Raw genomic sequence first — 57,671 nt, 5'->3', positions numbered from 1 at the left:
CATTCCGGTGGTTGTAGGGTACTGTCCTGTTAAAAGTGCGGCCCTATATGGGGTACATACAGGGGTGACGGAAATGGCATTTTTGAAATTTACACCCTGCTCCGCCATCCGGTCAAAGTTTGGTGTTTTGTCTATGAGGTTCGGATCGCCATTATAGCCTGTGGCTTGCGCTCGCCATTGATCGGCAAGTACATAAATGATGTTTGGTTTCTTCAGCTCGCTTTGTTCCGCTTCTTTAGAACCTATGTTTTTGCAAGATGATAGGGAGCCAATAATAAGTGGTAAACCTATGAGCATGCTGCAATTAATTTTCATAGCCATGATTTTTTTAAACATAAACCTTTGTTTGAGAGCTGTTTTATATATCACTTTGTATTTTCATCGAAATAATATACTACAAAAAGAGCTATCCTAGTATTTCGGCCAGCCCTTTTTGTAGATTTTGTGTTAAATGATTACCAACCAGGGTTCTGCGTCAGATTAGGATTTAAGGTTAGTTCATTAATAGGTAATGCCAACAAATAATCCCTATTTGGGTCAAATCCAAAACCATCTCCACTTAAAAAACCGAGATAAGGATCTAGAAATCCATTTTCATCAACTGCTAAATTGGGAAATTCTGCTTCAATCTCTGCAGTATAGGTGGTACCTTTTGGTCTTGTGCCGACGAATATATCATGTGCCCTCCAACGCATCAGGTCGTCCAAGCGATTCCCTTCTCCAAACAATTCGACCACACGCTCCCTTCTTATTTCGTATAGTGCGTCAGTCAAGGTGTAGCCATAATTTGGCCAATCGGGATCTGCTGTAATAGCACCTATATTCAAGTGAGGCATACCCACTCTATCCCTTAATTGATTAATGCTGATATCAACGTCTGTCTGGGTTAAAGTACCTAATTCTGCTTTGGCCTCAGCATAGACTAAAAGTGCTTCGGCGTATCTAAAAATAATGTAGCCAACATCTCGAGTTCTTCTATTGCCATCGGCAGCAAATACTTCTTTAGTGCGCCATTTTTCTATGGCCAAAGCGGTAGGGCAACGCGTCATAAATGGTACGGAAAAGAGCGTTACGGTACCATCTTCCGAGACAAAATCCAAATCTCCCGGTACCATTACCGATTGTGCCAATCGTGGATCTCGATTTATCTCTAATTCTTCCAGGGTTTCATCTCCCATAAATTCAGAACTCACAGATATCGGATCGCCATCTGAAGCTAGGTAATATTTGGTCATCTCTCGCGACATGCCATGTGCATTTGGTTGGTTCCACAATGAATTTTGAATATTAAGCCCATTAAAATCATAATGCCTATATAACAACACTTCTGGATTGCTGCTATAATCTGTCTGCACAAAGAGATTATAATAGGCTTCATCGGGATCCCCTGTAGCAAGGGAATAGTTTCCTGCATCCATGACACTTTTTGCAGCATTTGCAGCTTGTTGTAAAAACGCTGCACCATTTGTTTCGCCGGCAAAATCCGTTCCCTGGTGGTATTTCTCCCAAGTCCCTGCGTATAAAGCCACTCTGGCTTTAAACAAAGCGGCAATGTCTTTATTTAATCGCGAAGGCCCAACTTCACTGCCTTCTCTCATCATGGCAATGGCCAGATCGAGTTCGGCGAGAATAAAATTGGCCACCTCGGTTCTTGAACTGCGGGCACCATACAATACTTCTTCATCGTCGATAGTCAACACGTCGGTAATTATTGGCAAATCACCATAATTCTTGAATAAACTATAGTAAAAATAAGCTCTGAAAAAATGGCCTTCACCAATATAGTGGTCTACCAAACCAGCAGACTCCACACCACTTGCATTTTCAAGGAAAAAGTTTATGCTACGTACATTTCCCCAATTCCATGACGCCCCTCCAGAGGCAGCCGGAACGTTAAGTGTTCCATCTAAACGTTGCGTGAATGAGCCGCCGAACCACTCACTCGACTCAAGAACTATATCCGTTCCTATATCAGGAGAGGGTGCCGCACCTGAAGCCGCCCAACCGGGAAAATTATCATATAGGGTATTTAAATAGAGTTGTAAATCTCCCTCGGATGTCCAAAATTCAGTATTTGAAATTGTATCGAGAGGTGTTCTGTCCAATACTTCTTTTTCACAGGAATTAAACATAATTCCTATGGTAATTGTTAAGATTATAAAATATATCCTTTTCATTTTATTGTTTTTAGAAATTAATGTTTAGACCCAATGAAAATACTTGGCTTAACGGGTATTGATCACCTATTCGGGCCTGTGCCCCGTTAAATGCTTCGGGGTCATAGATCATTAAATCTGTAAATGTTAAAAGGTTTTCTCCTGAAATATAGATCCTAGCTTTGGAAATTTTTGATTTTTCGATTGCACTAGCAGGAAGAGTGTACCCCAATTGCACATTTTTTAGTCTTAGATAGGCGCCATTTTGAATAAACCTAGTCGTTGGAAAACGATAGTTTTTATTGTTTTGCCCAGTAAATTGGGAATAAGAATTTGGGAAATAGCCATCTGGATTGGCTCCCAATGGGCTGGTATCATCCCGCCAAAAATCGAGATGCTCCTCATATACGTTGGCATGAAGGGGACCGTTAGCAGGTCCTCTAAAGGTTCCAAGCCCTGTGAGGCTTAAATCCCTTTTCCCTATTCCTTGTATAAAAAATGATGCATCAAATCCTTTCAAAGCGACATTACCACTAAAACCATATTGAAATCGTGGTGTACTGTTGCCAAGTATTTTACGGTCCCCGGTATTTCCTAGCGTATTATCCCCAACATCGATTATATTATCCCCATTTTGATCTACATATCTTAAGTCGCCAGGAAACCAATCACCATTATAAATAAATGATTGGTCATTTGGCCAGCTATCCACATCATCGGGAGATTGAAAAATACCATCTGTTTCCATCCCCCATATTTCACCAATAGTTCTTCCTACATAATTTTGGGTTGTAAGGTTTGTAGCGTTGGTGGGGAACTTCGATATTGTAGATTGATAATCGGATAACACGCCTGTAAAGCCGTAGGAGAAGCTACTATCGGCGTTTGAATTTTGCCAAGAAAGTTCAACTTCCCATCCTTTGGTTTCGATTTCGCCTGCATTTAAAGAGGGTGGAGTGGTACCTAATACCGCTGGTATGGCCAACCCTGCTGTCTGTAAATCTGAAGTTATTGATTTGTACCAATCAAACGTAATGCCCAATCTATTGTTAAACGCTTTTAGATCTACACCAAAATCGAGCGTAGTTACAGTTTCCCAAGATAAATCAATACTGCTAAGATTCGGTGTTCCAACGCCCCAAAGTTGTTCTCCGCCAAATAAAAAGCCAGGTTGGCTCACTGGTAAATTGGGTATGTATAGGTAATTGGCCACATCTTGGTTTCCAATAGAGCCATATGACCCTCTCAATTTAAAGAAACCTATTTGATTTTTTAAAGGATAAAAGTTTTCTTTTGAAAGAACCCAACCTGCAGAAAATGATGGAAAAGTTCCCCACCTATCCCCATCTTCAAATCTTGAGGAACCATCTCTCCTTACGTTAAATTCAAGTAAGTATTTTTCGTCGAAATCATAACCGAAACGTCCAAAAAATCCCTGGGTGGACCAATGTCCTTTTTCAAAAGGATTTCCGTTGTTTAAATTAACATTATTGATTTCCCCAACAGATGTGCTGATCGAAGGAATTGCATCCGTTAGCAGATAATTCGCCTGTACCTGTAGGTTATTATAATCGTAAGTTTCTTGTTGAAACCCGGCCAAAACATGAAAATTATGTTTACCCAGACTTTTTGAATATTCAGTGCGCAGGTTGGGTGATATATAGGTATTGGTATAAAGTTCAGACCAGTACCGCGTATTTGCCTGATTGGAGGAGAGTACTATTGAACCTCCAGACCCATCGGGTACTGCGGTGGGTACTGTTGGAAAACGGGATTGTGAGCTATTGTCGTTAGTTCTATAATTCAGCTCCAGTGTTGTAACCCAGTCTTTCAACGGTTCAAGGATTATTCTAGGGGAAAGTATGAGTTGTCGCTGTTTGGTAATCGTTTTATGTAACTCTTGTTCACCAATTCTTCCTGTCCAAACCTCTGTTCCTGGGTAAAACGCGGGTTTGGTCGGTTTAAGCCGGGTCATAAGCAACATTACGAAAGATCTGCCCAATGTGGGATGCGCTGGATATTCTTGCTCTTGATACCTATATTTGGTCAAAAGCGAAACATCCATCCACGGCGTTACTTTGGTGCTTATTTGCCCACTGAGATTGTATCGGGTAAAATAGTCATCGGCCTGTTTTAGTTGTCCTTCCTCATCATAAGCTCCGGCGGATATATAATAAGACGTGTTCTTGGTTCCCCCGCTAATATTGAGGTTGTGCTTTTTACGGGCACTGGTTTTCTTAAAAAAGTGTGATCGCCAGTCGGTTGCCGCATGGGCGTTGAGACCATCGGTACCAATATTCCAAGATAAACCATTCGGATTTTCAAGTACTTCGGGAGCGCTCCCCGGGTTGGCCATGTTCTGCGTAATCCACGATAGGGCTTGTTCATCGAAATAGGGCCCTGCACCCATATTTGCCCGTGCATGGTTCATGGTATGCGCAAATGACAGTGCATCTGCATTTTCCGGCATATTCAATAGCGTAGTAACGGCATAATTTGTTGAATAGGAGATGTTCACGCCTTCGTCCCTCTGTCCACTTTTCGTGGTGATTAAAACGACTCCATACGCCGCTCTTGCACCATAGATAGAAGATGAAGCCGCATCTTTTAATACAGAAACAGAAGCAATATCTTCAGGATCAATATCATTCATTCCCATGGGAATATTATCTATTAAAATCAAAGGTCCACTTCCATTTGTTCCACTGAAATTCTGCAGCCCCCTAATGTTAAGGTTCATTTCTGCTCCAGGTTCTCCCGTTGCCGTTGAGGTGGTGATTTGTAGGCCAGGGGAAGCGCCCTGTAAAGCCTGTTGAACATTGGCTACCGGTCTATCGGCAAATGTCTCGCTGTCCACAACTGAAATGGCACCTGTTAGATTTACTTTTTTCTTTGCTCCATAGCCTACGACCACGACTTCATCAAGGCCCTCGGCACTTTCCTCTAAGTTGATCGAAATCGTACTTTGTCCGTTAAGGGGAATTTCCTTAGTGGTGTAGCCTATATACGATATCATCAATACGGCATCACTTTTGGCTACCTCGATGGCAAAATTACCATCAAAGTCGGTTTGCGTACCATTGGTTGTGCCTTTTTCCACAATACTGGCCCCAGCCAGGGGGCCTTCACTACTTCCTACGGTTCCTGTAACTGTTTGTGCCATGGTCCATGCCGTGGTCAAAAGAAACAGTACAAATGCCGATCGAAACCTTAATTTGTCGGTTGCTGCTCTTGTCTTTTTCATATGGGTTTTGAGTTTGGTTATACATTTATTCGAATTTCTTATTTACGGTGTTGCAGACCATGGTTGCGGTCAGTTCATTGAAAAAGTGGCACAAGCAACAAGCATATAGGTTGTTGTCACATCATACATCCGTAACGGAAATAGATAATAAAATGATATTATAAAGTTGTAAATATATGTTTTTTATTTTAATTTTTAAGAAAAATTTAAGATAATAGTTAAAAAATACAATAAAGGTCCATTTTTAATGGATATTTTTTAAAAGAGAGTCAAGGCGTATATGTTGAAGTATATTATATATATTTGATTTTGAGTAAATTGAGAATGTTTAAATTGCGTATATTCCTTTTATACTTTTTATTACTAAGATTTTTGTTGGATGAATATGTGTTTTGAAAATGAGTACTTTTCTGTTTATTTCATGAATAGGTATAGTCTGTATTGGTCGGACTTGTAATTGGCCTCATTAGTATATTATATACCTGTAAATTAAATAATTAAAACGGGATATTTGGAGTGGGGTGTCTTTATTTGCCTTCTTGATTTAAATTATTTTTCATGCCTCTTAACTGAATTAAAGGTGTCGTATTGATAGAAGGGCGAAGTTTAAAATCAAAGAGTTTGTTTTATTAAATTATCTTTTGAAATAAACTTGTAAATGTAATTTGTTAATTATTATTTCTTACTTGAGACGTCGTCTAGTAAAACAAACATTAAAGTTAAGTGCTCGGATAGTGGGCAGGTTTTAAAAGGAGATTAAAATGAATTGAAACTAAATGGAGAAAGACCTAGGGGTAAATCAGAATATGGCTTGGGTAACCAGTATGTCTTCAAATAATTATTTCCGATGCAAATAAACAACAATGCGAATTAAATCGTCTAAAACCGTTCCTAACAAAAGCGACGGAAATGTGGGTTAAGACAACCTTCTCATTTGAATGAGGGACTATTTTGTCTTGTCTGCCATAGGTTTGATCTGAAAGTGTGTAAGTATGGGCAACTAATTTTAATTCTATTTTAGAAACGAACGCTATCCATTTTTTTTGAGATACTTGGTCGAAGATGATGACAACCACTATGCTTTACACATTATAATCGTTCAAGGTGTTTTTATTGGTCTTTTTAATCGCTAGACCTCATGAGGTAGCTTATGTTTTATTCGGTATAGATGTGCCTGAGGTGTTTAAGTTGACTACGAATTTTCATCGCATATAACGATAGTTTATTTTGTATTATAGGATAAAAATAAATTGTAAAGCGATTTTGTTAATGGCTTTGATTAGTAACGTTTTGCTTTTGTGTAGCAAATTCCTTGACATAATTAGTGGGGCTCTTACCGAACTCTTTGGCAAAACACTTACTAAAATACTTTTGATTGTTGAAACCGGTCATATAGGCCACTTCTGAAATATACATTTTATTTTTTTTCAATAACTGAGCAGCTCTTTTAAGACGTATTTTTTTGATAAAGTTTACTGGTGTTTCTCCGTTTATTGCCTGAAGTTTTCGATAGAGATGTGCGCGGCTCATCCCAGCTTCTGAGGCTAGATATTCGACGCTTAACAAATTATCTTCCATTGAGTTCTCGATGATTCGCACCAGTTTTTTGATAAATCGCTCGTCATTCGAAGCTACTTCGATATCGGTGGGTTCCGCTGTAATTATTTTACTGTATTTCGCCTTTAGTTCCTTACGTGATAATAGTGCATTTTTTACCTTCCATTTTACAAATTCAAGACTAAAGGGTTTTTCAATATAATCGTCGGCCCCTAAACTAAGGCACTTTATTTTTGTTTCCTCGGAACTTTTAGCGGTCAACATAAAAATAGGAATGGTTTTGGTCTCTTCATTCTTTTTTAAACGTTTTAGCATTGACATTCCATCTTCAATGGGCATGAGTATATCGCAAACAATTAATTGAGGCTTTATTTCGATGCATTGGTCATATCCTTGCAGACCATTGGATGCTTCAAAAACATTAAAATCTTCTTTCAATTCATCTCTGATCATTGACCTTAAGTCGTTATTATCTTCCACGATTAATACTCTTGGTTTTTTATCGGTTATGACACTCGGCTCCGTGTTAAATTTAGAAGCGACTTCTTCAATAACCTGAAATTCGGAATTATGAATATAATTTTTAGTAAGTGGTTTTCCTGAATTTGTTCTTTCTTTCCTATGGTATACGTTTTTGTTAATCGGAATATAAAAAGTGAATTCGGTGAACACATTTTCTTCGCTTTCGACCCGTATGGTACCATGATGTCTTTCTACAAGTTTGTGAACCAACTCCATACCTATTCCTGTACCCGGTATCTGGTTACTGTATTTCTTTGTTGCCTGGTAATAGCGATCGAATATGTGGGTTAAATCTTCCTTTGGAATGCCAATGCCATTATCTTTAACGCTGCATTTGATATAGGTGCTTTTTTTCAAGTGCATTGCTTTTAAGGTGTTGTCATTTTCGTCAGTACATTCTAGGGAAACGATAATTTTTCCTTGTTTTGGTGTGTACTTAAAGGCATTGGATAAGAGGTTGAAGAGTATTTTCTCTAGAATATCAACATCGTACCAACCTTTTAAGACCTCTGCTTTGGACAAGAACTTATACTCTATATCGTAAATTTTAGCAAAATCATTGAAAGCATTCTTAATAATGCTAATGTCTTTTACAATATTGTTTTTTGATATTTGGAGCTTAAATTTACCTTCATCAAATTTTCTGATGTCCATAATTTGATTGATCAACCGATGCATTCTTAAGGTATTGTTATAAATGCGTTGAGAGGTGATAGGACTTAATGTAAATTTCTTTTCTTTTACAACTTTCTCTATTGTGCCAAGAATAAGGGATAATGGTGTACGCAGTTCATGTGATATATCTGTAAAAAAGACCATTTTGATTCGGTTCATTTCATTGTCTTTTTCACGGCTTACGGTTTCTGCAACCAGTTTTTTCTTCAATTTGTACCAGCGTTGCACCAATAGAGCTGCTATATAGATGCAAATAGTGAAGAGTAAGAAATACATAAAGTAGGCCAGATTGCTTTTCCAATAAGGTGGAATGATTTCAAAACCAAATTCAGTGGGTGTTGCATTCCAAACACCGTCACTGTTTGAACTCTTTACCTTGAAGGTGTATTTTCCGGGGGGAAGATTGTTGTAGTTCGCATTTCTATTGGAAGCCTTGGTGTAATGCCACGAATCATTTATGCCTTCAAGCATATAGGCATACTCATTTTTTGTGGGTGCCGTAAAATCTAAAGAAGAAAACTCTATGGCAATGTTGTTTTTGTTATATGGTAATTGCTTGGGCTCAGCATTTGAAAATGCTTTTGTTGGTCCTTGGTTTTCGAGGTATTGTCCGTCTGGCTGATCACTTAAAATGGTAAAATTGGTTATAATAGTCTTGGGGACCTGAAATACCTTTTTGTATTTCTTCGTATGCACAGTATAAAAACCACCAGGACAACCAAAATACAATGTCCCATCCATATCGCTAGAATAAGAGTTAAACATGAAGTAACTTTCGGTTACACCGTCTTCCATGCCGAAATTGACAAATTTCTTTTCTTTTTCGTCAAAGCGTGAAATACCGTTTCGCGTACTGATCCATAAATTTCCTGTTTGGTCCTTTTCAATGCTTGAAACGGTTGTTGATATTAACCCTTCTTTTTTTCCAAAATTTCTTATGGTATGGTCTTGTGCGTTATAAAAATTTAGACCACCACCTCTAGTGCCTATCCATATATTTCCACCTTCGGTTTCCAGTAAGCTTAAAATAGCATTGGAAGACAACCCTTTTTCGATATCGGGGTTGAATATTTTAATTTCTTCTTCAATAAGATTGATTTTATATAGCCCGTCACCTCTAGTACCAACCCATATATTCTGTGATTTGTCTAAGTGCATTACAGATACATTTTTGCCAAGAAGAAGTGAAATGGCTTTGTACTTAAATTCAGAAATGTTTTTCGCTGAACTAATGATATCTATACCGCCACCCCAAAGACCTACCCAAATTTCATTCTTGTTCAGGGTAACGATATCCCTTATGCTTTTATGAAAACTTTTGATAGTGTCAAATTCGATAGGGGCTTTGCCGCTTTTATAGTTTTTTGATGTTAAAAGAAAGGGGCCGGCCCCTACCAAAATTTCTTTTTGCTCAAAATCTTTCTTAACAAAGGAATAGTTTTCTTCCGTAGGCAATAATAGGGTATGGGCGTTAGATACTAGATTGTACCGATACAATCCGTTTTTGTTCAGCGTCAGTAACATTTCCTTGGCATTTTCCTTGAGCAAGGACTGCGCAAATGAATTATTTAAATTTTCACCTATAGCGGTGTATTTAAAAATCGAAGCACGGCCTATGTGCTTTTTTATGTCTTTGTTGGTGGCGATCCACAGGTTGTCATAACTGTCTATTATAGAAGAATTAACTTTGTTCTCAACAGGGCTGTTTTCTTTGGTGTTGGCGTTGCTTACAGATTCAAACTTATACAGGTTGTCTTCACGAATACCTCTATATAGACCAAATTGATTGCCGACCCAAAGTGTGCCAGATTCTTTTTCAATTGATATTGAGGTGAATTCGGGTCGGATTGCTCCTTTTTTTTGAAAACTCATATAGGTCTCCAATATTTCTAATTGAAAATCACCTTTTCTATAACCCAATACAAAAATGCCTTCATTTGTAGCCGCAATAAAGGTGTTGTTTTCAGTTTTGATCAAGAGCTCTGTGTTTGATAAAAAACCTGTTTCGTTAAGGGTATACTCTTCATCTAACACTAAAATACCTTTTGGGGTGGCAAACCATTTTCTGCCGAAGAGGTCTTCACAGAAATGATTTATCTGTTTGTCTTTGGCCCAAATGTTATTTTTTTGTTTGTAATTAAATTGTGTTTCAAAAGCTATGTTTTCCTCCTTTGCGTCGGGTATCACTTTTACGATTCCAGTATTTCGCAAATTGACCCATATGGTACCATCCAATGATTTTCCGAGAATCTTGCTGGTATTGTTTTTATAGTAGCCCCGAAAACTATTTGATTTTCGATTGTAGTAAATCAGATAACTTTCGCTTCCGATCCATAAATTTCCTTGGTCATCTTCGGTAATAGAGTTTATACTGTTGTTAGGAATAGATTTTTCATCAAAAACATCATAGCGGTTTTCTACCAATGAATGTCCGTCATATTTGTAAAGTCCACTATCGGTGCCTAACCAAAGAAACCCCAAGTGGTCTTCAAAAATAACATTGGTTTTTTTACTGAACGGAATACCGTCAATATTTAGGGAATGAAAATAGGTGGCCCTTTCATTTTGAGCGAAACAGGTAACATGGCATAGTAGTACTAAAAAGTAGATACGTAATTGTTTCATGGGGCGAAACTTTGAATGGTATGAATTGACCATAACCGTCAATAAATCAATTTAGTGTCTTGTAAAATCAAGATTTAGAGATAAAACAAGTCTTTTTTTACGAAAAAACAATAAAAATAAGGGTCAATATATCAAATATAAGGTTTTAAATGTTGCTAAAGAGGTAGGTAAATGTTGCATAGGTGCTGTCTCAGGTCAATAAAAACGGGGAATGCAACATATAGATACCTAAATGAGATTTCTTGGGCGCAATGGACGTTTATATTTACAAAATCCACGAACTGTTCAACCACGTGGATAGTATAACTTAACTAACATAGACAATTATGAATTTAAAAAGAATTTTATTGCTACTACTGTTCTTCAGTATGGTCTCGTTGCAAGCGCAGCAAGATTTGACGGGAACTATTACGGATGAATCGGGGCAGCCCCTTCCGGGCGTCAATGTCTTGGTGAAGGGTACCGCAACAGGTGCGGTTGCCGATTTTGATGGAAATTATGCTATAAAGGCGCCTGAAGGAGCCATTTTAGAGTTCAGTTACTTGGGATTTGTTACAAAAAGTGTTCCCGTAGGTACTGCGACTACTATTAATGTTGTACTTCAAGAAGATGTTTCACAATTAGATGAGGTAGTAGTCATCGGTTATGGTACTTCTACGAAAAAAGATTTGGTGTCTTCGGTGGCCTCTGTTAAATCTGATGTTCTGGAGAACCAACCAGTAGCTAGGGTAGACCAGGCTTTACAGGGCCGGGCGACAGGGGTAGAGGTCACTTCGAACAACGGAACACCGGGTACGGGTGCTACTATTCGTATTCGGGGTAATAGCTCAATTAACGGTAATAACGACCCCTTGTATGTAATCGATGGATTTATCGCGGGTACTGGTTTTAACTTAAACACTATTAACGTTAATGACATTGCATCTATTGAGATTCTAAAAGATGCGACGGCATTATCGATATACGGAACTAGAGGAGCCTCTGGTGTTATTTTGATTACGACCAAGAATGGTAAGGGAATGGCACCCGGGAAACCTGTAATTGCCGTCAATCATTATTATAGCCTACAAGAAACAGCAAATCGAATCAATATCTTGGATGGGCAAGATTTTATCGACTACAAAAATGAATCGTACCAGTTTGTACCCGGACCTGATGGTTTTGGGTTTACGGATACCAGTTTACCGCTGGTTTTTGATCCAGAAAACACGACAACCACAGATTGGTTGGATGTAGTAGAACAACCTGGTGCTATATCCAATACTGATGTTTCGATAACAGGAAATTCTGAAAACGCCAATTATTTTATTTCAGGAAACTACTTTAATCAAAAGGGGCTGTTACGAGGGTCTGGTTTAGAAAGGGTAAACTTTCGAACCAATCTTGATATCAGGGTTTCCGATAGATTTAAGACTGGTATTCGAGCGAACATGACACACTATAAAATAGAGAATAATAAGGTTAATTATGGGAATATCGTTAGTTCGGTATTGCCCATACGCCCAGTTTACCTTGAAGATGGCAGCTTTTCTTTTGAAAACCCTATTAGTGCCGGATTGGAACGTAATCCCGAGGCCGATATCCAACACCGGGTCGATCACGATTTGGTTACACAACTTATAACGAACGCTTATGTAGATTATAAGATAACTAAGAATCTCTCCTTTAAATCTACTTTTGGTGCCCAGCTGAACTATGTAAAACAAAATAATTATTTGCCAGGTATATTGCCTGAGCGTGTAACTGGTGGTTATGGTAGAATTAATACCAATTTTACCAAAAGTATATTGAATGAAAACACCTTGAATTATGACCTAGATTTAGACGACCATTCCTTAAAAGTATTGGGAGGTTTTACCTGGCAGAAAGATAATAACGAAAGTACGTTTGCCGAAGCCGATAATTTTCCGAACGATGTGGTTTCGTTCAATAATCTGGCTTTAGGTGATTCTGAAACAGCAACGGTTGGTTCCGGTTATGGTCAACGAACCTTGACTTCATTCTTAGGTCGTATTAACTACGGCTATAAAAGTAAATATCTGCTCACCTTGGTAGGTCGGTATGATGGGTCTTCGGTGTTTGAGACTGGTAATAAATATGCGTTTTTCCCCTCTATCGGTGCGGCTTGGAACGTTGATGAGGAAGCGTTTATGGTCGACTCTGATGTAATAAACAGATTTAAGATTAGAGGTAGTTACGGTATAGTTGGGGAGCAAGGTGTTGCCGCCTACAATTCCATTGCAACCTATGCCAATACGGCAACTGTATTTAATGGTTCTTTGGTAAACGGAGTGCTTGTTGGTCAAGTACCCAGTAGTGGTTTGACGTGGGAAACTACTAAACAGTTAGATCTTGGTCTCGAATTAGGCTTTTTGAACAATAGAATATCTTTTGAAGCCGACTATTATAAGAAGACAACGGAAGACTTATTGCTTGCAGTCGCATTATCTGGGCAGGTAGGGGCAAACTCAACAACGCAATTACAGAATTTAGGATCTGTACAAAATAAGGGTTTTGAATTAGGCTTGAATACCATCAATGTACAAAATGATAACTTTACATGGGAATCGAATCTCAGTATATCATCTAACAATAGTGAGATATTAGAGTTGGATGATCAAGAGTTTATCTCTTTGCAATCTACAGGAAATCAAGGAGGTAATTCGGCAAGGTTGATTGTCGGTGAAGCATTGCCAACTTTTGTGGGGGCTAGATATTTGGGCACCTATAAAACCGCCGAGGAGATTATTTCCGATGGAAGGGAGGGAAGGTCATTTATTGGAGGACCTCGATACGAAGATGTAAATGGTGATACCAATATCAATGACGAAGACTTTCAAGTACTTGGTAGTCCGATACCCGATTTTTACGGAGGTTTTAGAAACACCTTCACCTATAAAAATCTTTCTTTGGATGTGTTTTTTCATGGTAGTTATGGTGCTGAAATCTGGAACGTACGCACACAGACGGCATACTATGGTAGGGGAGAGCAAAATGTGGATCCTATCGTATTGCAACGTTGGATAGCAGGAGTAAATGAAACTTCCGACATCCCTAGAGCCGGACCATCGAACAGCCTATTTAACGTAAATAGTGATTTGAACATAGAAGATGGTTCTTATTTACGGTTGAAAACGATGACCTTGAATTATGATATTCCTATGGAAGCAAAAGGGCTCGGAAATGTATTCAGTGCAATGAATGTATATGTTACCGGAACAAATCTCTTACTCTTTTCAGACTTTACATTAGGTGACCCAGAAGTAAATAATTTTACCGCCGGAAGTGGTCTTGGCTCTGTTTCTCAGGGGTTCGCATCAGGACAATATCCTTATGCTAAAACAATAACCGTAGGTGTAAAAGTAGAATTTTAAAAAAAAATCGATATGAAAACTAAATTAACGAGCAAATTTTTGATACTGCTTTTGAGCTTTTTGGTATTGAGCTCATGTGACAAGTTTCTAGAAGAAGATTTAAGAGATGAGATTACACCCGATGCTTTTTTCACCAATGATAAAGAAGCTGAACTTGCCGTAAACGGGGTATACCGACTCTATCACAACAATAACCTTTACGGACAACGCGGACTTGACAATTATTACACCAGCGGTGCCGATATACAAGCAGCCAGTAGAAACGTAAACAATGCGATACACAATTATCTCATTCAAGAAGGTACGGCAGATGGTAATGGTACTTGGATCCAGCTATATCGTGTAATAAACAATACTACTGAGTTTATCTCCAATATCGAGGGAAATGAAAACCTTTCAGAGGATGCTATTAATCAGAGACTTGGTGAGTTGCTCTTTCTGAGAGCCTTAGCCTATTATCACTTGACGAACCTCTGGGGCGACGTCCCTTTTTATACCGAGCAATTACCGGTGCCGGAAAGATCTGTTTTAGGCAGATCTCCAAAAGCCGAGATAAGAAGTGCGATGAAAGCTGATTTGGCCAGGGCCTTTGATTTGTTGCCTGCTTCCTATTCAGGTAGCAATTTAGGTAGAGCCAGTAAATGGGCCGCTGCAACACTAAAAGCAAAGTACCACCTTTTTGATGAGGAATGGGCATTGGCGAAGGCTGAGTGCGATATCGTAATTGATCAAAGTCCGCATCGGCTCTTAGATAATTATGCCGACGTATTCGATCAATCAGACCCAAGCAACCAATACAATGACGAACATATTTTTGTAATCGATTTTGAGGCTGATTTGGTAGGTGAATTGTCTACCACAAGAACAGACGACTACAATCCGCGTATTAGGGATGAACCAGCTGGGCGTAATAATGATACCATTGTTGATGGGGTTTCAGGTAGTAAAGTATCGATTTTTCAAGGGTTGCTTCGCGATCGCAATGAAGATATGACCGGTTTCGGTTGGTCTGTTCCCTTACCCGAATTTGCTTTGAGGGAAAACTGGCAAGAGGGTGATCTAAGATATGATGCGACCATCGTCTCCGAATATTTGGGGTGGAAACTATCGTTCCCTTACTTTAGAAAAAATTGGAATCTAGACCAAGAAAATTCTTTGCGTAGCAATCACCCTGAAAATTATATTGTTTTTCGTTTGGCCGATGTCTATTTAATGGCGGCAGAAGCCGAAAATGAGTTAAATGGGCCTGGTAGTGCTTACGCCTATGTCAACAGGGTACGTGAGCGTGCGTTTGAACCAGATCAGCCTTGGGCTGGTATGTCGCAAGATCAATTTAGAGAGGCGATGTTCGATGAACGAAGGTTTGAATTGAGTGCAGAAGGACATCGTCGTATGGATCTCATTCGTTGGGGTATCTTGTTGGAAAGAGTGCAATCGGTCCAACATAGGGCATGGAACAACCCTGGCACCAATATACAGCCGTACCATGTTTTGTTGCCGATACCTCAAAACCAGTTGGAACTGAATCCAAATTTATTAGAATCGGATCCTTCGAACAACGGGTATAGGTAATACCTTAAATAAATCACTACCATGGGGCGAGTCTTCTGGTCCCATGGTATGCTTTGACACTAAACCAATGATGAGACATTTCTCGTATTTAGCTTTCCTTTTATTTTTGATTTTAGCTTTGTCCTCTTGTAAAAATAAAGGGCAATCAACAAAAGTATCCGCTGAAAACACAATTGAAAAATCGGTCGATAAACCCAATATTATATACATTTTGGCCGATGATTTGGGGTATGGGGATTTAAGTTCCTATGGGCAACAAAAGTTTACTACCCCCAATATCGACAAGCTGGCGAAAGAAGGAATGCTTTTTACGCAACATTATTCGGGAAGTACGGTTTGTGCACCCTCAAGGTCGGCATTGTTAACCGGTATGCACACGGGCCATACGGTCGTGCGCGGCAATAAAGAGATACAGCCCGAAGGTCAATATCCTATTCCTGATAATACGTATACCTTGGCAGAAGCTATGAAAAGGGCGGGTTATGTCACAGGTGCCTTTGGAAAATGGGGCTTGGGATACCCAGGTTCTGAAGGTGATCCATTGAACCAAGGTTTTGATACTTTCTTTGGATACAATTGCCAGCGCATGGGCCATAATTATTATCCGCGTCATTTGTGGGCCAATCAAGATTCACTTGTGCTTTCTGAAAATTTCGGAAGACAAAAAGGTGTATATGCACCCGAACTCATTCATGAGAAAACATTGGATTTTATTGAAGTTAATAAAGACCATCCGTTCTTTCTTTATGTAGCCTCGATTATTCCGCATGCTGAATTGGCCGCACCAGAAGAGGTGCTAAGTAAATATCGAGGGAAATTTCTTCCTGAAAAAGCGTATAAAGGCGTTGATGGAGGGCCTGAGTATCGATTGGGGCCTTATGAGTCACAAAAAGAAACACATGCCGCATTTGTTTCCATGGTTCAAATCTTAGACGGCCAAGTTGGAGAAATAATGGCAAAACTTGATAAACTGGGTATTGCCGATAATACCATTGTAATTTTTACGTCCGATAACGGCCCACATACCGAAGGTGGGGCTGATCCCGAGTATTTCAATAGCAATGGCCCATTTAGAGGCACTAAGAGAGATCTTTATGAAGGGGGCATTCGCGTACCGATGCTTGTAAAATGGCCGGGCAAGATTAAGGCAGGTAGTAAGACCGAACAAGTATCTACCTTTTGGGATGTCTTTCCTACGTTCGCATCCATTGTAGGCGGCGAGCTTCCAGAAAATCTAGACGGAATCTCTTTTTTACCAACCCTATTAGGTGATAAAAAGGAACAGCAAGATCATGAATACCTGTACTGGGAATTCCATGAGAAAGGGGGTAGACAAGCCGTGAGAATGGGTGATTGGAAAGGGGTAAAGTACAATGTGATAAAGAACCCGGATGCGCCCATAGAACTCTATGACCTGACTACCGATATTGGGGAAAGCAATAATGTAGCCAATAAGCATCCCGAAATTGTAAAAAAAATAGAAGATATATTAAAGGAGGCGAGAACTCCATCTGAGGTTTATAAGTTTAACCAAGGAACTTATTTAAACGTTAATTGAAAATAGTTGTTGAGTGAGTTGTTTTTCAAAAGGGTTTCCGATTATGGGAAACCCTTTTTCGTATTGGATGTATCAATATTATTTTAAAATAATAAGATAATTGCATTATTTTATAACAAACCCATGCAACGCTCAGCCCAAGAAATAATGAGAAAGTTTATTATCCTAACCCTGATAAGTAGCGCCTTCCATTTCGTGTCGGCACAATCAAATACCCTTCTCGAAGTTAATGTCGATACTAATGTCGAGCTTCAGACAATTCATAATTTTGGCGCCTCCGATGCTTGGGCCGCACAGTTCGTGGGTACATGGTCTGACTCAATAAAAAGTAAAACGGCGGACTGGTTATTTAGTATGGAGTCTAATAAGGAGGGTTCACCAAAAGGAATAGGCTTATCTGCTTGGCGGTTTAATATTGGAGCAGGTAGTGCCGCTCAAGGTGAAGAAAGCGGAATTAAAGACCGCTGGAGAAGAACGGAAGGTTTTCTACAGAATGATGGGCGCTATAATTGGAACAAACAATTGGGGCAACAGTGGTTTTTAAAAGAAGCAAAAAAAAGAGGGGTGGATCAATTTGTGGCCTTTGTCAATAGTCCGCCTATACAATTGACTAAAAATGAAAAGGCCCATTCCGATGATGGGCAAGGGGCAAATTTATCATCTGGCAATTATGGTGCTTATGCCGATTTTCTATCTAAGGTACTCGACCATTTTAAAGACAGCCTAGCAATTGATTTTGATTATATAAGTCCGTTTAACGAGCCGCAGTGGGAATGGAAAGGCGGACAGGAAGGTTCACCTTGGAACAATGATGAGTTGGCCAATGCGACTAGGGTTATAGATTCGGTATTTGTTCAGCAAAACATCCATTCCAAAATAGAAATTACTGAAGCTGGGCAAATTGACTATTTAACCGGCAAAAAAGACAAACACGAAAATAGAAGTGACCAAATTGAGACATTTTTTAGTCCAGATAATCCTTATTATTTAGGGAGTTTAAAGTCTTTGGCTCCAAAGGTCGCTGGGCATAGCTATTTTACGACCTGGGATGTTCAAAAGCTAAAAAGGAAAAGAGAACGAATCGCCGAAAAACTACTTAAATACCCTAATTTGGAATATTGGATGAGTGAATATTGCATTTTAGAGAACAATGATGAGATTCGAGGAAAAGGTAAGGATTTGGGCATGCGTACCGCGCTTTATGTGGCACGTGTAATTCATGCTGATTTGACTATTGCAAATGCCAGTGCCTGGCACTGGTGGTTGGCAATGAGTCCGTATGATTTTAAAGATGGGTTGATCTACCATGATAAAAAGGTCGACGATGGCACCGTTTCCGATTCCAAATTGCTTTGGGCATTGGGTAATTATTCCAGATTTATTAGGCCAGGGGCGAAACGTATTTTGGTAACATACAAAGGTGCTAATGATGTGGATAATTTAAAGGATGGGATTTTGCTATCCGCGTTCAAAAATAGGGACGGCAGTATTGTGGTCGTTATCGTGAATCAAAAAGACGAGATGTGCGACATTAAGTTGCATATGTCGCTGCCCTCAAAAACGCCGATTAAAAGTTATGTAACCAATGAATCCTTCAATTTGCATAAAATGGGTGCGGGTGAATTGGGCAACGGTAAAATACAGGTGTTTGATAAATCGGTGACAACGGTTGTTCTAAAACCCCAGCTTTGACAAAGGTTGGCATGGTGTTCCCAAGTTAAGCAATATGTACTTATAAGCGTCGAAAAAAGGCAACACTTTGATGTTGGGCGCTAGAAATAGGTGAACATCTATCAATCCTTTGGGACCATTTGTACATAAAATGGTTTAATATAACCTCCTTTTGGGCCTGTAATGAATGGGGTGAGTTTTGCCTCTCCTTTTTCCAATGGAACATTGTCGACTTTTAGTGTACCCTCAGGGATTGTTGCATAATCTTGAACAATTTCCATATCACCGATTTGGAGTTTTAATTCGGTCTTTCCCATTATTTTTCTTCCCAAATGAATGGTGATATCAAATAATCTTTTGTTTGCAACAGCAATATCCCAAGATGCTATATCTTGATCTAGTATTTCATCTTTATTAAAAATCGCATCGTTAAGATTTAATAAGGTAGGTGACTCGTGTTCGGTAGCGATGATAGCGGCATGCGAATTGATGAAATTAGGTTCATTAAGCATTTCATCCAACCAATCATCCATTTCCTTTTTTAGTCCTTTGGCTTTTTCAATAGCGTCGTTTACAATATTATTTTGTTCGAAATAATCGTGCTTTAAGTCATATAGTTCGAATTTGGTAATATCATCAGTCGCTTCATTATTGCCTACAAGCTTATAGTCGCCTTTACGTATACTAATATTTTCGTACTTCTTAGGGCCGCCTCTAACCCAACTGCGAACTATCGACCGATTGTTCAAATTATGTTCTTTATCAGTCAATATGGGTAACAGGCTTTGTCCGTCTAGTTTTCTGTCATCTGGAAGTTGGGCATTACATAACTCGGCTAGGGTAGGGAGAATATCATAATGGGCTGCGGGTATTTTAATGTCACGGTTACCTTTAAATTCAGATGGAAGTCTCCAGAAACTAGGTACCCTGACACCACCTTCGTACACATATGATTTTCTTCCTCTCATGCCTGCCGCATAACGATCGTGTTGATGGCCATTATCGGTTAAGAAAATAACAAGTGTATTGTCTTTGAGTCCCGAATTTTCAAGATTTTCGAAAAGTCTTTTAAGGTTATCGTCAATATTTGAAACCATTGCATATACCTTTCTTGCTTGCTCTTTCATCTTGTCGTTCATTTGAGGAAAAGGTCTTTGGTCATTTTCAAAGCCTGATGAAGGGTCTATGTCTTTATATTTGTCATAGTATTTTTGAGGTACCTGAAGTGGGGCATGTGGCGCATTGTAAGCCAAATACAAAAAAAAGGGTGCTTCTTTATTTTGGTCGATAAAATCAATGGCAGCATCAGTAAAGACATCAGTACAGTATCCTTCACTTTGAAACATCTTCCCGTTTTTCCAAAGTATGGGGTTAAAGTAACTACTGTCCCTTTTTCTTGTATTGGGCCAGTCTCCGGGTTGTCCGATGCCACCGGATAAATGGCGAACTGTAAAATCAAAACCTTGGTCTTGTGGTCGTGACGGGTAATTGTCTCCTAAATGCCATTTACCTACCATGCCTGTTCGATAGCCGACGTTTTTCAATATTTCAGCAATCGTAATTTCATGGGTCGACATAATCGCTCCACCTCTATAGGTGTCCCGAACTCCCGTTCTTAAAGGATACCGGCCTGTCATCAATGCCGCCCTTGTCGGGGCGCATACCGGAGAAACGATAAACTGATCGAACCGCACGCTTTCTCTTGCCAAATCGTCTATGGTGGGTGTTATGACATGAGGGTTTCCATAGAACCCTAAATCTCCAAAACCTTGGTCATCGGTCATGATGATAATAACGTTGGGTTTATCTCTTTTTCTTTCCTGTGATTTCACAACCAAAGAAGACAGCATAACGATTATGAGCGAAAAAAAAAGTCTATAATGATACATTTTTGGTCTATTCGGTTTTGTTGGAGTTGAATTCCCGTGTCACTGCTAGGACGCGGAAACGAGAATACTATATGAACCTTCTGGGAGTTCAAATTCTCCTGTTTCTAGATTTTTGACAGTATTCCCATTAAGCTTTTTGCCATTTTTAGAGATACTTATTTTTTTTGATGCATCTATTTTTAGACTTACTTGGGCGCTGCTGTTTTGTGGGATGGTCATTTCGTAGCGGTAGTTGCCTGATGACTCTCTTTTCCAGTTGGAAATTATGGTGCCGAAAGGAGAATTATATGCAGTATTTGTAAATTCAAGTCCTTCTGGCGTCGAGGGTGCAAGAATGAATTTCTGAAAGCCGGGATACTGGGGGTCGGGGCGAATGCCGCCCAACCATCTATAAAACCATTCGGTAATGGAACCGAACATAGGGTGGTTGTTAGAGAAAACACCATCACTTTCTTTCCAGGTCTCCCAAACTGTTGTTGCACCATTGTCTATCATAAAGCCCCAACCGGGGTACGCTTTACTGTTGACTATATCAAAAACCATCTGCGGGGAAATATTCTTCGAAGCTGCCTCTAGTACATATTTGGTACCAAAAATGCCTGTGTTGAAATGTCCCGAAGGGCCATTGTTAATGGCTTTTTGTAATGAATCTTTGGCGGCTTCAAGTTCACCTTCAGGAATAATGTTATGGTATAACAGGGTAGAAAATAGTGTTTGACGGTTTATTTTTTTGGTTACAGTTTTGTCCCAAAATTCGTTTTTGATCAGTTTTTTTAAATGTTCTGCAAGCTGGCCATAGCTGGCTTCATTTTCTTCATCGCCCATTACTTTAGCGAAAGTCTCCATTATTTCGGCACATTGCATATAGTGGGCCGTACCTGTCAATTGTACGGGTACCGGTTCTAAAGATTCATGGTCGCTAAGTCCGTTATCGACTAGACCTTCAGGGTGGATTCTTGCCACCTTGTCCATCCACTTTTTGTTTTCGGCATAAAGTTCCTTGACAATGGCTGTATCATTATAATACAAGTACAGATAATACTGCGTGGTTAGGTAGGCAGACTCCCAACTAATACCACAATATTGAACGCCTGCAAAGGGAGCCGTGTCAACGAAGGTGGAATCTTTCATGGCGTCGATCCAATCGTAAATTGTTTTCCGATAGAAATCCTGCATATCATAATTATTGATATAAGCTTCGCTTGTCGCATTTAGATCGCCACCGTATCCGAATTTTTCTCTGGCGGCACAATCTGATTGTACGCTGACCAAATTGGTTAAAAATGATCGTTCGGTAATTTCTTGGATGCTGTTCAACAACTCGGAAGAACTATTGAAATTACCGGCATCGGCGACATTCGAGTGCATCACTAAACCTTGTATATCTGAAAGATTCGGAGCTTTGTTCAAACCTTTGATTTCCATATACCTGTAAACGTGGTAGGTGAATTCTGGTTCAAACCATGAAAACGGTTCATCGCCCACAATATAGCTATCTGTTTGCCATGCGATTTCCGGTGCTCCGGGGCCGCCAACACCTTTTTTCTTTATTTGGCCTATTACCGTAGTCATAGGATTCAATGATCCATCGTCATAAATACGCTCGCCAAACCTAAAATGAATGGTATCGCCTACTTGACCACTTAGTTTGATTTTATAGGTGCCTGTAAAATTAACGCCCATATCAACGATATAAACTCCCTTTTTCGGCTCGGTGATGGCAATAGGTGCTATGGTTTTAGTTATTTGTACAGGAGGAAAAAATGCCTGTTGCAATTTCCCACCGGGACCATTCCCCACGATTGCGCTTGCCCATGAAGAATCAATAAAGCCTGATTGGTTCCAATTATCTATTTCCTGATTTGCATCATAAACGGTACCCAAATAAACACTGTTCTTGAGTATGGGACCATAGCCATATCTCCAAGTTTCGTCTGTGCTTATCGTATCGATTTTGCCGTTTTTATACTCCACAATTAGGTTGGCAATAAAGGCAGGTTTGCCAACGGTAAGGTCTGTACGTAGGTTTCGCCTGCCCCATTTTCTAAGGGGAAGCGGATTGTAAAAGCCGTTTCCTAAACTGACCCCTAGGCAATTGTCGCCATTTTTAAGTTGAGAAGTAATATCGTATTCAGTGAAGTAGGTTCTTTTGCTATAATCCGTCCAAGCGGGATCTAAAACATTTTTTCCTATGGCTTCGCCATTGATCGTTCCCTTGTAATATCCGGCAGAAGTGATGTATAGCTTTGCTTTGGCAATTTCGCCTTTGGGTTTGAATTCTTTTCTAAAAATAGGAGCCGGATGTTCCAAATAAAATAAAGAATCTTTTTCAGGAAGCTCACGGTCATAGGTTATCCATTTCGCTTCTTCAAATATATCGGAAGCGGATAGTGCCAAGGTTTTGTCTTCTATAGTTTCTGTTTTTTCTTTACACGAATAAAAACCACAGAAAATGATACTATAGGCCACAAGTCGGGCAAGGTTCAAAAATAAACTCGGGATTGATTTAATCTTTGTCATTTTGGCTATGCTTTTTTATTTTGTTTGGTCGGGATTAAAATAATATACCGCACTTTTACTATAAAAGGAATTTGTTTCCTCCTATTCAGATATAACACGGGCTTCGGCCCAGTTTCCAAATACTTTTTTTCCCGTAAATTCCAATAGGATAAAATCCAGGTTTTTTACATCAATATCTAATTCTGCCTTTTCTCCCTTTTTAATTTTGCCGCTATCAAAAAGAACCCGCCCCCCGAATCTTTCTTCTACCATTATTTTAAATTGCCCAGTAGAATCTTTCGGAGCGGTTTTGTCCAAAGCAACGATAGCCTTGAATCGGTCTGCTTTTGAATTGAGTCGGTACATGGTCGAGGAATTACTTTTAACCCCCAGGCCTTTTTTATACTTCTTTCCCTTGATTTTTATTGGTTTTCCATGGAAGTTGGTATCGGTCGCCGGGGCATTTCCTTTTTTTAACATATAGAAAAGGTCGCTGAGGTAGGTGGTTCCCAATTGGGTGACGGTGTATTTGTCTTCCGATACCGCAGCCGGACCTTTGATAGGAGTTGCTCCTTTAGTTCCGATTTTTACGAGTACATGCTCATGCTTGCCAAGATTTGTAGCAGTAAATGAATTATCGAATTCGCCCAAGTCTTTTTTACGCCATAAATCCCGAATTTTTTGTTTCCCTTGAAGTCCTATAGCATTAAACTGTACCCTGATATTGGTTCTTTTTTCTCCTTTGTTCAGTAATAAGACAGCTGTTGTGCCATCGGCTAATGGTTTATTATAAATTTCAACACTGTCTCTGTCAAATACTTTATACCCCTGATGTGCCCTAGCATCTTGATTGATGGCGATTACTTCAGACGCCAATAATATGTTTTTGGTTTCTTCGGTCATGGTACTGAGGTCATTTCCTGCCATTATCGGCGCTGCTAAAATACTCCAAAGGCTGAAGTGCGCCTTGTCTTCTAAAGTAGTTTTTAAATTACCGACTTGGAGCATATCGGGGTCGTTCCAACTATCGGGACCGGCAAATTGCCATAACCCTTTGAAAGCGGGATGGATAGATCCGTCACCTCCGGAGGTATTTGCACAGTTATAGACCGATCTTATGGTAGGATAAATATCGCCCGATGTACGCCAAAGCTCGCCATAGTTTTTACCGCCCCAAGCCCAGGCACCGCTACCGAAATCTGAAATACTCAACACCATTGGTCTGCCCGTGTTTTCTATAGCCTTATGATAAACATCTAAATCTTCACTGGATAGACGTCCGTTTTTTATCGCAAAACAAGCGTCTAGTTTGATGTAATCTACTCCCCAGGAAGCGAAAGAATCCATATCGGTCTGTTCGTGTTCGAAACTACCGGGCAGTTTTTGGCAAGTAAGATCGCCCCTACATTCGTAAATTCCATATTTAAGTCCTTTGCTATGAATATAATCGCCTATGGCCTTCATGCCCCCAGGAAATTTGACCGGATCGGCGACCAACTGACCATCCTCATTTCTTTCCGGTGCCATCCACGCATCGTCGATAACCAAATATTCGTAGCCCGCATCTCTCATGCCCGAACTGACCATAATATCGGCCATGTTCATTATTTTCTTTTCATCAATATCCTTTTCAAAAGCATTCCAGCTGTTCCAGCCCATGGGTGGGGTGGGGGTCAGGTACTCATTATCATAGTTTTTTACATTCTTTAATTCTGGCTTGAAGTTTTTATTGTTTTCAAGTAAACCCAGCATGGCTTTTGCCATCGATTGGCCGACAAGCAGGTACGATTCTGCATTTCTACACCAATGGTAGGTCTGTTTGGAAGGGGAGTCCTCAATGTCACGCCAAAAATCCCTAGTATCGACAACGGATACGTTGTTCTTGAATTCTGGATAATCGGCCATAGCCAATTGTGCGTTCATTAAAGATAGTGCTAAGGGATTTTTGTCTTCCCAGCCCTTCATGCCGGTAGTGGCAATGACAAAAGGAAGTTCGGGGCTGCCAAGGTCACGTCTGACATCTTTTATCAGATGCTTTAGGTTTGACTCATACGCTGCATTTGCTTTTTTATTGGCGCGGTCGTTCCAACCTTGATGCCAACCAAAACCAGAAAGTTCGTAGCCTTCACCTTTGTAGTCTGGAACATATTGATCTAAATGGTCTAATACTTTGTATATGGTAGACATCATTTGAACATAGTAATAACCAGTATCTTTAGCTTGGGCGGGGGCGTGGTCATAGCCTTTTTCACTTGCTGCACTTGGCGGGCAGAAATCAACTGCCAGACTTTTACCACCCCAGGCCGTTTTTATAAGAAGTACCTTGTTTTCAAAATTTTCGCCCATAACATGGCCGAACTCTAGTTCGGGCCCAATGGTGGTATCAAATGCCCCATATCCCGCACTCAATTTCCCCGTTTTTATAGAATCGAATTTATCCCAGGTATAAATAGATACATCTTCTCTTTCACTCCAATCTCCATTGGAATTGACCAAATGTTGAAAATCACCATTTTTGTCATTTTTGACGACCCATTTTAGATTGCCTTTTTCCCCTTTTTCAATTTCACCATGCCCTTGCATATTTGATTGGCCCGCTAGAATAAATACCTTAACCGGTTTTTGGGCATAGACCGTTGTAGCCGACAAGAACAGTGTGAACAAAACTAGTCTGAAAAAGCTATTCGTGATATCTGTAATTGGCTTATTCATAAGGGATATGAGATTGTTGGTAAATTATTTGTTAACGTAGAAATAGCGTATTCTACAGGTGTTTCCTGCCCTTTTTGCATCTTCTTTTTTCGCAATTTTTATTTGCAATGTGTGCTTCTTGTGTTCTAAGCCTGTACCTAAAGTAAAGAACCAAGGCAGATGTAGGCTTCGGCTCCAACTGGTAAGAAGTTCGAGTTTTTGCCAATTGCCTTTATCGATTCTATATTCGATTATTCCAGCATCTGGTCCGGCTGCAACTGCGATGCCAACTGTATTTCCAACGAAATTAAAGCTTACTTTTCCGTCGCCCTCGCCTATAAGCATGGGTACGTTGGTATAATTCTCTCTGGTTCCCTTACCGTCTGTCGGCGTCCAGTTTTGATTTATTTGCCAATCCCCATTAAACCTTACGGCCGAAATGGGTATCAGTGCACCGTTGTCGTAATTCAATACATCAATGGGTTCCGGTAGGGCGTAACTTTTTATTTTGTCATCTTCCGCTATAGGTTTAACCCAAGCTTCCTCTAAAAACGCTATCATAGAGTTGGCGTAAATTCCCTGACCGAATGGAGAAGGATGTAAATTTTTAAAATCGTCTTTCCATGAAAATTCTCCTGCATCTATTCTATCGGTTACTTCTTTCGCTAAATTGATGGTCGGTACCTCATAATGTGCGGCAACTTTTTCGTGATTTTGAATGACCACAGGTATTTCGGCTTTTCGATAGGTTTTCATTTTACCGGGGTCTACAAAATGCATAATAACAATATCAGTAGCAGGGTTTTCATAACGGGCATGTCTTACAATACCTTCCATAGCTCGTATTTGTTCTTCATCAGTTCTGCCGTTCGTAGCATCATTGACGGCCGCTTCTTCGAACAAAAGGTCAATTGGTCCATCTTTGAACAGGTCGCGTTCCATACGAAAGGCCCCAGGGGTAGAACCCATTGAGGGAATACCGGCTTCTATAAATTCAAATTCCGTATCAGGAAATCGCTGCCGAATATAGTTGCTGATACTATCTCGCCAACCGCCATTGTGTGTTATAGAGCCTCCTAAAAAGGCGACTCTTCCTTTTTTCTCATGTTCAAATTTTATGATACTGTTTTGAAGTCCGCTCCTCAGTTTATGATAGGGTTTTGAGGACAATGGCCCCATCTCAATTTTGGTATTGTATTTTATGAAATCTGCTCCTAGCCTTGGGGTTTCTATAGGAAAGTGGTGCCCGTGTAATGTTTGCTTTCCTTCGGTGCAGGTAACAACAGTGGCAATTCCTCCCAGCTCTATGTATTTGTTGATTAACGGAAGCGTGTTTTCTTTTGGGGGAACTACTGAATCTGTCAAGCTTATCATATGCAGTACCGGCACTTTGGCCGCCGCTAATTTTTCCAAACCATCAATAGGGTTGCCAATATATTTTTTCGCTTCTGAATCTGTGTTGAATCCGTACTCCTTTTTTAGAATTTTCCAATCTTTGGTAGAACCGATGCCTGTACCAAAACCACCGGGCCAACTTGTAAAGTCGCAGACTGGTGCTTCGGCATAAATGCAACTGACCCGTTCAGGGTATTTTTTTGCCCAATTGTAAATGAATAGCCCACCGCGGCTAACGCCTTCTAATGCTACTTTATCACTAAAGTCATGAGATTTAGTTAGGTATTTGTAAAACCTGTCCCAAGATTTTACGGCCCTAGGGCTCCCGAATTGTGAGTTTGTGTTCAGGTAAGCAATATGAAACCCTTCGGAAAGTAAGATGCTGTCCATTTCGGTATGCCACCCGGGGAAACGGGCTCGCCATACCCAAGGTTTGCTATTTAGGGCCTTGGTGGGTTCAACAACAAATGCCTTCTTTCCGTCAAATTCAAAAGAATATTTGGTAAACCCTTTCCAGCCCGACTTTTTTCCAGGAAAATTTTGGTCAACCAAAGCGCCTGATTTACCCGTAATATTTTGATAAACGATCTTGGCCATTTCACCGGCACCTTTTCCGTTGGGATGTATCGCATCGGGAAAAAACGCTCCTTTATCAAGTAAGGGGGTATAAAGATCTATTAATGCAATCTGCTGTTCTTTGGCGATTTCCCTTATTTTCGGATTGACCCCGTTTGCTACGACTTCTGCACTAATTTTCTTTCCCTTTTTATAGACGGGTGCTGCAAGGCACAGATAAATGGTCGGTTTAGATTTTAAATCTTGAAAAGTTTTAAGGAGATTTAGATAATCGGTCTTGAAATCATTTTTATAAACCCAATTGAAATCTTTGCTGTCATTGGTGCCCAGTTTAATGATGACAATATCTGGCTCGTAGGCTAATGCTTGGCTATAGGCACCTGATTCAATATAGGGGGCATTGCCCTTTGAAAGCAATGTACGCCCGCTAACCCCAAAATTTTTGACTTCATAGCCTTCACCCAGCATCCGTTTTAATTGTTCGGGATATGCGTTTTTGATACGGTCTTTTATTCCGTAGCCAAAGGTGATACTGTTGCCAATGCAGGCCACTTTTACTGTTTTTTCTTTTTGACCATTGCCATGGGCAACAGTCAATATAAATAAGAGAAGTAAAAATCGAGTTAATTTTATAGGCATAATAAAAATTGAATTTCTTTAGAGGCAGGTTTAGCTTTGAGGTGCTTTTTTAATGAATTCTTTTGGGAACTTGGCATCTACCTCGTTCCACCATTCATAAAGTTTTTTGTACAAATGGTTTGTAAGCTCTGGCAGTTCAGTGGCCAAGTTATGCGTTTCACCAATGTCGTTTTTTAAATTGTACAATTCAAATCGGTTGTCCTTAAGAAATACGATCAATTTGTAATCTCCATCCCTAATAGCGCTACTGGGGCTCCCTTTTTGGTTAGACCGATGCGGATAATGATAATAGGTAGCCTCATGCATTTTATTGGCTTTTCCTTTGAGGAGAGGCACCAAGCTTTTACCATCGACATGCAAATCTGGTCGTATCGGTTGTCCCGTCATTTCGAGAATAGTAGGGTAAAAGTCCATACTTGTAATGACAGCGTCAGATACAATACCCGGTGTTACGGTACCCGGCCATTTAATAATGGCAGGCTCTCTTATGCCACCTTCATACAACCAACCTTTGCCAGCTCGTAGCGGGGTGTTTGCGGTCGGTATGCCTTCCGAGGTAGATAAACCTCCGTTGTCGGAGAAAAAGATAACCACCGTATTGTCGGCAACACCTTTTTCTTTGAGTTTGCCCAGTATTTTTCCAACGGCCATGTCCATTGATTCTACCATGGCCGCATAGGTCGGGTGGTCTTGTTTTACTCGGTAAGTGAAGGGTTTTTCAGTATTGGTTTCTTCTGCAAATCGTTCTTCATCGGTCAAGTTCAATGCCTTCTTTTTCTTTTCATATTTAGCGACCCTGTCTGCCGGGGCGTCAAATGGTGCATGTACGGAATAGAGCGAAAAATAGAGAAGAAATGGGTTGTTGGAATTGATCTCAATAAATTGGACTGCTTCATCGGCCAAACGATCTGTCATGTATTCCCCTTCGGGACCGTTCTCTAAATTCGGAATATTCCATGGCGAGAAATACTTGTTCTTGATGTACAACCCCCCTCTGAAATGTCCGGCCACATTTACGTCAAACCCTTGCTTGTCGGGCCAGAATGTTTCTTCACCTGCCACATTGTTGAGGTGCCATTTACCCATAAAAGCGGTTTTGTAGCCGGCATCTTGCAACAGTTCGGGGAACAGTACTTCCTCTAGCGGAAGGTTTCTTAAATAATTGGGATTACCTGGACCCCCGATCCATTGCGTAAGATCGATACGCGCCGGATTCTTTCCGGTCAGGATAGAGGCCCTAGTGGGCGAACAAATAGGTGATGCGGCATAGGCCTGTGTGAAGCGAATGCCTTCTTTTGCCAATTGATCAATATTCGGCGTTTCGTAGAAGGTGCTTCCGTTGGCCGAGATATCCATCCAACCTAAATCATCAACAAGTATAAAGACGACATTAGGATTTTCTTTTGTCTGGGCGTGAACTGCGGTGTTGAGAGCAGTGAGCAACAACAATAGATTTCCGTAAAAGAGATTGGTGCAACGCATATCAATGGTTTGGTAAAGTTCGTATCAGCTAATAGACGAATTGTTCGTAAGATACCCTATGTTTTAAAACAAAGAATCTTTAGGAATAGCTTGGTTTTTATGGTTGAAAATTTTTATCGAGTTCTTGCGTAAGCTGATTTACCACGTCTAAGTTGGTTGGCTTTTGAGCAACGTTAAAGTTTTCTTGGGGGTCGTTGGCATGGTCGTAGAGTTCACTAGTGATAAATTCACCCTTTTGTTCTTCTTCTTTATTCCATTTGTACCATTTCGTGTAGCGATAGCGGTCCGTTTTTACCGAATAGCCCATACGTTCTTCTTCCCGTGTTTCTAAAGGTCCGAACCTTCCTAAGAGGAATTGGCTATAGGCGGCTGTTTTCCATTCTTTCCCAGGATTTGTAAGTAAGGGCACAAAATTTTTTCCGTGCAAATATTCGGGTATGGGCAGTCCGCTCATTTCACAAAGACTTGGGTAAATATCTACAAGTTCAGTGAGGGCGTTGCTCTTTTGTCCCTTGGCCTTGACCTTCGCACCACTTACGATCATTGGTACACGAGCATCAATTTCATAATTTGACATTTTGCCCCAACCGTTGTGTTCGCCTAATTTCCAGCCATGGTCTCCCCAAAGTACAATAATGGTATTGTCTAATAGTTTTAGTTTTTCAAGTTGGTTATATAACCGTCCTATTTGGGCATCAATATAAGAAACGCTCGCATAATAGGCGTGCTTCATTTGGCGTTGGCGGTCTTCGCTCCAAGGTGCTTCTGTTGGTTTTGGCAATTCATGATTGTCGTCATAATATCGGGGTTCTTGATCACCGTGTACGGTAAACGAAGGACTGCCTTTCGGAATGTATTGATTTTCTGCAATGGGTACGGAATCTCTATCGTACAAGTCCCAATATTTTTTCGGGGCGTTGAACGGTAGGTGTGGTTTGTAATACCCAACGGAAAGAAAAAAAGGTTTTCCTTGAACGGCCAACTCTTCCAATTTATCTAGGGCATATGTAGTTTGAGCACCGTCATAATAGGCGTCATCGGGAACATCCGCATTCTCTGTCGAGTTTGCTTTAAGGTACCATTGCCCTAAGGGGTCAAGCCTTATTTTTCCTTGGGCGATCAGTTTTTGTTTTTTAGCCTCTTGTATATCAAGATTTAATTTGGATGCATATACCGCATCAGGATCAAACGGAAAACCTTCAAGGTGTGTTCGCTCCGTCCAAGAAACGGAATCTTGTATATCGTTATGGAAAGTTTTGCCTAGGCCTATCGTTATATATCCATTTTGTTTAAAATATTGTGGTAAGGTGACGACATTGGGTACCTTGTCGCGTAGTCGCGTAGCCAAATCCCAGACTTGAATCGAGTCGGGGCGCAACCCTGTAAGTAAGCTGGCTCTTGAAGGGTTGCAAACCGCCTGTTGACAATAGGCTCTGGTGAATGCAACACCTTGTTCGGCTAAGCGGTCGATATTCGGAGTTTTAATATAAGGATTACCATAGACCCCTAATTCAGGGCGAAGGTCATCTACCGGTATGAACAAGATATTGGGCAGGACGCTATTTTCCCCGGTTTTTTCTTCGTTCTTGCACGACAAGAAATTGACACAAAGAAGAAGCGCTAAAAAGAATGGGGAATTTTTCAATCTTTTCATAACTATAATTATGGTTTTAGGTGATTTTTCATTCATGGTTTTTCACGAGATCTGTCTCTACATTTGGTAGCTGGCTTATTTTCCATTTTTAACTATCACAAGACTTGATTGTTCTTGATCCCAGTAAAAATGAGGTAATTTACTTATTAAAGTAAAGTTTAAAAGTAAGTTTATTTGATGTATATGACAAATTTCGTTTTAAACTATATGCCTATATAACATGTTTTTCTTTTAATTTTTTAATGTAAAATACTGATAATAAGATATTTAATGAAATATATTTTATTAACATAAATTTGAAGTTTATAATTTCATACTTATTTTTATATATTTATAAAATGTTAATAAGCGGTTGAAGACTGTTGTTTTGATGATAATATTAATGTGTGATAAAAACACTTTTAAAATGATTTTTTGGTAATGTTTGCCATGTTCCTTTGACAATCATCAAGTAAGGTGGATAAAAAATCGTTACGTTACTTAAAATTTTAAATTGAAATATGGAAGGTAAAAGCTTCAGGAATACACTTGTACTAATTTGTTCAATCGCCATGATTGTAGGTTGTTCGGATGTCGAAAAGAAAGAAAAAAACGAAAAGGAAACTCCGAATGTTATTCTTATTTATGCCGACGACTTAGGAAGGGGGCTGCTTTCTGAAGAGGGGCAAAAAATTATTAATACGCCTAATATCGATAAGCTGGCGAATGATGGTGTTCGCTTTGAAAATGCCTACGGCTCAATGTTCTGCGCACCTGCCAGGGCCAGTTTGATTACCGGCTACCATGATGCACATGGTGATAAGTGGCAAATTACCGCGGGCGGGGCTTATATGAATATCTCACGGGGAAGTTTAAATCAGCAACAAATAGAGGCAAAGCTGAATGCACAGTTGGATGAAATTCCAGAAAGTGAGGTTTTTTTGCCTGAGGTTTTTAAAGAGGCTGGGTATGTCACGGGGGAGGTTGGCAAACTTGAATGGGGATTCTCAGCTACCAATAAGCAAATGGAACGTCATGGTTGGGACTACTACTATGGGTATTTAGATCATGTGAGGTGTCACGGCTTTTATCCACCTTTTCTTTTTGAGAACGGGAATCTTGTGAATATAGAAGGCAATACCTTGACAAATTGTGGTAAAAGTATCGAAAAGGAAACGGAGAAGGCCTTTGAGGAAAGGTGGAACATGGAGGGTAAGGCGGTTTATTCCCAGAATATTTTTATAGAAAAGATAATTGACTTTATACGAAAGAATAAAGATTCCCCATTCTTCTTGTATCATCCTACACAGTTGCCGCATGGCCCTGTGTCTATTCCGGAGGTTTACGATGAGTTCAAAAATGACGATAGGCTTACCCAAATCGAAAAGGAGTATGCTTCTATGGTAAAAATGTTGGATGATCATGTCGGGATAATTATGAAGGAATTAAAAGATTTAGGTATTGATGATAATACAATGGTCATATTTACCTCCGATAACGGTCATGAGATTTATTATTCCCAAGAGGGTAGAATTCTTAAACCTGTTAGAAATATGAAGACAGGGGAGTTCTTTGATGATGTCGATACCAAATACTATAGCGAATTGGCCGGTGATGTTTTTGATGGCAATGATGGTATGGCAGGAATCAAGAGAAGCAACTGGGAAGGCGGTGTACGTGTGCCCTTAATAGCGCGATGGCCTGGGAAAATTAAACCTGGAACAACCTCCAATGCACTTGCGGCCAACTATGATTTCATAGCTACAATGGCCGATTTGGTCGGATTTAAATTGCCTGAAAATAAAGACGGGGTGTCTTATTTGCCACAATTGATGGGGCAGGAAGACTACCAAGGGCAAGAATATGTCGTTTACTCCTCATTCGTCGGCCCTGGGATTACCACTCGCGATGGCTGGAAATTAAGGTATTTTGCTAAAGATGATATTTTTCAATTATACTATTTGCCGAATGATTATAGGGAGGAAAATAACCTAGTTTCAAGCAATCAAGAGAAAGCTGAAGAGTTAAAACAAATATTATTAAAAGAATGTAATGGTAACCTGAAAAATGGTTGGTTTAATACAAGGACTAATATTCTGACATCTATTAATAGGTGAAATTCAGGTGTGATGGCAACGGTGTTAAAAAGTGTTTTGTCTTAAATTGAGTGTTGCTCAAGGAGATGGCGATTGACAGCAAGTTACTATTTTTCAAGTGATGTTAAAATAAAATGCATAGCGGTTTGAGCTAATATTGAAAGGCGGTTTTAGGATGGGAAAGAAGGAGTATAAGTCAGATGAGATTGTAATTCTCGAACTACAAAAGGGACACGAGGAAGCTTTTGACTATATTTTCCGTAAATATTACAAAGGGCTTTGTGTCAAAGCCAATGGTTATGTTCAAGATGTTGATAAGGCACAAAGCTTGGTTCAAGATTGCTTTGTTAAATTATGGGCTAATCGGTCAACAGCGACCAATATAAATAATCTCTCAGCTTATTTGTCGTTCATGGTTCGAAATCGATGTATCGATTACATTCGAAAGGCGGAATCACTAAGAATACTTCACGATAATATCAAATATGAACAGGTAGAGGTCGAATTTGAAGATTTTTTGGCTTCGAGTATTTTTGAGGAAAATTTGAGACGTGTTATCGATCAATTGCCAAAAAGAAGCAGATTGGCCTTTGAGTACAGTCGATTTGACAATCTGACTTATAAAGAAATAGCTCAAAAAATGAATATTTCGAACAAAGCTGTAGAGGCCCTCATTGCCCGTGCTTTAAGAATACTTCGTAAAGACCTTAAGCCCTATTTGCCGGTATTTAGTATGCTTTGTTTATCGTGGACGCTGTATTATGCCAGTTTGTTCGGCTGAAACTTACGGTATGCTACACTCGCGTAAGTCAATCTCTGTATTTTATGAGTATCAAATTTCCCAATCGCAAAGTGAAGTACCATTCATTTTGACTTTCTCCTGGCAAATCAACTCTTCATCACTGTTTCTTTAAACAATTCGTTGCTACACCACCGCATTTACCAATAAAGTTGTCGAAATGTGGGGCAGGATCAAATTTTAAGCTTTAATATTTTATCGATAGGGTTGCCCTTTTTAATCCTAGAATTATTAAAAAAAAAAGGGGTTGTAAATTGTTTGAAATCAGTAATATAACAATGTGTTTTAACGAATTTCTAAAGAAAACGTAGGGTGTGTTGATTCCAAATTCGTCTCTTAACTGGTAAATGTCAATTCTGTACTGTGGAAAACAAGAAAATTATAAATATTATAACCAAGTCTTTTGCTGATGTTCTAAGTGATGCGGAACAGGATTCATTGGACCTCTGGGTTTCTGAATCTATTCAGAACAAAAGAAAATATGCCGAATATAAACGATTGTGGGAGCAGGCCAAGATTCTGGCAACACATGACGAGATCGATGTAGAAAAGGCTTTGATCGACACCAAAGGAAAGATCAAGGAATTCAAAACTAAAAAAGGAATTAACTTTTGGGTTCCAAGGGCTGCCGCGGCCGTATTGCTTTTGTTTTCCCTTGCTTTTGGCTTCGATTATTTCTCGAATGCCATGGGTTTTTCAGAGACAGAAACACAAACTGTTTTACAAGAGGTCAAGGCAATGCATGGTACCCGTACTAAATTGCTTCTCGCCGACGGTTCTGGTGTCTGGCTTAATTCAGGGAGTATACTCCGTTTTCCCATTTCCTTCGATAATTTAAATGAAAGAAAGGTTGAACTTATCGGAGAGGGTTATTTCGAGGTGTCGAAAAATGCGGAAAAACCATTTATCGTAAAAACTTCTGATATAGATGTAAAAGTCTATGGTACGGCTTTTAATGTATCGGCTTACGGTGAAGACGATGCTACGATCGTAGCCTTGGTCGAAGGAAAAGTGAGTTTGGAAAAGGAGAGTCAGGGTGGTCGTGAGGAACTGGCCGTACTTGCTCCGAATGAAGTGGTCGAGTTCAGTAAAAAGAATTTGGCGTTGCATCGGATACCTAATGTGAAAATGGCCAAATACACGGGTTGGAGGGAAGGATACATGGTTTTTTATGGAGATCCAATCGATGTGGTCACACAGCGTTTGGAAAAATGGTTCAATATCAGCATTGAAATCGACAAAGCCCTGGAAAATTATCGTTTTACGGCAACGATTCAGAACGAATCCTTAGAACAAGTTTTAGAATTGTTGAGTATGTCATCGCCCATGCACTATGAAATTGAGCCGGCAAAATTGAAAGAAGACAATACGTACAGTCCGAGAAAAGTGAAATTAGCGATAAACTAATGTGAAGCCATTGGCTGAAAATATCGAATCAAATAAATATGCTCATATGTATTGAAACGAACTAAAAAAAACAGGGAAATGTTGGCGCATTCCCCCGTTCTGTAGCTGCCTGAACCGATAATTCAGGATTAAAATAGTATTAACTAATACCAAACCCAATTTATGAAAAATTATTTAATGGGGTTGAGGATTTCTGAAAAGTTACTCCCTCCCAAAATGTTCTTAATTGTGAAACTGATAATTCTGCTTGTCTGTCTGTCGGCTTTCGGGGTCGTACCCTCGACATCGTACGCCCAAAACACAAAGATTTCGTTAGAAATGAACAACTCTTCAATTAAAGAGGTGCTGTCTGAAATCGAAAAAAATAGTGAGTTTTTCTTTCTGTACAACGATAATTTGGTCGATGTAGAGCGAAAAATAAGTGTTCACGTAGAAAAAAGTAAAATCAAAGATGTTTTAGAAATAATCTTTGACAACACTGTGAGTTTTTCGGTAATAGGCAAGCAGATTATCATTGCCCCAAATGATGTTCAAAATTCTGCCGATCCCGTTCAGGCTAGTGTTTATGGAACAGTCGTTGATGAGTTTGACGTGCCCTTGCCGGGAGTTACGGTAGCAGAAAAAGGTACTTCGAAAGGGGTTGTGACAGACTTTGATGGAAAATATACTATTGATGTCACAACAGACGCCACATTGGTTTTTTCCTACCTGGGCATGAAAACCCAAGAAGTATCTGTTGCAGGGCAGACAATGATAAATATAGTTATGGAGGCGGATGCCATGGGGCTTGATGAGATTGTTGTTGTGGGATACGGAACTGCCAAGAAAAGAGATTTGACCGGTGCAGTAGCTAGTTTTGATGTCGGTAAATTGGAAGAAATTTCAAATGTATCCGTTGCACAGGCACTACAAGGTACGGTAGCGGGTCTGAACGTTGGTGCTACTACCGCATCTGGAGGTAGCCCTTCAATTACGGTAAGGGGGCAGAACTCTTTATCTAGTGCTTCTGCCGACAACTCACCGTTAATTGTTGTCGATGGTATTATTTATAGAGGTAGTTTGGTGGATCTAAATTCTGCAGATGTAGAAAGCATGGATATTCTCAAAGATGCCAGTTCTGCGGCCATTTACGGTTCCCAAGCCTCTAACGGTGTAATTTTGATTACTACTAAAAAAGGAAAAACAGGAAAACCTGTTATCAACTATACTTCAAGTTACAGTGTGCAGACGCCTACCAATACCGCTTTAGAGCCCATGAAATCTGACGAACTTAAAGAGTTTTTGGCAGATGCTTATCCTGATCAAGATGTGCGTGCTCTTTTAGGAACGCAAGAATTGAAAGATGGGTACGACAGTAACTTCAATAACAATCTTTGGGACATTTTTACAGGCACAGGGTCTATAAATACCCATAATCTTAGTGTACGTGGAAAATCCGAAAATTTTGGATATTTCTTTTCTGGAGGTTTTACAGATCAAAAAGGTTTTTATATCAATGACGATTACAAAAGGGTGAACTATAGAATGAACCTTGATGCAAAAATCACGGATTGGTTAAACGTCGGAACAGAAGCATTTGTTACTACCAGCGATTACTCGGGTACAGCTCCCCGTATTGCAACGGCGTCATTGGTATTGCCTTGGGCCCCTTTATATGAAGAAGATGGTTCAATCAGACCAATTCTTCAAAACACGTGGACAAACATGCTTTATGATCTTCAAGAGGAAGATGATGACAAGCGTTTAAACTTATTTGCAAATATACATGCTGACGTAAAGTTGCCTATAAGTGGATTAAACTATCGGGTGAATTTTTCTCAGAATTATCGTACAACAGAGCATTATAACTTTGATCCAACGGCGGTTAACTTTACAGGTTATGGATACAAAAACTCTACTATAAACTATGTTTGGTCTTTAGATAATATACTTACGTATAATAAAACGTTCGCTGACAGGCATAATGTGAATGCTACTTTCGTGTATGGGGTTGAAGAGGTAAATCAATCTTTTACTAATGTAAATGCACAAAACTTTACAAACGATCTTTTAGGTTATAATTCACTAGAGGCTGGTGATCCTACGCTATATGGAGTAGATACTGGGAAAGAAAAAGAGACCAGTTTGTATACCATGGGACGTTTACAGTATACTTTTGATAATAAGTACTTATTGACAGGTACTGTTAGACGTGATGGATTTTCCGGTTTTGGAGAGAATGAAAAAATTGGCGTATTTCCATCAGTTTCTGCAGGATGGGTCATATCCGAAGAAGGCTTTATGGAAAACAGTTCGGATTGGTTAAGCTTTTTGAAAATAAGGGCAACATATGGAACTACGGGTAAAAGAGGTGTTGGTAGGTATGATACACAAGCTATTGTAAATTCAGAACCAAGTTATATCTATGGTGATGACGGTACGGCAACGATCGGTCAAGAAATATCATCATTGGCCAACTATGACTTGGGTTGGGAAACTACTACCGGAATTAATCTTGGTTTAGACTTTTCGTTCTTTAATTCTAGGTTACGTGGTAATGTAGAGTATTACGATAATTCTACAAAAGATATATTATACGCCATAGATTTACCGTATGCTGTGGGGATTACCAGTATCAATACCAATATAGGGGAAGTGGCCAACCATGGTCTTGAGTTTTCCCTTACGGGTCAAATTGTAAACAATGAAAACTTTACATGGGAGTCTACGGTTAATTTTTCTAGAAACAGAAACGAAATTGTTTCCGTATTGGGAGCGGATAATGATGGTGATGGAATAGAAGATGATTTGGTGTCTGATGGATTGTTCATTGGCGAACCAACAGATGTGGTCTATGACTATGAAATTACCGGTATTTGGCAGCAAGCTGATGAAGACGCGGGTCTTATTCCGGACGGTTTCTTTGTAGGAAGTTACAAAATTGCCGATTTAGATGGTAGTGGTGATTTTTCCGCCAATGATGATCGTAAGATTTTGGGTTACAACGATCCAAGCTACCGTATGGGGTTTGCCAATACTTTTACTTATAAAAATTGGAGCCTTTATACATTTGTAAATACAATTCAAGGAGGTGGTGATTACTACTACGGTACCGATGCCCTGATTTTTGGAGCTGCAAATACGCAATCAGCCCGTTATATAGACCAAAATGTACCATCAGGTGGATGGGATTATTGGACACCTGAAAATACAGACGCTAGATTTAGAACACTTGAAGGGCCAGCGGCCTATGAGCCTAACCGTTATTTACAACGCAATTTTGTACGTATTCAAGATGTTTCTCTTTCCTACACTTTTGATAGGCATATATTGGAGAAAATAGGATTTGGAAACCTTAAACTATTTATAAGCGGTAAAAACTTGCACACCTTTACCAAGTGGAGAGGATGGGATCCTGAAGCGGGAGGAACGTATGCTTGGGGAGTATCTCCAGTATTGTCTAATTATACATTAGGTCTAAATGTTGAATTTTAAAAAGAAGAATCATGAAGAATAATAAATATATAGTTCTGTTTTTAGCTCTCTGTATAGGCATGATCTCGTGCAATGAAGATGAGTTTTTAGAAGAAGAGGTTTTTGATTTCTACAGTGCCGATAATTCATATGTTACCGCTGATCAATTTAATGCGGCCGTTACGCAATTATATAGTACTACTGACGAATATACGATTTGGGGGGCTTTGACCTCGATGTTTTTGTATCAATACACTTCAGATGTAGCTTATGCTGCCAACGGAGAGAATCTAGGTATAAATTCCTATAGCAATGCGCTGGTACCGGAGAATGCATATGTTAGAATAATGTGGCAAAGATTTTATGAGATCATTGCTAAAACAAACGCTATTCTTGATCGTATTGATGGAGAAGAAACCGAGTTTGAATCGGAAGCCCAAAGAACAATTTTAAAGGCTGAAACAATGTTTTTCAGAGGTAATATGTACCGTCTTTTGGCACATCAATATGGAGGAGTGCCTTTGGTCCTTGAAGAGTTTTCGGAACCCAAAAGAGATTTTGTAAGGGCGACCCAAGCCGAAGTCTATGCCCAAGTTATTTCCGATTTAGAATTTGCCGCAGCGAATCTGCCCGATGTAAGTGAACTAGGTGATGAGGTAAGGTTGACCAATGCTGCTGCCCATCATCTGCTGGCAGAAATTTACAATACGATCGGCGAATATGACAAAGCTATAGAGAATGCCTCGCTGGTAATCAATAACCCTAGCTATGCGTTGATGACCGAACGTTTCGGCTCTCGTGCTGACGAAGAAGGAGATGTGTATTGGGATCTTTTTAGAAGGGAGAACCAAAATAGAAGCGCCGGTAACACTGAAGCAATATGGGTGGCACAATATGAATATCTGGCAACAGGAGGTGGTAGAGGTAGTATCATTACCCAGTTTTTTGGTCCGTCTTACTATAATCTTCAGGGAGATGATGGTGTTAACCTATTTTTAGGTCCTACAACACAAAATGGAGGTAGAGGTATTGGGTGGTTTGCACCCTCTGATTATTTATTGAATGGAATTTGGGAAGATAGCGATACCGATATGAGAAATTCCGAATATAATATCATTAGGGATTTAGTAGTGGACAATGAAGATTCTCCTTACTTTGGGCAGTATATTGTAGCGAATAACCTTATTCGGCCAGAAAATAATTTATACAATAAAAACTGGACGGCCATTTTCTCTAAGACTACGGTAGCGAATAATTTTCCAGAAGAACTATTTGTTGATGAATCAACCGGTGAGGTGACTAGAAATGCAGCCTCTACTTTTAGAGATCACTACCACATCCGTTTAGCCGAAACCTATTTGCTTAGAGCAGAAGCTTACTTAGGTGCAGGTAATACTTCGGCAGCTGCAGATGATATCAATATGATTAGGGCACGCGTAAACGCACCCCTTATTTCTGCTGCAGATGTTGATGTTGATTTCTTGCTTGATGAGAGATCAAGGGAGTTGCTTATGGAAGAATACCGTACTTTAACACTCAAACGTATGGGTAAATTGGTAGAGAAGGTGCAAGAACGAAATCCGTGGTATAACGGAACATTTGATTCGTCGGCCCAAATATATGACTACCATGCTTTGTGGCCCATACCCCAACAAGAAATTGAGAGGAATACAGAAGCGGTATTGGAGCAAAACCCAGGTTATTCTAATTAATAAAATGATTCTAGTAAATGGTTAATCACTAAAAAAAGAGCAGAACATTCGAGTTCTGCTCTTTGCCATTCTTGACCAACCCGTCTAATTCTAATCGTATCATAGTTTACAAGCACCAGCCATGTTCAAAAAAAATAATTTTTACCGTTTTCTCTTAGTTCTATTTTCTATTGCATTTTTTAGTTGTAAAGGAGAAGTTCCGGAAAAGGAGAACAACAGACAAAAGATAAAATTCGATTTCGATTGGAAATTCCAAAAGGGTGATTTTCCTGATGCCAAGGAAACTGTTTTCAATGATGCCGACTGGAAATCCGTTGATGTTCCCCATGATTGGAGTATTGCAGGGCCTTTTAAAAAAGATAATCCTGCCGGAAATGTAGGTGCCTATGCCCCTGGTGGCATTGGGTGGTATCGGAAGAAATTTCACTTAGACAAGGCTGATTCGAATTCGAAAATCACAGTAGAGTTCGGGGGTGTTTATATGAATAGCGAAGTTTGGGTTAACGGAAATTATCTGGGCAAACGGCCGTATGGTTACATTAGCTTTGGTTATGATTTAACCCCTTACCTGAACTTTGATGGCGATAATGTATTGTCGGTCAGGGTCGACAACTCAAAAGAACCGAGTGCGCGATGGTTTACGGGTTCTGGAATATATAGGCACGTTTGGCTTATGAAAACGAATAAACTTCATATTGCACGTTATGGGGTCTATGCTACTACACCCACCGTATCAAAAGACTTGGCCACGGTACAAGTAAAAACAAAGGTTGAAAACGAGTCGAATGATACAAAGATGTTTACCGTTGTCAATTCGGTTTACGGTGGCAATGGGAAATTGGTGGTGCAACAGGAAGTTGAAACGGAATTGTTAGGTAATACGGAAGAAGAAATTCTTCAAGATATGAGTGTGAAAACCCCGAATTTATGGTCTCCCGAAAATCCATATTTGTATACGCTAAGAACGGAGGTGAAAGTTGACGATGAGGTTATCGATCAGGTATCGACCAATTTGGGTATTCGCACTTTTGAGTTTTCTGTGGCCAATGGTTTCACATTGAATGGTGTTCATACCAAATTAAAGGGAGTCAACAACCATAGCGACCTTGGGGCGCTGGGTGCTGCTATGAACGACAAGGTGCTAGAACGAAGACTGAAAATTTTAAAGGAAATGGGTTGCAACGCCATTCGTACGGCTCATAATCCGCCCAGTGAAGTGCTACTGGATCTTTGCGATAAGATGGGCTTTATGGTTATGGACGAGGCGTTTGACGAGTGGTTGGAATCATGGCCCTTTGGTCGTAAAAAGAAAGAGGGAAAAGCAAAATATGGGTACCACTTGTATTTCGAGGAATGGGCTGAAAAAGATTTGACCGAATTGATCAAACGCGATCGTAATCACCCTTCAATTGTATTGTGGAGTGTAGGAAACGAAATTCCCGATGCATGTTTTGAGGTAGGCACCGAACGTTTAAAAAATCTTATGGCGGTAGTTCGTGACCATGATGCAACCCGACCAATCACCTGCGGAATAACCCATATGCATTTGGCCAATGAAACGGGGTTTGCAAGTGCTTTGGATATTACCGGTTACAATGGTGGTGGTGGGTCTGTCTTTATGTATCAAAAAGATCATGAAACATATCCAGAAAGAAAATTCATAGCAACGGAAGTGCCGCATACGTTTCAGACCCGTGGTGTTTATCAAAGCCAGAGTTGGTATAGGGGAAAAAATCCTTTAGGGGGTATTATGAAGGTTCCCGATTTGGCCGAAGAAGAGGTGTTTGGTGAAATAAGTAAATATTATAGTTCTTCCTATGACAATTCAATGGTGCGTATTTCTGCCAGGGATTCATGGAAATTGACAAGAGATTTACCATATATGGCCGGTGAGTTCAGGTGGACCGGTTTTGATTATTTGGGGGAATCAATGTTCGGATGGCCCGCCAAACTTTGGAATTTCGGCATCATCGATATGTGTGGCTTTCCAAAGGATACCTATTATTTTTACCAAAGCCAGTGGACCGAAGAACCTATGGTACACATACTTCCGCACTGGAATTGGGAAGGAAAAGAAGGGGTAAAAATACCTGTAGTAGCTTATTCTAATTGTGACAGTGTTGAGCTGTTTTTAAACGGAAAATCCTTGGGAACAAAAGAAATGGGTGATGAAATGGATTTGGTTTGGAAAGTACCGTACACGCCTGGAACATTAACGGCCAAGGGAATGATCGACGGCAAAGTAGTAACCGAAAAAGTGATCGTTACTGCTGGGAAGGCATCCAAAATAGAATTGTTAGCAGATAGTGATACGGTTAATGCAAATGGAGAGGATGTAGTACATGTTGAGGTGAATATCTTGGATAAGGAAGGCAATTTTGTGCCGGACGCTTTAAATAAAATAAAATTTACGGTGACCGGTGAAGCTACAATTTTAGCAGTTGATAACGGAGACCCAAAAAGTGAGGAGAGTTTCTTTGGTGATACAAGAACAGCTTTTAACGGTAAATGCCTAATCATTGTAAAAACAACTAAAAGTGCAGGGAAATTTAGTATAACTGCTGAAAGTGATGGCTTGGCAAGTGCTTCCGTTAGTGCAAAATCAATTTAATAAACAGTTTATGAACATGACATTCGGCTATTTATTCAACAATGCTAGGTATTTGAATTTTAAAAATTTTAGATACGGTGTAATGACCAACCTTTTGGTAATCTTATATGCTGTTTTGTTCGGGCAACAAAGTTTGGTTGCACAATCGTCCGATACAAACATGCAGCCCAATACAACAATGTGGTATACGCAGCCTGCTGCAAATTGGATGGAGGCACTGCCCATCGGAAATGGCAAACTGGGTGCTATGATTTTTGGTGGTGTGGAAAATGAGCATTTGCAATTAAATGAGGAGTCCGTTTGGGCGGGACCTCCAATACCTGAAAACCGTGTAGGGGCGTTTTCGTCTATTGAACAGGCTAGGGCATTGATTTTTCAAGGTGATTATGTAGCCGCCAATAAGATTATGCAAGATAGCGTGATGGGTCCACGTATAGCCCCTCGAAGCTATCAACCCCTGGGCGATTTACGCCTTGATTTTGAATTTTCGGGAAAGGCTTCGAATTACAAAAGAGAGCTAGATTTGAAACAAGCAATAGCAAGAACCACTTTCACTGTTGATGGAGTAGAATATACTAGGGAATATTTTTCCAGTGCTGTCGAGAATACCATCGTGGTTGTGATTACTGCAGACCAGTCTTATGCTATTTCCTTAGAGCTTAAAATGAATCGTGCCGCAGATTTTGAGGTCGCGAATGTGGGTAAGAATAGATTAAAAATGTGGGGTCGGGCAAGTCAAAAGGGCAAGCATCTCGGAGTCAAATATGAAACTCAGGTAATGGCGGTTCCAAAAGGTGGTGATATGACCGCAGCAGATGGGACTATCAAAATTACCAAAGCAAATTCCGTTGTTCTTTTTATATCGGCAAAAACGGACTATAACAAAGAGGATCCATTTGTTCCGTTAAAAGATAATTTAAGTAGTATCTGTGCTTCCATTTTGAAAAAAACGGCGAAAAAGTCAGTCAAGAAATTAAAGGAAGAGCACGTTGCTGATTATCAAGCATATTTTAATCGGGTTTCCATTGATTTGGGAGATTCTGATAATATAAACATACCGACTAATGAGCGTTTGGAATCGGTGGTTAATGGTGCCGATGATTCTGGTTTAATGGAGCTTTATTTTCATTTTGGCCGGTATTTGTTGATATCGTCATCAAGACCGGGAAGCTTGCCTGCCAATTTACAGGGCATATGGAACCATCATATAGCAGCGCCATGGAATAGTGACTATCACACCAATATAAACATGCAAATGAATTATTGGCCAGCGGAAGTTGCTAATCTTTCGGAGTGTCATGAACCCTTTTTTGAATTTATAGAATCTTTGGTGCCTTCAGGTCAAAAAACCGCAAATGAGGTATACAATAGTGACGGTTTTGTAGTACACCATACAACCGATGTATGGCACTGGACCGCCCCAATTGGAAAAGTACAATACGGAATGTGGCCAATGGGCGGAGCTTGGTGTACACGTCATTTTATGGAGCACTACAGATTCACGGGAGATTTGGGTTTTCTAGAGAATCAGGCTTATCCTATAATGAAAGAGTCTGCCAAGTTTATGTTAGACTGGTTGGTTGCCGACCCAAGGTCGGGTAAATTGGTTTCTGGACCGTCTACTTCCCCTGAGAATAAATTTTATACGCCTAAGAGTCCTGAGGAATTTGCCAATGTAGACATGGGGAATGCCATGGATCAAGAAATTATCTGGGACAATTTTACCAATGTTTTAGAGGCGGCAAAAATATTGAATATTGAAGATGAGTTTGTGAGCCAAGTCAGCGTGGCACTAGCCAATCTTTCGTTACCAAAAATAGGTTCTGATGGTCGTTTGATGGAATGGTCACAAGAGTTTAATGAAGTCGATAAGGGGCACCGTCACCTGAGTCATTTATACGGATTATATCCTGGTAGCCAGTTTGACGCAAAGAAGACTCCATATTATATTGATGCGATAAACCGAAGTATTGAACATCGGTTGGCTAATGGCGGCGGCCATACCGGATGGAGTAGGGCATGGATTATTAATTTTTATGCACGCCTTGGCAATGCGAAAAAGGCCTACGAGAATATCAAAGCCCTGCTCGCCAAGTCAACGGCAACCAATTTGTTCGATTACCATCCTCCTTTTCAAATCGATGGTAATTTTGGAGGTACGGCGGGTATTGCAGAGATGCTATTGCAAAGTCATGAAACGGATACAAATGGAAATGCCATACTAAACTTGTTACCTGCATTACCATCAGAATGGAATACAGGTTCTATTTCCGGTTTAAAAGCAAGAGGCGGTTTTGAAGTAGACTTAACTTGGGAGAACGGAAAATTAAAATCGCTATCCGTTACAGCCCAAAAAGATGGTTCTTGTACAATTCAAAAAGGAAACTTGATAAAAGACTTGCAATTGACCGCGGGAGAAAAACAAACACTTACGGAATTTTAAGATTTTCAAGATGATCAAAAAGAACATATATAAATTAGTTTGTATTTTCTTGCTGTTTCCTTTTATAGGATGCACTCAAAAGGCCGAGGACGAATTGGACAATGATCTCGTGCTTTGCTATAAAAATCCAGCAAAAAAATGGACAGATGCCTTTCCATTGGGTAATGGTCGGCTTGCGGCAATGAACTTCGGAGGTACTACCGTAGCGAAATTTCAGCTAAACGAAGAGAGTTTGTGGGCAGGAACACCCAGTAACCCTCGTGCAGACGATTACAGGGCCAATCTTACCAAGGTACAGGAATTGCTGTTGCAAGGTAAAAAGGTTGAGGCGCATGAGTTTGGACTGGAAAACTTGACCGCAACGCCAACGTCCTTTAGGTCCTATGAACCTTTAGGTGATTTATTGATACGTTTTGCAGATTCGACCCATGTTTCCGATTATAAGCGAAAATTGAATTTACAAACGGGTATCAGTAGCGTGTCTTATCGTATTGAAGATGCCGAAATTTTGCGTGAGTCATTTATTTCTACCGAAGATGACGCTCTTTTTATCCGGCTTTCGGCCTCTGGCAGTAAGAAAATAAACTGTACCATTTCACTTGAACGCCCGAAAGATGTTCGAATTATGGCCGAACCCGACGGAAAACTTCGCATGATCGGTCAAATTGTGGATATAGAAGCGCCGGAAGCCCGCGACGACAATGCCGGGGGATCAGGAAAAGGCGGAAAACACATGAGCTTCGCTGCTGGGCTTCATGCTAAAACCGTAAACGGGAATGTGCGAAATTTGGCTAAGGAACTAGTCATCGAAAATGCCGACGAAGTACTGATTAAGTATACTGCCGCAACCAATTACAACCTTTCCCGGTTAAATTTTGATCCGGCTATCGACCCTGAAAAAAAGGTTAGGGAAATACTGAAAAATGCCGACGGCAAATCTTGGCAACAGTTAAAGAAGCATCATAGTGAAGAGCATTCTGAAATGTTCTCTCGTGTACAGTTTGAACTAGGTGCATCGCCCAACGATTCTTTACCAACGGATGAAAGATTATTGGCATTTAAGAATGGCGCAAAAGATAATGGCTTGCCCGTGCAATTGTTTCAGTTCGGACGGTATTTATTGATGGGAAGTTCACGGGGCCCTGCCATACTTCCGGCCAATTTACAGGGAAAGTGGAGCGAACGAATGTGGGCTCCTTGGGAAGCCGATTATCACTTAAATGTCAATTTGCAGATGAACTACTGGCCTGCCGATGTGACCAACCTTTCAGAAACTATGGCCCCGTTGGTTAATTGGTTTGAGCTTATTACAGAAACGAGTAAACCTCTGGCAAAGGAAATGTACGGCTCCGATGGATGGTTTTCGCACCACGCCTCCAACCCCTTCGGAAGGGTGACTCCTTCGGCATCGACCTTGTCTTCACAATTCAATAATGCGGTTTTAGATGCACTGCCTGGCGCTTGGATGGTCATGAACCTGTGGGACCATTATGAGTTTACGCAAGACCAGGTGTTTTTAGAGAAACGATTATACCCCCTATTGGCCGGGGCTAGTGAGTTTATATTGGATGTTTTGGTTGAAGATACCGAAGGCGTGCTTCATTTTCTGCCTTCGGCTTCCCCTGAAAATCAATATAAGGATCCCAATACCGGTGAAATGATGCGAATTACCACGACATCGACCTATCATCTTTCCATCATACAGGCGGTATTCAAAGCAACTTTAGAAGCCAACTCCATTTTAGGAAATAAGGATGATAGTTTGTCTGACCGGATTGTCAAGGCCAAAAAAGCCTTGCCTAGCTTGCCTATCGATGCCAGTAATGGAAGAATGATGGAATGGCGCCAACCCTTGGAGGAAAAGGAACCGGGGCATCGACATTTATCGCATCTACTTGGGCTACACCCGTTTTCGCTTATCACGGAAGAAACACCTGATTTGTATGAGGCGGTACGTAAAAGTTTGACATGGAGAGAGCAGAACGGTCATGGCGGAATGGGGTGGGCCCATGCCCATGCCCAATTAATGCATGCCCGGCTAAAGGAGAGCGAAAAGGCGTATAAGAGTCTCGAGACTTTGCTGACACGTGGAAAGAAGACAAGTTTGATGAATACTATTGGACCATTTCAAATTGATGGTAATTTAGGGGCTACCGCGGGTATTTCCGAAATGCTGATACAAAGCTACAGAAAGACGGAAGACGGAAATTATATTCTAGACCTATTACCTGCCTTACCAACGCAATGGGATAGCGGCAAGGTATCAGGTCTTAAGGCAAGAGGAGGTTTTGAAATCGCTATGGAGTGGAACGCATCTAAGTTAACCGTGCAAATTTCATCACAAAAAGGCGGGACATGTACTGTTACTGCAAGAGGTAAGACCGGAAGCGTAGAACTAAAATCCGGAGAAACCAGAGAACTACTTTTCTAAATAGGTTCTAGATATATTATCTCATAGCATTAGATTATAATTACGAACGGGGCTACTCTTAAAAGTAGCCCCGCTTATTTTGCATTAGAAATTATACCGATTACCGTTTAGAAATGTATAGCTTACTGTGCATCTTTTACTGCTGTGTTAAGATAATTTCCTTCTTCATCAATAGTATCAAAAGTAAGTTGCACACCTGTTCCATTTTCCGAAGGCGCCACTTTAATATGTAAAAATCCACCAATGGGATTTTCTTGTATGTAGGGCTGTCGAATAAAACCTAACGGGTCTGTTGAACCTGGGTCTCCGGGCTTTCTGCCAGGTCTTGAATTTTGACCATTTAGGGTTCCCGTCCCAAATTCTTCAAAACCGGCAGGATGGATAGAATGGTACTGCCAATGGCGATCTCCGGTTATGATATAGAAATTGCTGTCTAAATTATGTTTCTTCAACCAATGGAAAAAGGCATCGCGTTCCTGTTGAAAACCACCATAACTAACGTGGTTATCATGTTTTGTGGCGTCATCGGGACCAACAAGCGGTGAAGCGACAATGAACAATTTAAAAGTGGCATCACTGGCAAGTAAGGTTTTCTTTATCCAGTCTAATTGTTCTTTTCCCCAAATAGATTTATGGGGTCCGTCCGGAGCGTCGTTAGGGTCCCTGTAATCCCTTCCTTCCGGCATCCAGATCTGGAGGTGTTTGTTTACCTGTCTGGTACGGTAAGTTACTGCACTATCATCTTCAAAAACCGCTATCGGTGCCTGTTCCAAAAAAGTGGCTCTGGCCAAACTTGGTGAAGGCTCTTTGCCATTTTCTACGTTGTCACTATCATTATATCGGTACTCATGATCATCTTTCATGAGGTAAACCGGCACATTTTCCAAAAAATGCTTCATACGGGGCATGGCCATTTGGCGATGCCACTTGGCACGTAACTCAGGAAGTGTTTTTGCTATGCCCGTATTTGGGTAATCATAGTAAACGGTATCGCCCGTTTGAACCCAAAAATTAGGTTGTAATTTAGACATGACTTCCAAGGCCGGAAACCCTAACCTTTGATCGTCACCTTCTGCGGCCTTACTTCTGCTTCCCGCCCTAAGTGCCCCTCCTCCCAGAAAAAATTTACCCAAATTCATGCAGGAGGTAGCCACAAATGAAACCGGTTTTTCGGAGTCGGGTGTCTGTAAGGTTGAAAATTGGCTAGTAGGTCCTTTCCCAGTTTTTGATGAAGTAGGACCAAATGTTACCCGCATAAAATAAGGCGTGTCAGCATTGAGTCCTTCTATTTTATATTTGACAACAAAGTCTCTTTCAGCGGTAGCCTCTAGCCAAGGTGAAGTTTTTGCTTTTTTGAATTTTGGATTGTCCGCAACTTCAAATTTTGCAAAGCCACTGGTTCCATGAATGTCATAACTTAGAAGCGCTTCGGCAGAATCGAAACCATTTTTGGGCATTTCGTTCATGCTCGTAAGTCGCGTTTGTAAAATGGCCGTAGATTGGGTTACTTCCCCTACCATTTGAGGAAAACTGAACATTGCCGGTCGGTCATCGATAAGTTCATAAGGCGGTTTAAGAGATAATGCCGTTGCGCCAGCTCCGGTTAGTTTTATAAAATTTCGTCGTTTCATCGCTGAAGATTATTTTCGGGGGTTTTCATCACAAAGAACTGTAGTTATTTGGCAGGGGTAGATGCTTTAAGTTTTGATGACTTCAATGCATTCCAATCTGGTCCTTCATCCCTAATAGCTATCCACTCTTTAATCATAATAGGTTTAAGATGCGCTACCGTTTCCGGTTCAGATGCGGCGATATCTTTTTGTTGACCGGGATCTTTAGTGAGATTGTAAAGGGCAAATTTTACAGGTACCGAAGATTTCATCCATTCAACAAGGGTGCCTTCTTCCGTTTTTTCAGGGAACCATCCTAATAGCGTATAATTTTCATAGCGCATGGACATGTGCGGCATTCTAAAATAGGTGTCCTCATGGGTGGGGAAAAGCCATAAATAGGGTTTGTTTCTTTCCGTTTTTTCGCCGAGGAGAGCGGTAAGGGCATCTTTTCCGTCCATAGTCTTGCCCGTTGGTAATGCTATCCCCGCAAGTTGGGCAGCAGTAGGAAGAAAATCAGTTGCAACTACCAACGCATCGCTGGTAGTTCCGGCTGGTATTTTTGCAGGATAGCGAACAATGCCTGGTACACGATGTCCTCCTTCATACGGATACCGCTTCATACCTCGGTAGATGCCAGGCGATCCAAAACAATAATCTCGAATAGGTTCTTCCCAGGTTCCCTGTGATTCCTCTAGATTAACGGGGTGCTCCGGACCGTTGTCGCTTGTGAAAATAACCATGGTATTGTCATAAGAATTTTCATCTTCCACTGTCTTCATTAAATTGGAAAATGCGTTGTCCAATTGCGAAACGGTACCATAATATTCTTTCTTATTTTGGCTTATATCATATAGCGTACGATCTACTCCTCCATATTTTATGGTCTGTTCCAAACTGGCTACGGTGGCATTGTTATAGATGTTGCTGAATTTCTCCGGTGGGGCAATTGGTGTGTGGGGCTCATGTGTTGAGACGACCAGTAAAAACGGTTTGGATTTATCCCGTATATTGGTAAGCCAGTTTGTGGCTTCTTGGGTAAGCACATCTACATACCATCCGTCGGTTTCGCCAACTTCTTCACCATTACGTAAAAATTTACCGTAATTTTTAGGACCTGTAAAGGCATTATGGGTAGATGCGAACCAATAATCAAAACCTTGGTCACCAGGACCTGGTTCATCATGTTTTTCGGACTTTTCAAGTCTGGACAAATGCCATTTTCCCATAAAAGCGGTTTCATAGCCCTCTGCTTTTAAAAGCTCAGCAATGGTAACTTCCTCATTTTGTAAATGAGCTCCATATGCACCTTGAATGTAATAAAAGCCACTTCTGTATGGATTTCGCCCGGTTAAAAGCCCAGACCGGGAAGGGGAGCAGACTGTTCCTGCCGAATGGCAGTCGGTGAGTAGAACACCTTCCGAAGCAAACTTATCTATGCCCGGTGTCTTGATTATAGGGTTGCCATAACAGCCAAGATCACCGTACCCCAAGTCATCTGTCAAATAGATTATTATATTCGGTTTTTGTTCGGTTTTCTCGACTTTTTTAGAATTGCAAGATGAGCTCAATAGTATTGTAAAAAGAAGAAATGCATAATTGATGTGGGTAAATTTAAACTTCATATACGGGATTTATTGAAATATAATATATAATATGGCGATAGATGTTAAGAGCAATGCTGCGTGAAAACGAACGTCAAGAAGTCCTTGGAATTTTTTGCCCGTAATAAACTGCAACGGGTCGTCCCAAGTATATTTTAGTTGTTTTTTATCTGGTTTCGGAGTAAGAAAGCTGACTAGAAAATAAACCACGGTACAAATACAAAACAGCCACCATGCCTGCATCATAAATGGTATGCCCCATGCGTCGGTTATTAGGCTTGGTTTCCCCGAAAGCGTGGGGATAAAATCTGCTGAAAAAGCCGTGATACCCAAAATAAAACCGAATATTAATGTAATCAACGAAGCTTCTTTTGTGCCCCGTTTACTGAATACCCCAAACAAGAATACTACAGCAATTGGCGGGGCCAAAGCCGCTGCAATCTTGTTAATGGCCTCAAAGATACTATTGAATTTGCCACCCTGAGTAGACCAGGCCATGGCCAATATCATTACAATAACTGCTACCCATTTGCCAATGGCTACCTGTTTTTGGTCGGATAATGAAGGTCTTATTCTTTTGGCAATATCAACGGCCACAAGAGTAGAACAGCTGTTAAGGGCGGCCGCAATGGTGCTCATGAGCGCCGATAAGAGGGCGGCCGCGAATATTCCCCTGATGCCGACCGGGAGAAGTTCATTTATTAAAACGGGTAAAGTCTCATTACTTGTGGTTATTTTATCCTTGAACAAGACATAGCCGATTACCCCTGGTAAAACCATGATAAAAACTGGCAGTATTTTTAAAAAACCTGCAAAAATAGGCCCTTTTTGGGCATCGTCTTCACTTTTTGCAGCCAATACGCGCTGTACAATTGTCTGGTCGGAACACCAGTACCATAATCCTAGAATTGGATAACCCAAAAATATGGCATACCAAGAAAGACCTGAGTTTCCAGCATTATCACCACTTCGTAGCATACTTAACTGGTCAGGTTTTATATGGTCTTTAAAATCACTTAACGAGTGTATTCCAATTTCAGGAAGGGCGTTTATGGCGAATATTGTCAACAACACGGCACCAACAATTAAAACAAGGGCCTGTACCGTTTCGGTTATAACCACGGCTTTTAATCCCCCCAAAATGGTATATGTTGCGGTTATGACGGAAATTATTAAAATGGATATACTGACGTCGATTCCGAAAAAAGATTTAAAAACAATAGCGCCCGCATATAAACTCATGCCGATATGAACGAACAAAGCCCCTAATATGGCCATAAAAGCCAAAAATGACCGTGAGCTGGGGCTATATCTTTTTTCTAAAAACTCAGGAAGTGTGGAAATTTTACTCTTAAAGTAAAAAGGGGCGAAAATAAGCCCTAAGAGAATCAAGACGATGGAAGCCATCCATTCAAAATTCCCCCAAACGAGACCGTCTTCAAAACCAGAGGCGGCCAGGCCGACTAAATGGATCGTAGAAATATTACTGGCAAAAAGGGCAGCACCGATTATGACCCAATTCAAGCTTCGTCCTGCCAAAAAGTAGTTGACCGAGTTCATTTTGGTCTTTCTGGTCGAAAGTATCCCCAGAGCCAAGATTGCGGCCAAATAAAAAATAATTATAAATAAATCTATGCGCTGCATGCTAGTCGTTGTATGCTCCGAAATCGAAATCCTTGTTACGCAATGGCTCAAGCAACGTACAGAGATTTTCAATCATCACATTGTCTGCTGGTTCTTCGCTCCAATCAACATTTTGATTTAAATGGTACTGTTGGTTGCAGCTGAACAATGTTGTCGGAATTTCAGGGTTGCCTAAAGCGTATTGAATAGCTAGTTTTTCAATATGAACGTTGTTTTCTTTGCAGAAATTAAGGGTTTTGTCCATGATGCACAAGTCTTTTTTTGAAGTTGGGTACCAATCGGGAGGTCCTTGGTTCGTTAAAAGGCCACTCGCAAAAGGGGATGCGCTGACCAAACCCATTCCTTTTTCCTTGATTTTTGGAATTAATTCCAAAAGCTGATTATTTATTAGGGTGTAATGATTGTGCACTAGCACTACATCAAGATCATAATTAGGTATAACATTATTGAGTACTTCAATAGAATAACAAGAAACTCCGAAGAACCTTATTTTTCCTGCTTTTTTCATATCCCGCAAAGCTTCCAATCCCTCATTTAGGGCCATGTCAAGATGCCTTCCTTTATCATATTCTATGTCATGTAAAAAAACAATGTCTAAATAGTCGGTCTGAAGTCGTTCTAAACTCGACTCTACAGAATTGATTATGGCATGATAACTGAAATTCAATTCGGGCGGTAATGATGAAATTTTTCCGGCCTTGGTCGAAAGCACGAATTCGGAACGCTTCATATCTTTAAGCGCACTCCCTAAAACTATTTCTGAGGTTATAGGGCCATAGGCAGAATTCATCCGACCATAAGCAGGGGAAGTATCAAAATAATTGATGCCCCGGTCAAAAGCTAAGTGTACGGTCTTTAAGGCCTCATTTTTCTCTGCCCTGTTGAACATACCTCCGATTGCAGAGGCTCCAAAACCTAATTCACTTATGCTAATAGTTGTATTTCCTAAAGTGTTGTATCTCATTTCAGGCTTAATTTTCTGTAATTTTTTGACTTAATAGGTTTTCACTTTGGTATTTACTATGTTGAACACAGTTTTATAATCCTTCGATGGTATAGGTCTTACCTTTTTCCGTGTTGAACTCTATTACTTGATTGCGACCCTTTTTGGTTTTAATTTGTTTCCCATCAGAAAACACTTTTATCTTATTAGCTGTTTTTAAAACACAAGGTATACCGGCTTTTGACAATATCTTAACCGATGTTAGGCTTTTGTTTTTCCAACTAAAGTCGAGTTCAAATCCGCCACGGGCACATACTCCGGTGAATTGACCGTCAGACCATTCTGAAGGAAGTGCGGGTAAAAGGTCGATGTAACCCTCATGGGACTGTAATAGCATCTCGGTTATACCTGCAGTTATACCAAAAGACCCATCAACCTGTAAAGGTTTTCCACATTTTGCAAAAAGGGAAGGGTAACATTGTTCTTTTAAATACCCTTTGAAAATTGAATTCGCCCTATCGCCATCATATAGGCGTGCCCACAATGACATTTTCCAACCTCTAGAGAACCCTGTGCCGCCATCACCCCGTTGCTCGAGCACTTTTTTTACAGGCTCAATAAATTCGGGAGTTCTGTTTGCGGAAAGCACATTTCCTGGATAAAGTCCGTATAGATGGGAGAAATGGCGATGTTTGTCTTCCATTTGTTCATAATCCTCTGTCCATTCTTGAAGCATTCCGTCTTTGCCAATTTGGGAAGGAGGGAAAAGTTTTCTGGCGGCGAGTACTTCTTTAGCGAATTCTTGATCAATATTTAAAACTTCCGAAGCAGAACCGAAGTAGCTAAATAGGTCTTTTAGTATTTGCATATCCATAGTTGCACCGGCTACTATAGTTGTGAAATAATACATGCCGGTAACTTCATCATAAAAGTATTTGTACCCTTCTCCTTTTGGTGGGTTTTCGGGTGAATTTGAAGGGTTGGTAACCAACCAGCCCTTTCCTGGGTATTCGACGAGAAAATCCATAAAGAATTTGACCGAACCCTTCAGAACAGGATAGATTTCTTTTAGGTATTCTTTGTCTTGTGTGAAAAGATAATGTTCCCATAAATGGGTGGTCAGCCAAGCGCCTCCAACTGTAAACGTTCCCCAAGTTGGCCCATCCATCGGTGCAGCTACCCTCCATAGGTCTGTGTTTTGGTGAAATACCCATCCGTCGGCTCCGTAATGTTCCTTGGCAACTTCAGCTCCTTGATCGGTCAATTCTTTAACCATTGTAATCAATGGTTCGGAAAGTTCAGAAAGATTAGAAGTTTCAACAGGCCAATAGTTCATTTCTGTGTTTATGTTGGTCGTGTATTTCGAATCCCAAGCTGGGTTCATATCGTTGTTCCAAATGCCTTGGAGGTTGGCCGGTTGGGTGCCCGGTCTTGACGATGCGATAAGAAGGTATCTACCAAAATTGTAACACAGCGTTGCCAGTTGCGGATCAGGGTCTGATTGTATTTTTGACATTCTGTCATCTGTTGGAAGATAGGAGTTTTCGGTAGTAGGCAAGGTTAAAGAAACTCTGTCGAAGTACTTTTTATGGTCGGCAAGCGCACTTTTCTTAATGTTCGCAAAAGAAAGCTGTTCCAATTTGCCCAACATACGCTCTACTTTTGAATGTTCATCTCCACTAACATCTTTATAGCTTACAAAATTTGTGGCCGCCACAAAATATAGTGTGACCGCATCTGCATTTTTTATACTGAGCATAGTATCGTTCAAAGTCATGGACCCCCCTTCGGGAACCGCCTTGATCCGAGCTTCATATTTTAGTTTTCCTTCGACGCCCAGGTAGTCGGCGGAATTTCCTGTTAATTTAAGTTGGTTGGTGCCTAGACCATCCATTCGGAAATAATCTGTAGCATAATTGGAATGGGAGTTGTTTCTTACGCCTCTGAGTTGAGCGTCAAAGCTAACACTGCCGGCTTTGTCTGCAGTAATGCGTATGGCAATGGTTTGGTCAATGGCAGACGCAAAAATTTCTTTTGTATAGTTTACTCCTTCGAAAGTATATTCAACTGTCACGATGCCTGTCTTGAGGTCTAAAGCTCTGCGGTAATTAGCAACGCTATCTTGACCAAAAAACAAATGAAGATTGGCTAAGGATTGGTATTTCTGCTGTTCAACAGGATACCCCATTAACGCCCGCCCAAAAAGCTTATGTGCTTTTATGGGTTCCCCATTAAAAATATGCTTTTGAATCTCTGGGAGTTTTTTATAGCCTCCCTTTACAACGGTAGAGTAGGGCCCACCCGTCCAATAAGTTTCTTCGTTAAACTGAATTTTTTCTTCACCGGATTTTCCGTATACCATTGCGCCGATACGACCGTTACCTACGGGTAAAGCTTCTTCCCATGTTGATGCGGGTTTATTGAACCAGAGCATTGTAGCCGGATCGATTTCAGAAAGAATTCGTGTATTCTTGGCGTTTTGGCCCAATAGTAAATTTGTGGTAATGAAAAGTGTGTACAGTACCAGTTTTTTTACGATCATAATGAAGGGGGTGTTAATTTGTTCTTGGTTTGAAATTTTATTTTCAATTAGGTATGTAATATAACCATTGCTACGCTGGGAACATTTGATGGGCTATAGTAATGATTTTTGTTTTTGCTTAAATGCTTTCATGTCAAAGATCAATGTGCGTTATATTGCAATTGGCTCGTCGACATTCTGAGGAATATTTGAAGGAGAATATTGTTATACCGGAAAATAACTTAAAATAAAGGGCAGCTGTTTTATTATCGTATTCGCTCATCGTCAAATTTTAAATTTTAGGAAAACAAAAGAGTAGCAGAGAAAAATCTGCTGCTACTCTTCATAACTAACTCAACTTACTATAACAAACAATTCTCTTTTTAATTTACATCTGGACGTTTATCCCACCATAATTGCGTACCCCAAAAAATATCGTTTTCGACGATGTCAAATGGAAAACTTGTGTTTAACGATTTTTCAGAATCTGGATACGCCATTCGAAACGGCGGCCTGTTGTGGGCACCCGCATAGTCGCGCGAGACCCCTAGCATCAGGGGTACATCGGTTCGTCTGGCCTCGGCCCAGCCTTCTACACTTTGCTTGAACAACGAAATCCATTTTTGAAGGTAAATTTTT

The 57,671-nt window shown here is 40.3% G+C and carries 28 protein-coding genes (2 of these 28 cut by a window edge); 12 read left to right on the top strand and 16 right to left on the bottom strand.

Annotation, left to right across the window (positions count from 1 at the left end; translation table 11 throughout):
* The 4 genes from AACZ88_RS12270 to AACZ88_RS12255 form a co-directional block, all read right to left on the bottom strand.
* Positions 1 to 315, bottom strand: the start of a protein-coding gene (locus tag AACZ88_RS12270; protein WP_339710577.1) for a sulfatase. 1,167 nt of this gene lie to the left of the window's left edge; only the first 315 of its 1,482 coding nucleotides appear in the window; the start codon lies at positions 313 to 315; its stop codon lies beyond the left edge, outside the window.
* A 140-nt stretch (positions 316 to 455) separates the two neighbouring features.
* Positions 456 to 2,177 carry a RagB/SusD family nutrient uptake outer membrane protein gene (locus AACZ88_RS12265; protein ID WP_339710575.1) on the bottom strand — a complete coding sequence of 574 codons (1,722 nt, stop codon included), beginning with the start codon at positions 2,175 to 2,177 and terminating at the stop codon, positions 456 to 458.
* 10 nt (positions 2,178 to 2,187) lie between these two features.
* The gene (locus tag AACZ88_RS12260) at positions 2,188 to 5,400 is read right to left on the bottom strand and encodes a TonB-dependent receptor (RefSeq protein ID WP_339710573.1); all 3,213 of its coding nucleotides are present in this window, start codon (positions 5,398 to 5,400) and stop codon (positions 2,188 to 2,190) included.
* 1,266 nt (positions 5,401 to 6,666) lie between these two features.
* Positions 6,667 to 10,779, bottom strand: coding sequence for an ATP-binding protein (locus tag AACZ88_RS12255; RefSeq protein ID WP_339710571.1), 4,113 nt, complete (start codon positions 10,777 to 10,779; stop codon positions 6,667 to 6,669).
* Between the two features lie 326 nt (positions 10,780 to 11,105).
* On the opposite strand from AACZ88_RS12255, the gene AACZ88_RS12250 reads away from it, so the two are divergent.
* From AACZ88_RS12250 to AACZ88_RS12235, 4 genes are all read left to right on the top strand, one after another.
* Entirely contained in the window at positions 11,106 to 14,153 is a 3,048-nt protein-coding gene (locus AACZ88_RS12250; RefSeq protein WP_339710569.1) for a TonB-dependent receptor, read from the top strand.
* A gap of 12 nt (positions 14,154 to 14,165) precedes the next feature.
* The gene (locus AACZ88_RS12245) at positions 14,166 to 15,725 is read left to right on the top strand and encodes a RagB/SusD family nutrient uptake outer membrane protein (protein ID WP_339710566.1); all 1,560 of its coding nucleotides are present in this window, start codon (positions 14,166 to 14,168) and stop codon (positions 15,723 to 15,725) included.
* A 67-nt stretch (positions 15,726 to 15,792) separates the two neighbouring features.
* Complete coding sequence (locus AACZ88_RS12240; RefSeq protein WP_339710564.1) at positions 15,793 to 17,283, top strand: arylsulfatase; 1,491 nt, start codon at positions 15,793 to 15,795, stop codon at positions 17,281 to 17,283.
* A 147-nt stretch (positions 17,284 to 17,430) separates the two neighbouring features.
* Complete coding sequence (locus AACZ88_RS12235) at positions 17,431 to 18,975, top strand: glycoside hydrolase family 30 protein (protein WP_339710562.1); 1,545 nt, start codon at positions 17,431 to 17,433, stop codon at positions 18,973 to 18,975.
* Positions 18,976 to 19,076: 101 nt separating this feature from the next.
* Here the strand turns inward: AACZ88_RS12235 and AACZ88_RS12230 are convergent, their stop codons facing one another.
* The 6 genes from AACZ88_RS12230 to AACZ88_RS12205 all read right to left on the bottom strand — a co-directional run bounded on the left by AACZ88_RS12230 (position 19,077) and on the right by AACZ88_RS12205 (position 31,779).
* A complete protein-coding gene (locus AACZ88_RS12230; protein WP_339710560.1) occupies positions 19,077 to 20,843 on the bottom strand; it encodes an arylsulfatase in 1,767 nt (588 codons plus the stop codon).
* Positions 20,844 to 20,888: 45 nt separating this feature from the next.
* Positions 20,889 to 23,363 carry a family 78 glycoside hydrolase catalytic domain gene (locus tag AACZ88_RS12225; RefSeq protein WP_339710558.1) on the bottom strand — a complete coding sequence of 825 codons (2,475 nt, stop codon included), beginning with the start codon at positions 23,361 to 23,363 and terminating at the stop codon, positions 20,889 to 20,891.
* A gap of 81 nt (positions 23,364 to 23,444) precedes the next feature.
* The gene (locus tag AACZ88_RS12220; protein ID WP_339710555.1) at positions 23,445 to 26,054 is read right to left on the bottom strand and encodes a sialate O-acetylesterase; all 2,610 of its coding nucleotides are present in this window, start codon (positions 26,052 to 26,054) and stop codon (positions 23,445 to 23,447) included.
* A gap of 24 nt (positions 26,055 to 26,078) precedes the next feature.
* Complete coding sequence (locus AACZ88_RS12215) at positions 26,079 to 28,643, bottom strand: GDSL-type esterase/lipase family protein (protein WP_339710552.1); 2,565 nt, start codon at positions 28,641 to 28,643, stop codon at positions 26,079 to 26,081.
* Positions 28,644 to 28,673: 30 nt separating this feature from the next.
* A complete protein-coding gene (locus AACZ88_RS12210) occupies positions 28,674 to 30,125 on the bottom strand; it encodes a sulfatase (protein WP_339710550.1) in 1,452 nt (483 codons plus the stop codon).
* Between the two features lie 97 nt (positions 30,126 to 30,222).
* Positions 30,223 to 31,779 (bottom strand): sulfatase, encoded by a 1,557-nt coding sequence (locus AACZ88_RS12205; RefSeq protein ID WP_339710548.1) that lies wholly within the window; start codon positions 31,777 to 31,779, stop codon positions 30,223 to 30,225.
* Between the two features lie 500 nt (positions 31,780 to 32,279).
* Between AACZ88_RS12205 and AACZ88_RS12200 the strand changes: the two genes are divergently transcribed.
* From AACZ88_RS12200 to AACZ88_RS12165, 8 genes are all read left to right on the top strand, one after another.
* Positions 32,280 to 33,875 (top strand): arylsulfatase, encoded by a 1,596-nt coding sequence (locus AACZ88_RS12200; protein ID WP_339710545.1) that lies wholly within the window; start codon positions 32,280 to 32,282, stop codon positions 33,873 to 33,875.
* Between the two features lie 154 nt (positions 33,876 to 34,029).
* Positions 34,030 to 34,635: an RNA polymerase sigma-70 factor gene (locus tag AACZ88_RS12195; protein ID WP_339710543.1), complete on the top strand. Its 606-nt coding sequence runs from the start codon at positions 34,030 to 34,032 to the stop codon at positions 34,633 to 34,635.
* 381 nt (positions 34,636 to 35,016) lie between these two features.
* Entirely contained in the window at positions 35,017 to 36,060 is a 1,044-nt protein-coding gene (locus AACZ88_RS12190) for a FecR domain-containing protein (protein ID WP_339710540.1), read from the top strand.
* A 162-nt stretch (positions 36,061 to 36,222) separates the two neighbouring features.
* Entirely contained in the window at positions 36,223 to 39,534 is a 3,312-nt protein-coding gene (locus AACZ88_RS12185) for a TonB-dependent receptor (protein WP_339710537.1), read from the top strand.
* Positions 39,535 to 39,545: 11 nt separating this feature from the next.
* Complete coding sequence (locus AACZ88_RS12180; RefSeq protein WP_339710534.1) at positions 39,546 to 41,225, top strand: RagB/SusD family nutrient uptake outer membrane protein; 1,680 nt, start codon at positions 39,546 to 39,548, stop codon at positions 41,223 to 41,225.
* A gap of 121 nt (positions 41,226 to 41,346) precedes the next feature.
* Positions 41,347 to 43,836, top strand: a complete 2,490-nt coding sequence (locus AACZ88_RS12175; protein ID WP_339710531.1) for a glycoside hydrolase family 2 TIM barrel-domain containing protein — start codon at positions 41,347 to 41,349, stop codon at positions 43,834 to 43,836.
* A gap of 10 nt (positions 43,837 to 43,846) precedes the next feature.
* On the top strand, positions 43,847 to 46,279 hold the full coding sequence (locus tag AACZ88_RS12170) for a glycoside hydrolase family 95 protein (protein ID WP_339710528.1): 2,433 nt from the start codon (positions 43,847 to 43,849) through the stop codon (positions 46,277 to 46,279).
* Positions 46,280 to 46,289: 10 nt separating this feature from the next.
* Entirely contained in the window at positions 46,290 to 48,710 is a 2,421-nt protein-coding gene (locus AACZ88_RS12165) for a glycoside hydrolase family 95 protein (protein WP_339710525.1), read from the top strand.
* A gap of 122 nt (positions 48,711 to 48,832) precedes the next feature.
* On the opposite strand, the gene AACZ88_RS12160 is transcribed toward AACZ88_RS12165, so the two are convergent.
* The 6 genes from AACZ88_RS12160 to AACZ88_RS12135 form a co-directional block, all read right to left on the bottom strand.
* On the bottom strand, positions 48,833 to 50,341 hold the full coding sequence (locus AACZ88_RS12160) for an alkaline phosphatase D family protein (RefSeq protein WP_339710523.1): 1,509 nt from the start codon (positions 50,339 to 50,341) through the stop codon (positions 48,833 to 48,835).
* Positions 50,342 to 50,385: 44 nt separating this feature from the next.
* The gene (locus tag AACZ88_RS12155; RefSeq protein ID WP_339710520.1) at positions 50,386 to 51,945 is read right to left on the bottom strand and encodes a sulfatase-like hydrolase/transferase; all 1,560 of its coding nucleotides are present in this window, start codon (positions 51,943 to 51,945) and stop codon (positions 50,386 to 50,388) included.
* Positions 51,946 to 51,954: 9 nt separating this feature from the next.
* Positions 51,955 to 53,568, bottom strand: coding sequence for a sodium:solute symporter (locus AACZ88_RS12150; protein ID WP_339710517.1), 1,614 nt, complete (start codon positions 53,566 to 53,568; stop codon positions 51,955 to 51,957).
* Position 53,569: 1 nt separating this feature from the next.
* On the bottom strand, positions 53,570 to 54,532 hold the full coding sequence (locus AACZ88_RS12145; protein WP_339710515.1) for an aldo/keto reductase: 963 nt from the start codon (positions 54,530 to 54,532) through the stop codon (positions 53,570 to 53,572).
* A gap of 73 nt (positions 54,533 to 54,605) precedes the next feature.
* A complete protein-coding gene (locus AACZ88_RS12140; protein WP_339710513.1) occupies positions 54,606 to 57,053 on the bottom strand; it encodes a glycoside hydrolase family 95 protein in 2,448 nt (815 codons plus the stop codon).
* A gap of 362 nt (positions 57,054 to 57,415) precedes the next feature.
* A protein-coding gene (locus AACZ88_RS12135; protein WP_339710511.1) for a SusD/RagB family nutrient-binding outer membrane lipoprotein crosses the window boundary here: on the bottom strand, positions 57,416 to 57,671 show its 3' end. The gene runs 1,223 nt beyond the window's last position; 256 of the gene's 1,479 nt are visible here — the last part of the coding sequence; its start codon lies off the right edge, out of view — the gene reads right to left on this strand; it ends in the stop codon at positions 57,416 to 57,418.

The organism is uncultured Kriegella sp. (assembly GCF_963975415.1).
Taxonomy (GTDB): Bacteria; Bacteroidota; Bacteroidia; order Flavobacteriales; family Flavobacteriaceae; genus Kriegella.
The sequence above is the reverse complement of the archived record's forward strand: the minus strand, read 5'-3'. Positions and strand labels throughout refer to the sequence as shown.

Coding starts and splice junctions, on each gene's coding strand:
- AACZ88_RS12265 (WP_339710575.1), bottom strand. CDS start 2,177: ATGAAAAGGATATATTTTATAATCTTAACAATTACCATAGGAATTATG.
- AACZ88_RS12160 (WP_339710523.1), bottom strand. CDS start 50,341: ATGAAACGACGAAATTTTATAAAACTAACCGGAGCTGGCGCAACGGCA.
- AACZ88_RS12225 (WP_339710558.1), bottom strand. CDS start 23,363: ATGACAAAGATTAAATCAATCCCGAGTTTATTTTTGAACCTTGCCCGA.
- AACZ88_RS12185 (WP_339710537.1), top strand. CDS start 36,223: ATGAAAAATTATTTAATGGGGTTGAGGATTTCTGAAAAGTTACTCCCT.
- AACZ88_RS12215 (WP_339710552.1), bottom strand. CDS start 28,643: ATGCCTATAAAATTAACTCGATTTTTACTTCTCTTATTTATATTGACT.
- AACZ88_RS12180 (WP_339710534.1), top strand. CDS start 39,546: ATGAAGAATAATAAATATATAGTTCTGTTTTTAGCTCTCTGTATAGGC.
- AACZ88_RS12245 (WP_339710566.1), top strand. CDS start 14,166: ATGAAAACTAAATTAACGAGCAAATTTTTGATACTGCTTTTGAGCTTT.
- AACZ88_RS12170 (WP_339710528.1), top strand. CDS start 43,847: ATGAACATGACATTCGGCTATTTATTCAACAATGCTAGGTATTTGAAT.
- AACZ88_RS12140 (WP_339710513.1), bottom strand. CDS start 57,053: ATGATCGTAAAAAAACTGGTACTGTACACACTTTTCATTACCACAAAT.
- AACZ88_RS12230 (WP_339710560.1), bottom strand. CDS start 20,843: ATGTATCATTATAGACTTTTTTTTTCGCTCATAATCGTTATGCTGTCT.
- AACZ88_RS12260 (WP_339710573.1), bottom strand. CDS start 5,400: ATGAAAAAGACAAGAGCAGCAACCGACAAATTAAGGTTTCGATCGGCA.
- AACZ88_RS12150 (WP_339710517.1), bottom strand. CDS start 53,568: ATGCAGCGCATAGATTTATTTATAATTATTTTTTATTTGGCCGCAATC.
- AACZ88_RS12220 (WP_339710555.1), bottom strand. CDS start 26,054: ATGAATAAGCCAATTACAGATATCACGAATAGCTTTTTCAGACTAGTT.
- AACZ88_RS12210 (WP_339710550.1), bottom strand. CDS start 30,125: ATGCGTTGCACCAATCTCTTTTACGGAAATCTATTGTTGTTGCTCACT.
- AACZ88_RS12175 (WP_339710531.1), top strand. CDS start 41,347: ATGTTCAAAAAAAATAATTTTTACCGTTTTCTCTTAGTTCTATTTTCT.
- AACZ88_RS12250 (WP_339710569.1), top strand. CDS start 11,106: ATGAATTTAAAAAGAATTTTATTGCTACTACTGTTCTTCAGTATGGTC.
- AACZ88_RS12195 (WP_339710543.1), top strand. CDS start 34,030: ATGGGAAAGAAGGAGTATAAGTCAGATGAGATTGTAATTCTCGAACTA.
- AACZ88_RS12235 (WP_339710562.1), top strand. CDS start 17,431: ATGAGAAAGTTTATTATCCTAACCCTGATAAGTAGCGCCTTCCATTTC.
- AACZ88_RS12205 (WP_339710548.1), bottom strand. CDS start 31,779: ATGAAAAGATTGAAAAATTCCCCATTCTTTTTAGCGCTTCTTCTTTGT.
- AACZ88_RS12165 (WP_339710525.1), top strand. CDS start 46,290: ATGATCAAAAAGAACATATATAAATTAGTTTGTATTTTCTTGCTGTTT.
- AACZ88_RS12255 (WP_339710571.1), bottom strand. CDS start 10,779: ATGAAACAATTACGTATCTACTTTTTAGTACTACTATGCCATGTTACC.
- AACZ88_RS12200 (WP_339710545.1), top strand. CDS start 32,280: ATGGAAGGTAAAAGCTTCAGGAATACACTTGTACTAATTTGTTCAATC.
- AACZ88_RS12240 (WP_339710564.1), top strand. CDS start 15,793: ATGATGAGACATTTCTCGTATTTAGCTTTCCTTTTATTTTTGATTTTA.
- AACZ88_RS12145 (WP_339710515.1), bottom strand. CDS start 54,532: ATGAGATACAACACTTTAGGAAATACAACTATTAGCATAAGTGAATTA.
- AACZ88_RS12155 (WP_339710520.1), bottom strand. CDS start 51,945: ATGAAGTTTAAATTTACCCACATCAATTATGCATTTCTTCTTTTTACA.